Annotated in this window: 57 protein-coding genes, 7 tRNA genes, 1 pseudogene and 1 riboswitch (2 of these 66 cut by a window edge); of the genes and pseudogenes, 53 read left to right on the top strand and 12 right to left on the bottom strand. The window is 57.1% G+C overall.

Translation table 11 applies throughout. The features are described 5' to 3' along the window. From nagB to D781_RS05435, 12 genes and pseudogenes are all read left to right on the top strand, one after another. Positions 1-157, top strand: partial view of a glucosamine-6-phosphate deaminase gene (gene nagB, locus D781_RS05490; protein ID WP_015671320.1) — the end only. 644 nt of this gene lie to the left of the window's left edge; 157 of the gene's 801 nt are visible here — the last part of the coding sequence; the start codon falls outside the window, past its left edge; its stop codon occupies positions 155-157. A 21-nt stretch (positions 158-178) separates the two neighbouring features. After that, entirely contained in the window at positions 179-1,318 is a 1,140-nt protein-coding gene (gene nagA, locus D781_RS05485; protein WP_015671319.1) for an N-acetylglucosamine-6-phosphate deacetylase, read from the top strand. Positions 1,319-1,341: 23 nt separating this feature from the next. Continuing rightward, complete coding sequence (locus D781_RS05480) at positions 1,342-2,565, top strand: N-acetylglucosamine repressor (protein ID WP_015671318.1); 1,224 nt, start codon at positions 1,342-1,344, stop codon at positions 2,563-2,565. Positions 2,566-2,623: 58 nt separating this feature from the next. Beyond that, on the top strand, positions 2,624-3,376 hold the full coding sequence (locus D781_RS05475; protein ID WP_015671317.1) for an HAD-IIA family hydrolase: 753 nt from the start codon (positions 2,624-2,626) through the stop codon (positions 3,374-3,376). Between the two features lie 193 nt (positions 3,377-3,569). Beyond that, positions 3,570-4,553, top strand: a pseudogene (locus tag D781_RS05470) (chitinase); the annotation flags it as partial. A 343-nt stretch (positions 4,554-4,896) separates the two neighbouring features. Beyond that, positions 4,897-6,561, top strand: a complete 1,665-nt coding sequence (asnB, locus tag D781_RS05465) for an asparagine synthase B (RefSeq protein WP_015671315.1) — start codon at positions 4,897-4,899, stop codon at positions 6,559-6,561. 219 nt (positions 6,562-6,780) lie between these two features. Further along, positions 6,781-6,857, top strand: a tRNA-Met gene (locus D781_RS05460). Positions 6,858-6,865: 8 nt separating this feature from the next. After that, positions 6,866-6,950, top strand: a tRNA-Leu gene (locus D781_RS05455). Between the two features lie 28 nt (positions 6,951-6,978). Next, positions 6,979-7,053: transfer RNA gene (locus D781_RS05450), tRNA-Gln, on the top strand. A 47-nt stretch (positions 7,054-7,100) separates the two neighbouring features. Further along, a tRNA-Gln gene (locus D781_RS05445) sits at positions 7,101-7,175 on the top strand. 39 nt (positions 7,176-7,214) lie between these two features. Beyond that, positions 7,215-7,291: transfer RNA gene (locus D781_RS05440), tRNA-Met, on the top strand. Between the two features lie 21 nt (positions 7,292-7,312). Then, positions 7,313-7,387: transfer RNA gene (locus D781_RS05435), tRNA-Gln, on the top strand. Between the two features lie 121 nt (positions 7,388-7,508). Here D781_RS05435 and ubiF read toward each other — a convergent pair. After that, positions 7,509-8,690: a 3-demethoxyubiquinol 3-hydroxylase gene (ubiF, locus tag D781_RS05430; protein WP_041411730.1), complete on the bottom strand. Its 1,182-nt coding sequence runs from the start codon at positions 8,688-8,690 to the stop codon at positions 7,509-7,511. A 255-nt stretch (positions 8,691-8,945) separates the two neighbouring features. On the opposite strand from ubiF, the gene miaB reads away from it, so the two are divergent. The 14 genes from miaB (at position 8,946) to D781_RS05360 (ending at position 21,411) form a co-directional block, all read left to right on the top strand. Beyond that, complete coding sequence (gene miaB, locus D781_RS05425) at positions 8,946-10,370, top strand: tRNA (N6-isopentenyl adenosine(37)-C2)-methylthiotransferase MiaB (RefSeq protein ID WP_015671313.1); 1,425 nt, start codon at positions 8,946-8,948, stop codon at positions 10,368-10,370. A gap of 328 nt (positions 10,371-10,698) precedes the next feature. Continuing rightward, on the top strand, positions 10,699-11,754 hold the full coding sequence (locus D781_RS05420) for a PhoH family protein (protein WP_015671312.1): 1,056 nt from the start codon (positions 10,699-10,701) through the stop codon (positions 11,752-11,754). Then, a complete protein-coding gene (gene ybeY, locus D781_RS05415; protein WP_015671311.1) occupies positions 11,751-12,224 on the top strand; it encodes an rRNA maturation RNase YbeY in 474 nt (157 codons plus the stop codon). Before D781_RS05420 ends, ybeY begins: the two co-directional genes overlap by 4 nt. 83 nt (positions 12,225-12,307) lie before the next feature. Beyond that, positions 12,308-13,186, top strand: coding sequence for a CNNM family magnesium/cobalt transport protein CorC (gene corC / locus D781_RS05410; protein ID WP_015671310.1), 879 nt, complete (start codon positions 12,308-12,310; stop codon positions 13,184-13,186). A gap of 7 nt (positions 13,187-13,193) precedes the next feature. Continuing rightward, positions 13,194-14,723 (top strand): apolipoprotein N-acyltransferase, encoded by a 1,530-nt coding sequence (gene lnt, locus D781_RS05405; RefSeq protein WP_015671309.1) that lies wholly within the window; start codon positions 13,194-13,196, stop codon positions 14,721-14,723. 345 nt (positions 14,724-15,068) lie between these two features. Beyond that, positions 15,069-15,965 carry an amino acid ABC transporter substrate-binding protein gene (locus D781_RS05400; protein WP_015671308.1) on the top strand — a complete coding sequence of 299 codons (897 nt, stop codon included), beginning with the start codon at positions 15,069-15,071 and terminating at the stop codon, positions 15,963-15,965. A 240-nt stretch (positions 15,966-16,205) separates the two neighbouring features. Then, on the top strand, positions 16,206-16,946 hold the full coding sequence (locus D781_RS05395) for an amino acid ABC transporter permease (RefSeq protein ID WP_015671307.1): 741 nt from the start codon (positions 16,206-16,208) through the stop codon (positions 16,944-16,946). After that, complete coding sequence (gene gltK, locus D781_RS05390) at positions 16,946-17,620, top strand: glutamate/aspartate ABC transporter permease GltK (protein WP_015671306.1); 675 nt, start codon at positions 16,946-16,948, stop codon at positions 17,618-17,620. Before D781_RS05395 ends, gltK begins: the two co-directional genes overlap by 1 nt. Continuing rightward, entirely contained in the window at positions 17,620-18,345 is a 726-nt protein-coding gene (locus D781_RS05385; protein ID WP_015671305.1) for an amino acid ABC transporter ATP-binding protein, read from the top strand. Before gltK ends, D781_RS05385 begins: the two co-directional genes overlap by 1 nt. A 100-nt stretch (positions 18,346-18,445) precedes the next feature. Then, complete coding sequence (rihA, locus tag D781_RS05380; protein WP_015671304.1) at positions 18,446-19,402, top strand: pyrimidine-specific ribonucleoside hydrolase RihA; 957 nt, start codon at positions 18,446-18,448, stop codon at positions 19,400-19,402. 143 nt (positions 19,403-19,545) lie between these two features. Beyond that, complete coding sequence (locus D781_RS05375) at positions 19,546-20,088, top strand: hypothetical protein (RefSeq protein WP_015671303.1); 543 nt, start codon at positions 19,546-19,548, stop codon at positions 20,086-20,088. After that, positions 20,085-20,504 carry a putative T6SS immunity periplasmic lipoprotein gene (locus D781_RS05370; protein WP_015671302.1) on the top strand — a complete coding sequence of 140 codons (420 nt, stop codon included), beginning with the start codon at positions 20,085-20,087 and terminating at the stop codon, positions 20,502-20,504. Before D781_RS05375 ends, D781_RS05370 begins: the two co-directional genes overlap by 4 nt. Before the next feature lie 24 nt (positions 20,505-20,528). Beyond that, entirely contained in the window at positions 20,529-20,990 is a 462-nt protein-coding gene (locus tag D781_RS05365) for a putative T6SS immunity periplasmic lipoprotein (protein ID WP_015671301.1), read from the top strand. A gap of 4 nt (positions 20,991-20,994) precedes the next feature. Continuing rightward, complete coding sequence (locus D781_RS05360) at positions 20,995-21,411, top strand: putative T6SS immunity periplasmic lipoprotein (protein WP_015671300.1); 417 nt, start codon at positions 20,995-20,997, stop codon at positions 21,409-21,411. Between the two features lie 47 nt (positions 21,412-21,458). Here the strand turns inward: D781_RS05360 and D781_RS05355 are convergent, their stop codons facing one another. Continuing rightward, on the bottom strand, positions 21,459-21,941 hold the full coding sequence (locus tag D781_RS05355; protein WP_015671299.1) for a zinc ribbon-containing protein: 483 nt from the start codon (positions 21,939-21,941) through the stop codon (positions 21,459-21,461). A 277-nt stretch (positions 21,942-22,218) separates the two neighbouring features. On the opposite strand from D781_RS05355, the gene leuS reads away from it, so the two are divergent. From leuS to lipB, 12 genes are all read left to right on the top strand, one after another. Beyond that, a complete protein-coding gene (gene leuS, locus D781_RS05350) occupies positions 22,219-24,801 on the top strand; it encodes a leucine--tRNA ligase (RefSeq protein ID WP_015671298.1) in 2,583 nt (860 codons plus the stop codon). Positions 24,802-24,815: 14 nt separating this feature from the next. Continuing rightward, positions 24,816-25,376 (top strand): LPS assembly lipoprotein LptE, encoded by a 561-nt coding sequence (gene lptE, locus D781_RS05345; RefSeq protein ID WP_015671297.1) that lies wholly within the window; start codon positions 24,816-24,818, stop codon positions 25,374-25,376. Continuing rightward, positions 25,373-26,407: a DNA polymerase III subunit delta gene (gene holA / locus D781_RS05340; protein ID WP_015671296.1), complete on the top strand. Its 1,035-nt coding sequence runs from the start codon at positions 25,373-25,375 to the stop codon at positions 26,405-26,407. The genes lptE and holA overlap by 4 nt, the downstream gene beginning before the upstream one ends. Beyond that, positions 26,397-27,059 carry a nicotinate-nucleotide adenylyltransferase gene (gene nadD / locus D781_RS05335; RefSeq protein WP_015671295.1) on the top strand — a complete coding sequence of 221 codons (663 nt, stop codon included), beginning with the start codon at positions 26,397-26,399 and terminating at the stop codon, positions 27,057-27,059. Before holA ends, nadD begins: the two co-directional genes overlap by 11 nt. A gap of 59 nt (positions 27,060-27,118) precedes the next feature. Beyond that, positions 27,119-27,436, top strand: coding sequence for a ribosome silencing factor (gene rsfS, locus D781_RS05330; protein WP_015671294.1), 318 nt, complete (start codon positions 27,119-27,121; stop codon positions 27,434-27,436). 3 nt (positions 27,437-27,439) lie between these two features. Further along, the gene (rlmH, locus tag D781_RS05325; RefSeq protein WP_015671293.1) at positions 27,440-27,910 is read left to right on the top strand and encodes a 23S rRNA (pseudouridine(1915)-N(3))-methyltransferase RlmH; all 471 of its coding nucleotides are present in this window, start codon (positions 27,440-27,442) and stop codon (positions 27,908-27,910) included. A gap of 39 nt (positions 27,911-27,949) precedes the next feature. After that, positions 27,950-29,845: a peptidoglycan DD-transpeptidase MrdA gene (mrdA, locus tag D781_RS05320; protein ID WP_015671292.1), complete on the top strand. Its 1,896-nt coding sequence runs from the start codon at positions 27,950-27,952 to the stop codon at positions 29,843-29,845. Between the two features lie 6 nt (positions 29,846-29,851). Next, the gene (gene mrdB, locus D781_RS05315; protein WP_015671291.1) at positions 29,852-30,964 is read left to right on the top strand and encodes a peptidoglycan glycosyltransferase MrdB; all 1,113 of its coding nucleotides are present in this window, start codon (positions 29,852-29,854) and stop codon (positions 30,962-30,964) included. A 10-nt stretch (positions 30,965-30,974) separates the two neighbouring features. Continuing rightward, the gene (rlpA, locus tag D781_RS05310) at positions 30,975-32,045 is read left to right on the top strand and encodes an endolytic peptidoglycan transglycosylase RlpA (protein ID WP_015671290.1); all 1,071 of its coding nucleotides are present in this window, start codon (positions 30,975-30,977) and stop codon (positions 32,043-32,045) included. 173 nt (positions 32,046-32,218) lie between these two features. Next, complete coding sequence (dacA, locus tag D781_RS05305) at positions 32,219-33,430, top strand: D-alanyl-D-alanine carboxypeptidase DacA (RefSeq protein ID WP_015671289.1); 1,212 nt, start codon at positions 32,219-32,221, stop codon at positions 33,428-33,430. A 102-nt stretch (positions 33,431-33,532) separates the two neighbouring features. Beyond that, positions 33,533-33,799 (top strand): DUF493 family protein YbeD, encoded by a 267-nt coding sequence (gene ybeD / locus D781_RS05300; protein WP_015671288.1) that lies wholly within the window; start codon positions 33,533-33,535, stop codon positions 33,797-33,799. A 135-nt stretch (positions 33,800-33,934) separates the two neighbouring features. Next, entirely contained in the window at positions 33,935-34,600 is a 666-nt protein-coding gene (gene lipB / locus D781_RS05295; RefSeq protein WP_015671287.1) for a lipoyl(octanoyl) transferase LipB, read from the top strand. Between the two features lie 74 nt (positions 34,601-34,674). Here lipB and D781_RS05290 read toward each other — a convergent pair whose 3' ends face one another. Further along, the gene (locus D781_RS05290; protein WP_015671286.1) at positions 34,675-35,280 is read right to left on the bottom strand and encodes a putative adhesin; all 606 of its coding nucleotides are present in this window, start codon (positions 35,278-35,280) and stop codon (positions 34,675-34,677) included. A gap of 317 nt (positions 35,281-35,597) precedes the next feature. Here D781_RS05290 and lipA point away from each other — a divergent pair, with 317 nt between their 5' ends. Next, on the top strand, positions 35,598-36,563 hold the full coding sequence (gene lipA, locus D781_RS05285) for a lipoyl synthase (protein WP_015671285.1): 966 nt from the start codon (positions 35,598-35,600) through the stop codon (positions 36,561-36,563). Between the two features lie 94 nt (positions 36,564-36,657). Here the strand turns inward: lipA and tatA are convergent, their stop codons facing one another. After that, entirely contained in the window at positions 36,658-36,867 is a 210-nt protein-coding gene (gene tatA / locus D781_RS05280) for a Sec-independent protein translocase subunit TatA (RefSeq protein WP_015671284.1), read from the bottom strand. Positions 36,868-37,068: 201 nt separating this feature from the next. Next, positions 37,069-37,144, top strand: a riboswitch (Fluoride riboswitch). A 77-nt stretch (positions 37,145-37,221) separates the two neighbouring features. On the opposite strand from tatA, the gene crcB reads away from it, so the two are divergent. The 3 genes from crcB (at position 37,222) to D781_RS05265 (ending at position 39,690) form a co-directional block, all read left to right on the top strand. Then, positions 37,222-37,605 carry a fluoride efflux transporter CrcB gene (crcB, locus tag D781_RS05275; protein WP_015671283.1) on the top strand — a complete coding sequence of 128 codons (384 nt, stop codon included), beginning with the start codon at positions 37,222-37,224 and terminating at the stop codon, positions 37,603-37,605. 290 nt (positions 37,606-37,895) lie between these two features. After that, complete coding sequence (locus tag D781_RS05270) at positions 37,896-38,507, top strand: TetR/AcrR family transcriptional regulator (protein ID WP_015671281.1); 612 nt, start codon at positions 37,896-37,898, stop codon at positions 38,505-38,507. Continuing rightward, on the top strand, positions 38,500-39,690 hold the full coding sequence (locus tag D781_RS05265; protein WP_015671280.1) for a Bcr/CflA family efflux MFS transporter: 1,191 nt from the start codon (positions 38,500-38,502) through the stop codon (positions 39,688-39,690). Before D781_RS05270 ends, D781_RS05265 begins: the two co-directional genes overlap by 8 nt. 62 nt (positions 39,691-39,752) lie before the next feature. On the opposite strand, the gene cspE is transcribed toward D781_RS05265, so the two are convergent. After that, positions 39,753-39,962 (bottom strand): transcription antiterminator/RNA stability regulator CspE, encoded by a 210-nt coding sequence (gene cspE / locus D781_RS05260; RefSeq protein WP_015671279.1) that lies wholly within the window; start codon positions 39,960-39,962, stop codon positions 39,753-39,755. Between the two features lie 299 nt (positions 39,963-40,261). On the opposite strand from cspE, the gene D781_RS05255 reads away from it, so the two are divergent. Together D781_RS05255 and D781_RS05250 are read left to right on the top strand one after the other, a co-directional pair. Then, on the top strand, positions 40,262-41,425 hold the full coding sequence (locus D781_RS05255) for a M20 peptidase aminoacylase family protein (RefSeq protein ID WP_015671278.1): 1,164 nt from the start codon (positions 40,262-40,264) through the stop codon (positions 41,423-41,425). A 134-nt stretch (positions 41,426-41,559) separates the two neighbouring features. Next, the gene (locus D781_RS05250; RefSeq protein ID WP_225365510.1) at positions 41,560-42,039 is read left to right on the top strand and encodes a cold shock domain-containing protein; all 480 of its coding nucleotides are present in this window, start codon (positions 41,560-41,562) and stop codon (positions 42,037-42,039) included. Between the two features lie 44 nt (positions 42,040-42,083). Here the strand turns inward: D781_RS05250 and D781_RS05245 are convergent, their stop codons facing one another. Beyond that, positions 42,084-43,532, bottom strand: coding sequence for a GGDEF domain-containing protein (locus D781_RS05245; protein WP_041411725.1), 1,449 nt, complete (start codon positions 43,530-43,532; stop codon positions 42,084-42,086). A gap of 605 nt (positions 43,533-44,137) precedes the next feature. Then, positions 44,138-44,611, bottom strand: a complete 474-nt coding sequence (locus tag D781_RS05240) for a cupin domain-containing protein (RefSeq protein ID WP_015671275.1) — start codon at positions 44,609-44,611, stop codon at positions 44,138-44,140. A 180-nt stretch (positions 44,612-44,791) separates the two neighbouring features. On the opposite strand from D781_RS05240, the gene D781_RS05235 reads away from it, so the two are divergent. Beyond that, positions 44,792-45,700 (top strand): LysR family transcriptional regulator, encoded by a 909-nt coding sequence (locus D781_RS05235; protein ID WP_015671274.1) that lies wholly within the window; start codon positions 44,792-44,794, stop codon positions 45,698-45,700. 21 nt (positions 45,701-45,721) lie between these two features. Here D781_RS05235 and D781_RS05230 read toward each other — a convergent pair whose 3' ends face one another. Beyond that, positions 45,722-45,943 carry a DNA polymerase III, theta subunit gene (locus D781_RS05230; protein ID WP_015671273.1) on the bottom strand — a complete coding sequence of 74 codons (222 nt, stop codon included), beginning with the start codon at positions 45,941-45,943 and terminating at the stop codon, positions 45,722-45,724. A gap of 187 nt (positions 45,944-46,130) precedes the next feature. Then, positions 46,131-46,295, bottom strand: coding sequence for a hypothetical protein (locus D781_RS23835; protein WP_158497477.1), 165 nt, complete (start codon positions 46,293-46,295; stop codon positions 46,131-46,133). Positions 46,296-46,622: 327 nt separating this feature from the next. Between D781_RS23835 and D781_RS05225 the strand changes: the two genes are divergently transcribed. After that, positions 46,623-46,886: a hypothetical protein gene (locus tag D781_RS05225; protein WP_015671271.1), complete on the top strand. Its 264-nt coding sequence runs from the start codon at positions 46,623-46,625 to the stop codon at positions 46,884-46,886. A gap of 516 nt (positions 46,887-47,402) precedes the next feature. Continuing rightward, positions 47,403-48,572, top strand: a complete 1,170-nt coding sequence (locus D781_RS05220) for an EpsG family protein (protein ID WP_015671270.1) — start codon at positions 47,403-47,405, stop codon at positions 48,570-48,572. Between the two features lie 141 nt (positions 48,573-48,713). Here the strand turns inward: D781_RS05220 and D781_RS05215 are convergent, their stop codons facing one another. Together D781_RS05215 and D781_RS05210 are read right to left on the bottom strand one after the other, a co-directional pair. Beyond that, positions 48,714-48,950: a DUF4282 domain-containing protein gene (locus D781_RS05215; protein WP_015671269.1), complete on the bottom strand. Its 237-nt coding sequence runs from the start codon at positions 48,948-48,950 to the stop codon at positions 48,714-48,716. A 287-nt stretch (positions 48,951-49,237) separates the two neighbouring features. Continuing rightward, positions 49,238-49,314: transfer RNA gene (locus D781_RS05210), tRNA-Arg, on the bottom strand. Between the two features lie 321 nt (positions 49,315-49,635). Here D781_RS05210 and folD point away from each other — a divergent pair. The 4 genes from folD (at position 49,636) to malI (ending at position 53,577) form a co-directional block, all read left to right on the top strand. Then, positions 49,636-50,502, top strand: a complete 867-nt coding sequence (gene folD / locus D781_RS05205; protein ID WP_015671268.1) for a bifunctional methylenetetrahydrofolate dehydrogenase/methenyltetrahydrofolate cyclohydrolase FolD — start codon at positions 49,636-49,638, stop codon at positions 50,500-50,502. Positions 50,503-50,512: 10 nt separating this feature from the next. Beyond that, complete coding sequence (gene ybcJ / locus D781_RS05200) at positions 50,513-50,725, top strand: ribosome-associated protein YbcJ (protein WP_015671267.1); 213 nt, start codon at positions 50,513-50,515, stop codon at positions 50,723-50,725. Positions 50,726-50,970: 245 nt separating this feature from the next. Further along, on the top strand, positions 50,971-52,470 hold the full coding sequence (locus tag D781_RS05195; protein WP_015671266.1) for a PTS transporter subunit EIIC: 1,500 nt from the start codon (positions 50,971-50,973) through the stop codon (positions 52,468-52,470). A 90-nt stretch (positions 52,471-52,560) separates the two neighbouring features. Next, a complete protein-coding gene (malI, locus tag D781_RS05190) occupies positions 52,561-53,577 on the top strand; it encodes a Mal regulon transcriptional regulator MalI (protein WP_015671265.1) in 1,017 nt (338 codons plus the stop codon). Positions 53,578-53,636: 59 nt separating this feature from the next. On the opposite strand, the gene cysS is transcribed toward malI, so the two are convergent. Next, positions 53,637-55,022, bottom strand: coding sequence for a cysteine--tRNA ligase (gene cysS / locus D781_RS05185; protein ID WP_015671264.1), 1,386 nt, complete (start codon positions 55,020-55,022; stop codon positions 53,637-53,639). A 287-nt stretch (positions 55,023-55,309) separates the two neighbouring features. On the opposite strand from cysS, the gene ppiB reads away from it, so the two are divergent. Together ppiB and D781_RS05175 are read left to right on the top strand one after the other, a co-directional pair. Then, positions 55,310-55,804, top strand: coding sequence for a peptidylprolyl isomerase B (ppiB, locus tag D781_RS05180; protein ID WP_015671263.1), 495 nt, complete (start codon positions 55,310-55,312; stop codon positions 55,802-55,804). 10 nt (positions 55,805-55,814) lie between these two features. After that, positions 55,815-56,499 carry the 5' portion of a UDP-2,3-diacylglucosamine diphosphatase gene (locus D781_RS05175; RefSeq protein WP_015671262.1) on the top strand. Its footprint extends 38 nt past the window's final position, so the window shows 685 of its 723 coding nt (coding positions 1-685); its start codon is at positions 55,815-55,817; its stop codon lies off the right edge, out of view.

The following is a 56,499-nucleotide window of genomic DNA, read 5'->3' as shown; positions in this document are numbered from 1 at the left end:
GGTAGAAGGCAACGTCAACCATATGTGGACCATCAGCTGTCTGCAGCTGCACGCCAAAGCCATCGTGGTATGCGACGAGCCGTCCACCATGGAGCTGAAGGTTAAAACCGTTAAGTACTTCCGTGAACTGGAAGCGGAAAGCGTGAAGAATCTTTAATTTTTGTTTGTAGGGGGCTACATGTTCGCTTTAATCCACGGCCGTATTTACACCGGCCACGACGTGCTTGATGACCATGCGGTAGTGATCGCCGACGGCCTGATTGAACGCGTTTGCCCGTTGGCCGAACTGCCGGCCGGCATCGAAACGCGCGACCTGGGCGGCGCCCTGTTGGCCCCCGGTTTTATTGATGTCCAGCTGAACGGCTGCGGCGGCGTCCAGTTTAACGACGCGCTGGAGGCCATCTCCGAGGAGACGCTGGAGATCATGCAGCACGCCAATGAGAAATCGGGCTGCACCAGCTACCTGCCGACGCTGATCACCAGCAGCGACGAATTTATGAAGCACAGCGTCGAGGTGATGCGCGCTTATCTGAAAAAACGGCGCAATCAGGCGCTTGGCCTGCACCTGGAAGGGCCTTACCTCAGCCCGCAGAAAAAAGGCACCCATAACCCGGCCTTTATCCGCCGCGCGGACAAAGAGATGGTGGACTATATGTGCGCCAACGCCGATGTCATCACCAAGGTGACGCTGGCGCCGGAAATGGTGGAGCCGCACTTTATCACCCAGCTGCGCGACGCCGGCATCATCGTTTCCGCCGGCCACTCCAACGCCACCTATGAACAGGCGCGCACCGGCTTTGCCGCCGGCATCAGCTTCGCCACCCACCTGTACAACGCCATGCCGTACATCACCGGCCGCGAGCCGGGGCTGATGGGCGCGATCTTCGATACGCCGGAAGTGTATACCGGGATTATCGCCGACGGTCATCACGTCGCCTGGGCGAGTATCCGTAACGCCAAACGCCTGAAAGGTGATAAGTTGGTGCTGGTCACCGACGCCACCGCACCGGCGGGCGCCGATATTGATCAATTTATTTTCGCCGGTAAAACCATATACTATCGGGACGGGCTGTGTGTCGATGAGAACGGCACCCTGAGCGGTTCTGCGCTGACAATGATTGAAGCGGTGCGGAACAGCGTGGAACATGTCGGCATCGCCCTTGATGAAGCCCTGCGTATGGCCACGCTCTATCCGGCGCGCGCCATCGGCGTAGACCAGCGTCTGGGCAGTATCGAAGCCGGTAAAGTGGCGAACCTGACCGCCTTTACCCGCGACTTCACCATTACCAAAACGCTCGTTAACGGTAACGAGGTTTAATCAGACAGCGAGTAACTTTATTGATGAGCACTGGCGGACAGGCACAGATCGGCAACGTAGACTTAGTCAAACAACTTAACGGCGCGGCGGTATACCGCCTGATTGACCAGCAAGGGCCAATCTCGCGCATCCAAATCGCCGAACTTAGCCAACTAGCCCCCGCCAGCGTGACTAAAATTACCCGCCAGCTGCTGGAGCGCGGGCTGATCAAAGAGGTCGATCAGCAAGCCTCCACCGGCGGCCGCCGCGCCATCTCCATCGTCAGCGAAACCCGTCAGTTTCACACCGTCGCCGTGCGCCTTGGCCGTCACGACGCCACCATCACCCTGTATGACATGAGCGGTAAATCGCTCGGCGAAGAGCACTATCCGCTGCCGGAACGCACGCAGGAAACGCTGGAAAACGCCCTGTTCAACGCTATCGAACAGTTTATCGCCAGCTACCAGCGCAAGCTGCGCGAGCTGATCGCCATCTCGGTGATTTTGCCCGGGCTGGTCGATCCTTCTCACGGCATCGTGCGCTATATGCCGCATATCGGCGTCGATAACTGGCCGCTGGTCGAGCACCTGCAGCAGCGCTTCAACGTCACCAGCTTCGTCGGCCATGATATCCGCAGCCTGGCGCTGGCGGAGCACTACTTCGGCGCCACGCGCGACTGCGAAGACTCCATTCTGGTGCGGCTGCACCGCGGCACCGGCGCCGGCATTATCGTTAACGGCCAGATCTTCCTCGGCAATAACGGCAACGTCGGCGAAATCGGCCATATTCAAATCGACCCGCTCGGCGAACGCTGCCACTGCGGCAATTTCGGCTGTCTGGAAACCGTTGCCGCCAACGCCGCCATCGAACAGCGGGTGCGCCAGCTGCTGGCGCAGGGCTATCCCAGCAAGCTGCTGTCGCCGGACGACTGCGGTATCAACGCCATTTGCAAGGCCGCCAACCGCGGCGACCTGCTGGCCGGCGAAGTGATCGACCACGTCGGCCGCTACCTGGGCAAAGCGGTGGCGATCGCCATCAACCTGTTTAACCCGCAAAAAGTGGTGATCGCCGGCGAGATCACCGAAGCGCATAAAGTCCTGTTGCCGGCGATACAAAGCTGCATCAATAATCAGGTACTGAAAGATTTCCGTAAAAACCTGCCGGTCGTCACGTCGGAACTTGACCATCGTTCGGCGATCGGCGCGTTTGCTCTAGCCAAGCGCGCCATGCTCAACGGCGTGCTGCTGCAGCGCCTGCTGGAAAACTGACCCTATTTTCAGGCGGAGGGCAGCACGCTCTCCGCCGTCTTGATGAGATCCCCCCACCATGACGATTAAAAACGTAATCTGTGATATCGACGGCGTACTGATGCATGACAATACCGCCGTTCCCGGCGCCGACCGCTTTCTGGCGCGCATTCAGGAACAGGGCATGCCGTTGGTGGTGCTGACCAACTACCCGTCGCAGACCGCGCAGGATCTGGCCAACCGCTTTGCCGCCGCCGGTCTGGACGTGCCGGAAAGCGCGTTCTATACCTCGGCGATGGCCACCGCCGATTTCCTGCGCCGTCAGGAAGGGAAAAAAGCCTATGTGGTGGGCGAAGGCGCGTTAATTCACGAACTGTATAAAGCCGGCTTCACCATTACCGACATCAACCCCGACTTTGTGATCGTCGGCGAGACCCGCTCTTACAACTGGGAGATGATCCACAAGGCCGCCTACTTCGTCAGTAACGGCGCGCGCTTTATCGCCACCAACCCGGATACCCACGGCCACGGCTTTGTGCCGGCCTGCGGCGCGCTGTGCGCCCCGATCGAAAAGATCACCGGCCGTAAACCGTTTTACGTCGGTAAGCCCAGCCCGTGGATCATTCGCGCCGCGCTGAACAAGATGCAGGCCCACTCGGAAGAGACGGTGATCGTCGGCGATAACCTGCGCACCGACATTCTGGCCGGCTTCCAGGCCGGCCTGGAAACGATTCTGGTGCTGTCCGGCGTCTCTACGCCGAACGATATTGAAAGCATGCCTTTCCGCCCGACCTACATCTTCCCATCGGTCGCCGATATCGACCTGTTCTGATCCCTGCGGCGGCGGGTTCCCGTCGCCGTATCCCTTCCCGCCTTTCCCCGCCATCATCTTGAATTTTATTTATTTGTCGCGGATAAAACTTTCATTCTGCCGCCGGTGAAACCACGCATTATTTCATTACGCGCAGGCCGGCCATCGCCGCCGCGCGCCACGTTATCCTTCCCTAAAATATGACGAGGTTATGATGAGTGAGATAAATGCAACCACGGTTAACAACACCATGCCGGATATCAGCGGTAAAAAAATCCTGATGGGTTTCTGGCATAACTGGCAGGCGGGCGCCAGCGACGGCTATCAGCAGGGGCAATTCGCCAATATGAACCTGACCGATATTCCCGAGGCCTATAACGTTATCGCCGTCGCCTTTATGAAGGGCCAGGGCATTCCGACGTTCAAACCGTATAACCTGACGGACGAAGCGTTCCGCAGCCAGGTCGAAACGCTCAACGGCCAGGGACGTGCGGTGCTGATCTCCCTCGGCGGCGCCGACGCGCATATTGAGCTGAAGACCGGCGACGAAGAGAAACTAAAAGATGAGATTATCCGCCTGGTGGAAACCTACGGTTTTGACGGGCTGGATATCGATCTGGAACAGGCCGCGATTGGCGCCGCCAATAATAAAACCGTGCTGCCCGCCGCGTTGAAAAGCGTTAAGGCGCATTACGCCGCGCAGGGGAAAAACTTCATCATCAGCATGGCGCCGGAATTCCCCTATTTACGCACCGGCGGCAGCTACCTGGACTATATTAACGCGCTCGACGGCGTGTATGACTTTATTGCGCCGCAATACTATAACCAGGGCGGCGACGGCCTGTGGGTTGAGGAGGCCAACGGCGGCGCCGGCGCCTGGATCACGCAAAACAACGACGCGATGAAAGAGGACTTTCTGTTTTACCTGACCGAAAGCCTGGTAACGGGCAGCCGCGGCTTTGCGCGTATCCCCGCAGACAAGTTCGCCATCGGCCTGCCCAGCAACGTCGACGCCGCCGCAACCGGCTATGTGGTCGACCCGCAGGCGGTCTACAACGCCTTCCGGCGCCTGGATGATAAAGCGCTGTCAATCAAAGGGCTGATGACCTGGTCCATCAACTGGGACAACGGTAAAAGCAAAAGCGGCGTGCCCTACGCCTGGGAATTCAGCACGCGCTATCGCGCCTTGATTCACGGCAACGGTTAACCCACCCGGCATTTCCCTGCCCGGGTTACCGGCCGGCGAACATCGCCGCGCCGGTAACCTGTCTGATGCTTAATCTTTCCCGCCGCCGAGCGCCCGAAAAACCACCGGCGGCGCGCTTCATTTAACGATTCATCAAAAAATACGCCTTAAATATGAATATCCGTTAAAATTTGGCACCCCACCAATAACTATTTTCCCCCTGAATATGAAAACGCTTGCGCCCGACGTCGCTTTTGGCGCATTTTCATAAACAGCCCGCAGCCATGCTTCCGGCTGCGTATAACAGCAAAAAACAACATCACAGTCCCAGAAAAAGTCGTTTAGGAGAGTTTGTATGTGTTCTATTTTCGGTGTGCTCGATCTGAAGTCCGATCCCGCTGAGCTGCGTAAAAAAGCGCTCGAGCTGTCTCGTTTGATGCGCCACCGCGGCCCGGACTGGTCCGGCATTTACGCCAGCGATAAAGCCATTCTGGCGCATGAGCGCCTGTCGATCGTCGATGTCAATAACGGCGCGCAGCCGCTGTATAACGCGGCACATACTCACGTTCTGGCGGTAAACGGCGAAATCTACAACCACCAGACGCTGCGCGACGCCTTGAGCGACCGCTATCAGTTCCAGACCGGCTCCGACTGTGAAGTGATCCTGGCGCTGTATCAGGAGAAAGGCCCGGCGTTCCTCGACGATCTGCAGGGGATGTTCGCCTTCGCGCTGTATGACGCGGAAAAAGACGCCTACCTGATCGGCCGCGACCATATCGGCATCATTCCGCTGTATATGGGCTTTGATGAGCACGGCAACCTGTTCGTCGCCTCGGAAATGAAGGCGCTGGTGCCGGTCTGCCGCACCATTAAAGAGTTCCCCGCCGGCAGCTACCTGTGGAGCCAGGACGGCGAGATCCGCCAATATTACCAGCGCGACTGGTTTGACTATGACAGCGTCAAAGACAGCGTCACCGACGCCAATGCGCTGCGCAACGCGCTGGAAGAGTCGGTAAAAAGCCACCTGATGTCCGACGTGCCTTACGGCGTGCTGCTGTCCGGCGGCCTGGACTCGTCGGTGATTTCCGCCATCACCAAAAAATACGCCGCGCGCCGCGTGGAAGATCAGGAGCGCAGCGAAGCCTGGTGGCCGCAGCTGCACTCGTTCGCCGTCGGCCTGCAGGGTTCGCCGGATCTGCGCGCCGCACAGGAGGTGGCCAACCACCTCGGCACCGTGCACCATGAAATTCACTTCACCGTGCAGGAAGGCCTGGACGCCATCCGCGACGTGATTTACCACATTGAAACCTACGACGTCACCACCATCCGCGCCTCGACGCCGATGTATCTGATGTCGCGCAAGATCAAGGCAATGGGCATCAAGATGGTGCTGTCCGGCGAAGGTGCAGACGAAGTGTTCGGCGGCTACCTTTACTTCCATAAGGCGCCGGACGCGCGCGAGTTCCACGACGAGACGGTGCGTAAACTGCTGGCGCTGCATATGTTCGACTGCGCGCGCGCCAACAAGGCGATGTCCGCCTGGGGCGTTGAGGCGCGCGTGCCGTTCCTCGACAAGAAATTCCTCGACGTGGCGATGCGCATCAACCCGCAGGATAAAATGTGCGGCAACGGTAAAATGGAAAAACACATCATCCGCGAGTGTTTCGAGTCCTATCTGCCGGCCAGCGTGGCCTGGCGCCAGAAAGAGCAGTTCTCCGACGGCGTGGGCTACAGCTGGATTGACACCTTAAAAGAGGTGGCTGCGCAGCAAATCAGCGACCAACAGCTCGAAACCGCACGTTTCCGTTTCCCGTACAACACGCCGACCTCGAAAGAAGGCTACCTGTACCGTGAGATTTTCGAAGAGCTGTTCCCGCTGCCAAGCGCCGCCGAGTGCGTACCGGGCGGCCCGTCGGTGGCCTGTTCATCAGCCAAGGCGATTGAGTGGGATGAATCATTCAAAAAAATGGACGATCCGTCCGGCCGCGCCGTCGGCGTGCACCAGTCCGCCTATCAGTAAACCGCTATAGATCAATACGACGGCGAACCTGCGGGTTCGCCTTTTTGTTGATGTTTTAAACCATAAATTGAATGAATTGCCGATTTTATCGCCATACTGTTCACAACCCAGACAAACGGCAGCCTGCAACGCTTTTTCGGCAAAAAACTTGTTGACGCAAATCGGTCATATACGCATAATGCGCCCCGCAACGCCGATGAAGGTAGCGCGAAAAAAGATGGCTACGTAGCTCAGCTGGTTAGAGCACATCACTCATAATGATGGGGTCACAGGTTCGAATCCCGTCGTAGCCACCATCTTTTTTGCGGGAGTGGCGAAATTGGTAGACGCACCAGATTTAGGTTCTGGCGCCGCAAGGTGTGCGAGTTCAAGTCTCGCCTCCCGCACCACTCTCTTCATCGTCGTCGGCTCTGCTGATGGGGTATCGCCAAGCGGTAAGGCACCGGTTTTTGATACCGGCATTCCCTGGTTCGAATCCAGGTACCCCAGCCATCTTCTCTCTGAGAAGGCGGTAAGCAGGAAAGATTTGTAACGGTTGTTGGGGTATCGCCAAGCGGTAAGGCACCGGTTTTTGATACCGGCATTCCCTGGTTCGAATCCAGGTACCCCAGCCATACAAACAACCTGCAAGTCGATAAAGCAATATTTAGCGCGGCTACGTAGCTCAGCTGGTTAGAGCACATCACTCATAATGATGGGGTCACAGGTTCAAATCCCGTCGTAGCCACCATTGCTAAATGGCTTTCACAATTGGGGTATCGCCAAGCGGTAAGGCACTGGATTCTGATTCCAGCATTCCGAGGTTCGAATCCTCGTACCCCAGCCACATTTAGAAAAGCCCACTTCGGTGGGCTTTTTGCTTTTCTGCTCTTCCACACGCAAACAAAGAAAAAGGCCGGGCGTCCCGACCTTTTGTTGCTCACGCTGCGCGGCGACTGCCCGGCAGCTTATAACCCCAGCGCATACTTCAGCGCCTTCTGTTTCAACCCACCGGCGCGTTCGGCGGCCATCAGCGCCAGGTTGCGCACCACGCCGAGCGGCGCCAGGCGGTTGCTGAAGGCGGTATAGAACAGATCCATCCCGCTCTGCATCAGCAGGTTGTCGGCGCGGCGTCGGCGCTGATAGCGCTGCAGCACCGCCTCGCTCGCCCACTCCTCTCCTTGATCACGCGCCTCCAGCAGGACATTCAGCAACGCGTCAACGTCGCGGTAGCCCAGGTTAACCCCCTGCCCGGCCAGCGGGTTGATGGTGTGCGCCGCGTCGCCGACCAGCGCCAGCCCCGGCAGGACGTAACGCTGGGCATGGCGGCGCACCAGCGGGAAGGAGCCGGCGGCATGCGCCTTCACGGCGCCCAGCCGCGCCGGAAACGCCGCGGTAATCTCCTGCTCCAGCTGCGCCATCGGCATACTTTGCAGCTGGCGGATGCGCTGCGGGCTGTCGTACCACACCAGCGAGGCCCAGTCGTCATACAGCGGCAGGAAGGCGCGCGGGCCGGAAGGGAAAAACTGCTGCCAGGTGGCGTCCTGCTGCGGCGCGCCGGTCTGCACGGTGATCAGCATGCAGGACTGACGATACTGCCAGCCGCTGACGCCGATATCCGCCAGTTTGCGCACCTGCGAGTGCGCGCCGTCGGCGCCGACCACCAGCCGCGCCGTCAGCGTTTCACCGTCGTCCAGCGTCAGCCGCCACGTCTCGTCCTCGCGCCGCAGCACCTGCAGCCTGGCCGGACAGTGCAGCGTCAGCGTGTGGCAGTGCTGCAGCTGCTGCCACAGCGCCAGCTGCAGCAGACGGTTCTCCACCATAAACCCAAGCTCGGGCAGGCCCAGCTCGGCGGCGTCGAACGCCACCCGCGCCGACTCCCACTCCCAGGTTTCCAGCCGGCGGTACGGCGCCGAACGCATCTGCGCCAGCGCCGGCCAGGCGCCCAGCTGTTTCAACAGAGCCACCGAGGCGCAGCCAATGGCGGAAATCCGCAGATCCGGCGCGCTGTGCGGTTCAAACGCTGCCGGCGCCTGATGTTCCAGCAGCGCCACGCGAAAACCGGCCTGCGCCAGCCCGAGCGCGGCGGCCGCGCCGACCATGCCGCCGCCGACTACGGCGACGTCGTACCCTGTTTGAGAAGTCTTCATGTTGGTTATGCTTGTTGGTTGGTGAGCGCCGCCCTATCCTGCGCGGCGTATTGCCCCTTAGTGTACCGGATTTTTCATCCGGCTTCAGGTCACAGGAGATTTTCCCCGCGCTGGTCACCGCCGCAGCAAGTGTTTACAATGCCCCTTCTGCAATGTCGCTATTCCCGTCGTCAGCAAGGCGCAGGCTCACGGCAGCCTGAATGATTTCGGGTATAATGCAGCTTAATTTCGCTTCGCACTGATAATGGCTATTCGATGACCAAGAAACTACATATCAAAACCTGGGGCTGTCAGATGAATGAATACGATTCATCCAAAATGGCAGACTTACTGGGAAGCACGCACGGTTACCAATGGACCGAAAACGCCGAAGAGGCGGACGTGCTGCTGCTGAATACCTGCTCAATCCGCGAGAAAGCGCAGGAAAAAGTTTTCGCTATGTTGGGCCGCTGGAAGCAGTTAAAAGAGAAGAATCCCGAGCTGATTATCGGCGTCGGCGGCTGCGTCGCCTCGCAGGAAGGCGATCACATTCGCCAACGCGCGCCCTGCGTCGACGTTATTTTCGGGCCGCAGACGCTGCACCGCCTGCCGGAGATGATTAACCACGTGCAGGGCACCCGCAGCCCGATCGTCGATATCAGCTTCCCGGAAATCGAGAAGTTCGACCGCTTGCCGGAGCCGCGCGCCGAAGGCCCGACCGCCTTTGTCTCCATCATGGAAGGCTGCAACAAATACTGCACCTTCTGCGTGGTGCCATACACCCGCGGCGAAGAGGTCAGCCGCCCGAGCGACGATATCCTGTTCGAAGTCGCGCAGCTGGCGGCGCAAGGGGTGCGCGAGGTCAACCTGCTGGGCCAGAACGTCAACGCCTACCGCGGCGCCACCTACGACGGCGATATCTGCACCTTCGCCGAACTGCTGCGCCTGGTGGCGGCCATCGACGGTATTGACCGCATCCGTTTCACCACCAGCCATCCGATCGAGTTCACCGACGACATCATCGCGGTGTATGAAGACACGCCGGAGCTGGTCAGCCATCTGCACCTGCCGGTACAGAGCGGTTCCGACCGCGTTCTGACCATGATGAAGCGCGCGCATACCGCGCTGGAATATAAGGCGATTATCCGCAAGCTGCGCAAGGTGCGGCCCAATATCCAGCTCAGCTCCGACTTTATCATCGGCTTCCCGGGCGAATCGCAGGCCGACTTCGAGCAGACCATGAACCTGATTGCCGAGGTCAACTTCGACACCAGCTTCAGCTTTATCTACTCATCGCGCCCCGGCACGCCGGCCGCCGACATGGTGGACGACGTCAGCGAAGAAGAGAAAAAACAGCGCCTGTATATTCTGCAGGATCGCCTCAGCCAGCAGGCGCGTCAGTTCAGCCGCCGCATGCTGGGCACCGTACAACGCATTCTGGTTGAAGGCACCTCGCGCAAGAACGTAATGGAGCTGGCGGGCCGCACCGAGTGCAACCGGGTGGTCAACTTCGAAGGCACGCCGGATATGGTCGGCCAGTTTGTCGACGTAGAGATTACCGAGGTGCTGGCCAACTCGCTGCGCGGCGTCGTGGTGCGCACCGAACAGCAGATGGATCTGCGCGTGCACGAATCTCCGCAGTCGGTGATCGCCCGCACCCGCAAAGAAGACGAGCTGGGCGTCGGCAGCTACCAGCCTTAATACTCGTCAGCGCGATCACCTGCAATGAGCGTAACCTGGCCGGGCGTTTGCCCGGCTGTTTTATTTTGCGGCCACCCGCTTACGCGGCGAAGTGGGTCGCATTTTTCATGATTTCCCCTTGAATTCCTGCGCTGGCGCACAGATAGATCAGGGGTAAACTTGCGCGCTCGCCGCGCACCATGAATAATTCATCGTATATCCGTCTGACTTCGGCAGCGCTGCCGGAAGTATGATGCCGGATAGAGATGACTCAGGTTTTGCCCTGAACGCGCGCGTCCCGTACGCGCAACGTGACATCAACAGGCCCGATGTGACCTAGAGGAATAGTTTGAACGTCGCAACACAAGAAATTCTGTTAGAGCCCGCAGACAATCAGCGTTTGCTCAGCCTGTGCGGCCCGTTTGATGACAATATCAAACAGCTCGAACGCCGGCTGGGGATTGAAATCAGCCGCCGTGACAACCGGTTTAAACTGGTCGGTAAAAACCCCTGCGTGGTGGCCGCCGCCGATATTCTGCGCCACCTGTACGTGGACACGGCGCCGATCCGCGGCGTGATCCCCGATATCGACCCGGAACAGATCCATCTGGCGATCAAAGAGAGCCGCGTACTGGAACAGGTCGCCGACAGCGTGCCGGACTACGGCAAAGCGGTGAACATCAAAACCAAACGCGGCATGGTGAAGCCGCGTACGCCGAACCAGGCGCAGTACATCGCCAATATTCTCGACCACGACATCACCTTCGGCATCGGCCCGGCCGGTACCGGTAAAACCTACCTGGCGGTGGCCGCCGCGGTCGATGCGCTGGAGCGGCAGGAAGTGCGCCGCATTCTGCTGACCCGTCCGGCGGTAGAAGCGGGTGAAAAGCTCGGCTTCCTGCCCGGAGACCTCAGCCAGAAGGTCGACCCTTACCTGCGTCCGCTGTACGACGCCCTGTTTGAAATGCTGGGCTTTGAACGCGTCGAGAAGCTGATCGAACGCAACGTGATTGAAGTCGCGCCGCTGGCCTATATGCGCGGCCGCACCCTGAACGACGCCTTTATCATTCTCGACGAGAGCCAGAACACCACCATCGAACAGATGAAGATGTTCCTGACGCGCATCGGCTTCAACTCCAAAGCGGTGATTACCGGCGACGTGACGCAGATCGACCTGCCGCGTAACCAGAAATCCGGCCTGCGCCACGCGGTGGAAGTGCTGTCCGCGGTGGAAGAGATCAGCTTTAACTTCTTCCACAGCGAAGACGTGGTGCGTCACCCGGTGGTGGCGCGCGTGGTCATCGCCTATGAAGCCTGGGAAGCCGAAGAGCAGAAGCGCAAAGAGGCGCTCGCGGAACAGCGCAAGCGCGAGGCGCAGCTGGCCTCCGAGCAGGAGACGCCATGAGCCAGGTCATTCTCGATTTGCAAATTGCCTGTGAAAACGCCGCCGGCCTGCCTGACGAAGCCGCGTTCCAGCGCTGGCTGGACAGCGTGCTGCCGCAGTTTCAGCCCGAGTCGGAGGTCACCATCCGTCTGGTGGACGAGGCGGAAAGCCATGAGCTGAACCTGACCTACCGCGGCAAGGATAAACCGACCAACGTGCTCTCCTTCCCGTTTGAAGCGCCGCCGGGCATTGAACTGCCGCTGCTGGGCGATTTGATCATCTGCCGGCAGGTGGTTGAGCAGGAAGCCGGCGAACAGGGCAAGGCGCTGGAGGCCCACTGGGCGCATATGGTTGTTCACGGCTGCCTTCATCTGCTAGGGTATGACCACATCGACGATGATGAAGCCGAAGAAATGGAATCTTTGGAAACCGACATCATGCAGGGGCTGGGCTATCCCGACCCCTATCTGGCGGAAAAAGATCCCACTTGACGTTAGCTGATTACCCCACAGCCCCGCCCGCGGGGCTGTCGCTAACCCCTTACTCTGACATGAGTGATATTAACTAAAACGCCATGAGCGACGACAATTCTCAAAGCAACGACAGCCCCAGTAGCAAGAAGGGGTTCTTTACCCTGCTCCTTAACCAGTTATTCCACGGTGAACCAAAAAACCGTGACGATCTGGTTGAACTGATCCGCGACTCCGAACAGAACGATCTGATCGACCCCGATACCCGCGATATGCTGGAAGGGGTGATGGATATCGCCGAACAGCGGGTGCGCGATATCATGATCCCCCGCTCCCAGATGATTACGCTCAAACGTAATCAGTCGCTGGAAGAGTGCCTGGATGTGATCATCGACTCCGCCCACTCGCGCTTCCCGGTGATCAGCGAAGACAAAGACCATATTGAAGGCATCCTGATGGCCAAGGACCTGCTGCCGTTTATGCGCGCGGAATCCGAGCCGTTCAGCATCGATCGGGTACTGCGCCCGGCGGTGGTGGTGCCGGAAAGCAAGCGGGTCGACCGCATGCTGAAGGAGTTCCGCTCCCAGCGTTACCATATGGCGATCGTCATCGACGAGTTCGGCGGCGTTTCCGGTCTGGTGACCATTGAAGACATTCTGGAACTGATTGTCGGTGAAATCGAAGACGAATATGACGATGAGGAAGATCGTGATATCCGCCAGCTCAGCCGCCATATGTACACCGTGCGCGCGCTGACCGCGATTGAAGACTTCAACGAGGCCTTCGATACCCACTTCAGCGATGATGAGGTCGATACCATCGGCGGCCTGATCATGCAGGCCTTCGGCCATCTGCCAACCCGCGGGGAAACCATTGAAATCGAAGGTTACCTGTTTAAAGTTGCCATGGCCGACAGTCGACGTATCATCCAGGTTCATGTAAAAATTCCGGACAACGCTCCGCAACCGAAACTGGAAGACTAAATTTCACATGGCCAACGCCTCTTTATTCGATCGCCAGCGGGTTCGCGCCCTGCTGGCGCTGTTGACCGGCGCCTGCGGCACGCTAGCGTTCTCCCCTTATGATATCTGGCCGGCGGCCATCGTTTCCCTGTGCGGGCTGCTGGCGGTCACGCTTGATCGCAGCGTGCGCCAATCGGCGCTGCTCGGCTTTCTGTGGGGAATGGGGCTGTTTGGCAGCGGCGTCAACTGGGTCTACGTCAGTATCGCCGACTTCGGCGGCATGCCGTTCGCCGTCAATATCTTCCTGGTGGTGCTGCTTGCCGCCTACCTGTCGCTGTACACCGGGCTGTTTGCCGGCCTGCTGACGCGCCTCTGGCCGCGCACCCACTGGCTGCGGCTGGCGATCGCCGCCCCGGCGCTGTGGCAGGTCACCGAATTCCTGCGCGGCTGGGTGCTGACCGGCTTCCCCTGGCTGCAGTTCGGCTACAGCCAGATCGACGGTCCGCTGAAGGGGCTGGCGCCGCTGCTGGGCGTCGACAGCATCACGTTGGTGCTGATGTCGCTCAGCGGCCTGCTGGTGTACGCCGTCGCGCGCCGCCGCATCCTGCCGGCGGTTATCGCCGTCGCCATGCTGCTGCTGCCGTGGCCGCTGCGTCAGCTGCACTGGTTTACCCCGCAGCCCGACAAGGCGGTTAACGTCGCCATGGTGCAGGGCAATATCGCCCAGTCGCTGAAGTGGGATCCGCAGGCGCTGGTCAGCACGCTGCAGGCCTATCTGGACGCCACCCGCCCTTATGTGGGCAAGGCGCCGATCATTATCTGGCCGGAGTCGGCCATTCCTGACGTGGAAAGCAACCAGAACGGTTTTCTGACCATGATGGACGATCTGGTGCGCGCCAAACACAGCAGCCTGATTACCGGCATCGTGGACGCCCGCGCCACCCGGCAGGGGACGGAATACTTCAACAGCGTCATCGTGCTGGGTGAACAGGCGCCGTACCGCTACCCGGCCGCCGACCGTTACAACAAGCATCACCTGGTGCCGTTCGGCGAGTTTGTACCGCTGGAAACGCTGCTGCGGCCGCTGGCGCCGTTCTTCGATCTGCCGATGTCCTCCTTCAGCCGCGGCGATTACGTCCAGTCGCCGATCAAAGTGCAGGGCTACGATCTGACGGCGGCGATTTGCTATGAAATCGTGCTCGGCCAACAGGTGCGCGACAACTTCCGCCCGGATACCAATTTCCTGCTGACCATCTCCAACGACGCCTGGTTTGGCCACTCCATCGGTCCGTGGCAGCACTTCCAGATGGCGCGCATGCGCGCCCTGGAGCTGGGCCGGCCGCTGCTGCGCAGCACCAATAACGGCGTCACCGCCGCGGTTGGGCCTACCGGCGACGTCATTGCCGAGATCCCGCAGTTTACCCGTCAGGTGCTGGAAGTGAAGGTAACGCCAACCACCGGCATCACGCCGTACGCCCGCTTCGGCGCGCTGCCGCTGTGGGTAATTACCGCGCTGCTGGGCGGCCTGGCGCTGCTGTTCGGCCTGCGCCGCCGTTAATCTGCTTTATGGGGACGCCGCCGCGTGTCCCCTTTTTCTTCCGCTCAGTCTCCCCCTCCTGGCATGCTCCTTGCTTTATTTCTCCTGCCCTGCGCGGCAGCATTACCTGAGATCACGCGGCCTGGCAAATCCGCCGCACCATAACGGTGCCGCCGGGTTTTATTGCCTCTATTTGGTGCGCGTGATGTCTCAAATTACGAAACATATTGGTTTCATTTTGTTCACAATCAGCTATTTTCTAACGGTAATCTGTTCTAAGACTATCTTTATAATGTGAGCAACAAACAACCATTTTCACTCTGACGCGCTTTCGTCAGAACCACCACAACAGCAAGGAGTTGGACCATGCACATGCGTAAACTGGCGTTATCGTTACTGCTGATTGGGATGGCAGGCAGCGTAGCCCACGCGGAAGAATTAACCGGCACGCTGAAGAAAATCAAAGACAACGGCGTGATCGTTGTCGGTCACCGTGAATCTTCAGTTCCTTTCTCCTATTACGACAACCAGCAGAAAGTGGTGGGCTATTCTCAGACCTACTCAGACCAAATCGTCGAGGCCATCAAGAAAAAACTTAACGCCCCCGATCTTAAAGTGAAACTGCTGCCTATCACCTCGCAGAACCGTATTCCGCTGCTGCAGAACGGCACCTATGACTTCGAGTGCGGCTCCACCACCAATAACGTCGAACGCCAGAAACAGGCCGCTTTCTCCGATACCATCTTTATCGTCGGCACCCGTCTGCTGGCGAAAAAAGGCTCCGAAGTGAAAGACTTCAAAGACCTGGCCGGCAAACCGGTGGTGGTCACCTCCGGCACCACCTCCGAAGTGCTGCTGAACAAGCTGAACGATAAGGACAACATGAAAATGCGCATCATCAGCGCCAAAGACCACGGCGACTCGTTCCGCACGCTGGAAAGCGGCCGCGCGGTGGCGTTTATGATGGATGACGCACTGCTGGCCGGCGAACGCGCCAAAGCCAAAAAACCGGACCAGTGGGAAATCATCGGCACGCCGCAGTCAAAAGAAGCCTACGGCTGCATGATGCGTAAAGACGACGCCGACTTCAAAAAACTGGTTGATGACACCATCGCTCAGGCGCAGACCTCCGGCGAAGCCGCCAAATGGTTTGATAAGTGGTTTAAACAGCCTATCCCGCCAAAAAATCTGAATATGAACTTTGAGCTGTCCGACGATATGAAGCAGCTGTTCAAAGCGCCTAACGATAAGGTTCTGAACTAATAACAACAAAGCGGGAACGGCGGCAACGCCGGCCCCGCCCCGTTGACGGCGGGACAGACAGGTATCCGGCAGGCCGTTCCCCTGCCGGATTTTTCCCCGACGCCAGCGCGCACCGATGAGCCAGCCTAACTGGCCGCCGCGCCCGGCGTCAGACAGCCGTCAATGTTTCATCCCCTCACCGCTGCACCGTCCTTACCGGCAGCGTGAACGGTGACGGGAGATCTGCTTATCGGAGTTTTTATGTCTATAGATTGGAACTGGGGGATCTTCCTGCAGCAGGCGCCGTTCGGCAATACCACCTATCTGGGCTGGATCTGGTCCGGCTTTCAGGTAACGGTCGCCCTCTCCGTCTGCGCATGGATCATCGCTTTCTTCGTCGGTTCGCTGTTCGGAATTCTGCGCACCGTGCCCAACCGTTTCCTGTCCGGCATCGGCACCGTCTACGTTGAGCTGTTTCGCAACGTGCCGCTGATCGTACAGTTCTTTACCTGGTATCTGGTGGTGCCGGAGCTGCTGCCGCCGGATCTCGGCATGTGGTTTAAAACCGAGCTCGACCCGAACGTACAGTTTTTTGTCTCCTCCATGCTGTGCCTGGGGCTGTTTACCGCCGCCCGCGTCTGCGAGCAGGTGCGCGCCGCGATCCAATCCCTGCCGCGCGGGCAACAGGCCGCCGGGCTGGCGATGGGGCTAACGCTGCCGCAAACCTACCGCTACGTGCTGCTGCCGAACGCCTACCGGGTGATCGTCCCGCCGATGACCTCGGAAATGCTGAACCTGGTGAAAAACTCGGCGATCGCTTCCACCATTGGCCTGGTGGATATGGCCGCCCAGGCCGGCAAGCTGTTGGACTACTCCGCACACGCCTATGAATCATTCACTGCAATTACGTTGGCCTATATCGGCATCAACGCGGTCATTATGCTGATTATGCGCATGGTGGAACGTAAAGTGCAGTTGCCCGGCAATATGGGGAGCAAATAATGTACGAATTTGACTGGGCATCGATTGTGCCAAGCTTCCCCTACCTGCTGCAAGGCATGGTAGTCACCCTGAAAATCACCGTCACGGCGATTATTTTCGGCATCATCTGGGGTACGCTGCTGGCGGTAATGCGCCTGTCCCCCTTTAAGCCAATCAGCTGGTTCGCCACGCTCTACGTCAACCTGTTCCGCTCGGTGCCGCTGGTGATGGTGCTGCTGTGGTTCTATCTGGTGGTGCCTAGCTTATTACAAAAGGTTCTTGGGCTGTCGCCACAAACCGATATTCGTCTGATCTCGGCGATGGTCGCCTTTTCGCTGTTCGAGGCCGCCTACTACTCGGAGATTATCCGCGCGGGGATCCAGAGCGTATCGCGCGGCCAGTCCTCCGCAGCGCTGGCGCTGGGCATGAGCCACTGGCAGTCGATGCAGCTGGTGATTTTGCCGCAGGCGTTCCGCGCCATGGTGCCGCTGCTGCTGACGCAGGGCATCGTACTGTTCCAGGATACGTCGCTGGTTTACGTACTGAGCCTGGCTGACTTCTTCCGCACCGCTTCGACCATCGGCGAACGTGACGGCACGCAGGTGGAAATGATCCTGTTCGCCGGCTTTGTCTACTTTGTCATCAGCATTGCCGCCTCGGCGCTGGTAAGCTATTTGAAGAAAAGGACTGTTTGATGATTTCCCTGAAAAATGTTTCCAAGTGGTACGGTCACTTCCAAGTGCTGACCGACTGCTCCACAGAAGTAAAAAAAGGCGAGGTCGTCGTGGTCTGCGGTCCTTCAGGCTCAGGCAAGTCGACCTTGATCAAAACCGTTAACGGGCTGGAGCCGATCCAACAGGGAGAAATCCGCGTCAACGACACCCAGGTCAACCTGAAATCCACCAATCTGGCGCAGCTGCGCGCCAAAGTCGGCATGGTGTTTCAGCATTTTGAACTGTTCCCGCACCTGTCGATCATCGAAAACCTGATCCTGGCGCAGGTCAAAGTGCTCAAGCGCGACAAGGCGGCGGCGCGTGAAAAGGGTCAGGCGCTGCTTAAACGCGTCGGGCTGACCGCCCACGCGGACAAATATCCGGCGCAGCTTTCCGGCGGCCAACAGCAGCGCGTGGCGATCGCCCGTGCGCTGTGTATGGATCCGATCGCCATGCTGTTTGATGAACCCACCTCGGCGCTGGATCCGGAGATGATCAACGAGGTGCTGGACGTGATGGTCGAACTGGCGCAGGAAGGCATGACCATGATGGTGGTCACCCACGAAATGGGCTTCGCCCGCAAGGTGGCCAACCGGGTTATCTTTATGGATGAAGGTAAAATCGTTGAGGACCGTGATAAGGACGAGTTCTTTAACAACCCGCAGTCCGAGCGCGCCAAAGACTTCCTGGCGAAAATTTTGCACTGATCCGCCCCATGCGCCCCGGCCGGGGCGCATGAAAAGTCCTTGTTTCCCGACCGCTTTGATCCGATGCTCGAGGTAAATCCACAAGAGCAGAGAGAATACGATGCCACGCCCTATTATTATCGATTGCGACCCCGGACTTGATGACGCCATTGCGCTGGCGATGGCGCTGCGCGCGCCGCAGCTGGACGTCAAGGCCATCACCACCTCCGCCGGCAACCAGACGCCGGAGAAAACCCTGCATAACGCCCTCGGCCTGCTGACGCTGATGCAGCGGGAAGATATACCGGTGGCCGCCGGCGCCGCCAAACCGCTGCTGCGCGAGCTGGTGATTGCAGAGCACGTACACGGCAGCACCGGCATGGGTCACACCCGCCTGCCGACGCCGGGTATCGAGCCGGCGCCGCACAGCGCGGTTGAACTGATCGCCGGCCTGCTGCGCACCAGCCCGGAGCCGATCACGCTGGTGGTCACCGGGCCGATGACCAATATCGCCCTGCTGCTGGCGCAGCATCCCGAACTCAAACCGCGCATCGAGCGCATCGTCTTTATGGGCGGCGCGCTGCATGGCGGCAACGCCACGCCGGTGGCCGAGTTTAATATCTACGTCGATCCGGAAGCGGCGCAAATGGTCCTGCAGTCCGGCGTGCCGCTGACCATGGCGGGACTCAACGTGACCCATCAGGCGTTTGTGCTGCCGCAGGAGGCGGAACGCATCCGCGCCATCGCCAACCCGGTAGCGCAGGCGGTGGCCGAAATGCTCGACTTCTACCTGCCGATGTACCTCAACCACCCGCGCGGACTGCCGGGCGCCGCGATGCATGACCCGTGCACCATCGCCTGGCTGCTGGCACCGCAGCTGTTTAACAGCCGCGAACGCTGGGTCGGCGTGGAAACCAAGGGCGAATATACCCTGGGGCAAACCGTGGTGGACGATCTGCAGCAAAGCGGTAATGCGCCCAACGTGCAGGTGCTGACCGATATTGACCGGGACGGTTTTATCGCGCTATTGCTTGACTGCCTGACGCGTTATTCCTGCCGCCAGAACGGCGAAAAATAAATAGCCGTCTTTAACCGGGCCGATAATGCGGCCCGGCTTGCTATTTACGTCGAAAAATGGAAAACAGCTAACGCGTTCCGCTATTGACTCCACGGAAGATAAATAGTTCTATCCGCTTTTATTCTGGACAGGGAGTCCCAGAAATGGAGCAAACAACAGAGATACAGGAAGGTATTACCCGTCCGCTAACGCTTGGCGAAGTAATATTAGCCCGTTCAATATTTGGTAACTCAATTATTTATAATACCGTAAGGGTTCACTGCGACAGCTACCTGCCCTTTGGCCTGCAGGCCAGCCATACCGCGATGGCGCCAAATGGTGAATTATGGTTCCGGCGAGCTTTATATCGCCCGGATTTTTCAACTACATCAATAAACAGACAGCATATTTTTATCCACGAACTCGCACACGTATGGCAATATCAGCATGGCATGTGGGTCAGAAGCCGCGGGCTTTTCAGCTGGATTGCAGATTATACTTACCGACTGGATGGCAAAAAAAGGCTTAAGGACTACCCGATGGAACAGCAGGCCTCTATCATCGCGGATTATTTTTATCTTAAAAAACGCGGTTATAATGAGTGGCTGACAAAAGTTGGTAATATTATAAACTTTCGCGGGGTCACTGATAAATACATCACTCATAAGTATGAGTATACTTTATCGAACTTTTTCAAACAGCGGTGATAACGATGAGAAAATTATTTTTTATTTTACCCTTACTGCTTAGCGGCTGTTTCCATCTCGGCGATCCGCGCGCAAAAATCTATAATGCATCCGCAGTGGTCGTGGCCAATCACATCTGCGTGTTAATTCAACCCCAAGGGGATGAAAAAATGGTAAATCTCACTATTGATGAAGCTGGTAAAGAGGACAGCATACTCAACAAAATTTATGATGCTGGCGGCGTAGCAGTTTCAGCTGATAAATGTATACCAACATACAACTATCCGTTTAAATCTGGTCATACTTATAACGTTTCCATCACCCTGCGTTCGCAAGATAAAAAGAGAAAGGGCATTGTGCCGACAGCTCGCTTATACGATATCAGCTTCACCTTAACGGGTAAGGATGAAGAGCTGGTTATAAGCTCTATCAATTAAGTTGGCACAGATAAGACGTAAACGATGGAAAAACATACTTCCCTCAACTTTTCTATCACCATGATGACCATGATAAAAACGCTCACCCCGCTCATCCTCGCTTCACTCCTTAGCGGCTGCTTCCACCTCGGCGATCCGCGCGCAAAAATCTATAATGCATCCGCAGTGGTCGTGGCCAATCACATCTGCGTGTTAACTCAGCCAGAGGGGGATGAAAAGATGATCACTCTGAATATCGAAGAGATAGCTAACAAAGAAAACGGGTTCAATAAAGTTTTTGATAATGACGGATTAAAAGTTTCATCGGATAAATGTATACCAACATACAACTATCCGTTTAAAGCCGGTCATGCTTACACCGTTTCCATCACCCTGCAATCACGAGATAAAGAGAAAAAAGGAATCGTACCTGCAGGACGAGCATATGGTGTTGGCTTCACTTTAACAGACAGGAACGGTGAGCTGGTGATAAATTCTATCAATTAACTCCATGAATATAATAAAAAGATCCTTAGTCATCGCTATACCGCTACTGTTACTTACCGGCTGTATGCACCTCAACGATCCAAGGCCAAAGCACTATAAAGCGCCGGTCACTACCGTGGCAAACAAGGTGTGCGTTATTGTTCAGCCCGAAGCGGATGAACAGATCGTAACGATACGTATTAATGAAGTCGGCAGCGATAACAATACGTTAGAAAAATACGGGCTGGCGGTGAGCGCGTCAGCAGAACGATGCGTTACTGATTTCGGTTACGCATTTGCCGCGGGAAAAGCCTATAACTTTATGGTTATCCTGGAATCACCTGAGAAAAAGCAACGGGGCGTTCACCCCTCAGCCCGGATATACGGCGCGAGTTTTTCGCTATGGCGCCTCAACGGCAAGCTGCAAGCCACGCCTCTTTAGTAAAGGTGCTACCAGAGCGGCCCTCAAACCTGCGGGCCGCTGGCGCATTAAGGCTCAAACGGCCGACGCTGAAACTGGTCGTGTCCGCACTTCGGGCAGCGCGGCAGCACTTCCGGCGTATAAAACGCCAGGTGATGGTGACACTTCTCACACACCAGATTGCCCAGGCCGACCACCTCACCGCTGTGATACACGCCGTGGTGGCTGACGTCTTTAAACACTTCACGCCACTCCAACTGGGTTTTGTCGGTAATGTCCGCCAGCTCCTGCCACAGGCTCTCCTTGATCACCCGCATAAACACGCTGTCGCTGAACTCCTCGCGGCTCTCCTGATAGCTACGGGCAAACTCTTCCAGATCGCGCCGCACCGCCTGCTTCAGCTGCGCCACTTCATCGCGCGTCAGCTCGCCGGCCTCATCCAGCCGTTTTTCCGCGCTGGCAACCAGCTGGTCAATGTCTCGTTCACCGTTTTTCAGACGTTCGGTCAGCGACGCCAACAGTTCGCGGTAGTACTGAGCAACCTTGTTCATAGCTTCTCCTCAATGAACCCGTGAAATGACCCCAGTGACGGGATTTCCCCTTAAGCCATCTTCCCTTATTTTAGCCGTAAATGGCTGATGTCTCTTGGCTAACGGCGGGATTTTCACGACCGGTGTCGGCATACCGGCGTCTTTTTACGAAATACGCGCCAACGGCGGCGCTTGGAGTTGTTGCCAACAGGTCTTATCAGCTATGCTATGCGGATCTAAATACTAAACAATTTATGCTACGGACGTAGCTGTTTTCTTAACAGGACCACCAGCCGCCATGCAAGAGCAATACCGCCCCGAAGAGATAGAATCGAACGTACAGAGCCATTGGCAAGAAAAACAGACGTTTAAGGTGACCGAAGACGCCGGCAAGGAGAAATATTACTGCCTCTCCATGCTGCCTTACCCTTCCGGTCGTCTACACATGGGTCATGTGCGTAACTACACCATCGGCGACGTGATCTCCCGTTACCAGCGCATGCTGGGTAAAAACGTGTTGCAGCCTATCGGCTGGGACGCCTTCGGCCTGCCGGCGGAAGGCGCCGCGGTAAAAAACAACACCGCGCCGGCGCCGTGGACCTACGACAACATCGAATATATGAAGAACCAGCTGAAACTGCTGGGCTTCGGCTACGACTGGGACCGTGAAATCGCCACCTGCAAACCTGACTACTACCGTTGGGAGCAGTGGTTCTTCACCAAACTGTATGAAAAAGGCCTGGTTTACAAGAAAACCTCGGCGGTGAACTGGTGCCCGCACGATATGACGGTGCTGGCCAACGAACAGGTGATCGACGGCTGCTGCTGGCGCTGCGACACCAAGGTCGAACGTAAAGAGATCCCGCAGTGGTTTATCAAAATCACCGATTACGCCGATCAGCTGCTCAATGACCTGGACAAGCTCGAAGACTGGCCTGAACAGGTCAAAACCATGCAGCGCAACTGGATTGGCCGCTCCGAAGGGGTGGAAATCACCTTCGACGTCGACGGCAGCGACGAAAACGTCACCGTCTACACCACCCGTCCGGATACCTTTATGGGCGCCACCTACGTCGCGGTCGCCGCCGGCCACCCGCTGGCGCAGCAGGGCGCGGTCAATAACCCGGCGCTGGGCGACTTTATCGAAGAATGCCGCAACACCAAAGTGGCGGAAGCCGATATGGCGACCATGGAGAAAAAAGGCATGGCCACCGGCCTGTACGCCATCCATCCGCTGAGCGGCGAAAAGCTGCCGATCTGGGTCGCCAACTTCGTGCTGATGGAATACGGCACCGGCGCGGTGATGGCGGTGCCGGCGCACGACCAGCGTGACTGGGAGTTCGCCACCAAATACAACCTGCCGATCAAAGCGGTAATCCTGAACCTCGACGGCAGCCAGCCGGACATCAGCGGCGAAGCGATGACGGAAAAAGGCGCGCTGTTCAATTCCGGCGAGTTTGACGGCCTGGATCACGACGCCGGCTTCAACGCCATCGCCGATAAACTGGTGGAAAAAGGCGTCGGCCAGCGCAAGGTTAACTACCGCCTGCGCGACTGGGGCGTATCCCGTCAGCGCTACTGGGGCGCGCCAATCCCAATGGTGACGCTGGAAGACGGCACCGTGATGCCAACGCCGGAAGATCAGCTGCCGGTGCTGCTGCCGGAAGACGTCGTGATGGACGGCATCACCAGCCCAATCAAAGCCGACGTGGAGTGGGCGAAAACCACCGTCAACGGCCAGCCGGCGCTGCGTGAGACCGACACCTTCGATACCTTTATGGAATCCTCCTGGTACTACGCGCGCTATACCTGCCCGCAGTACGATCAGGGCATGCTGGATCCGGCCGCGGCCAACTACTGGCTGCCGGTCGATCAGTATATCGGCGGCATCGAGCACGCCATCATGCACCTGATGTACTTCCGCTTCTTCCACAAGCTGATGCGCGACGCAGGCCTGGTGGACTCCGACGAGCCGGCAAAACGCCTGCTGTGTCAGGGCATGGTGCTGGCAGACGCCTTCTACTACACCGGCAACAACGGCGAGCGCATCTGGGTTTCCCCGGTCGACGCCACCATCGAGCGCGATGAAAAAGGCCGCATTACCAAAGCGACCGATCCGCAAGGCCGTGAACTGGTCTATGCTGGCATGAGCAAAATGTCGAAGTCGAAGAACAACGGCATCGACCCGCAGGAAATGGTGGAAAAATACGGCGCCGACACCGTGCGTCTGTTTATGATGTTCGCCTCGCCGGCGGAAATGACGCTGGAGTGGCAGGAATCAGGCGTGGAAGGTGCGAACCGCTTCCTGAAGCGCGTGTGGAAACTGGCGTATGACCACGTGGAAAAAGGCGCGGTGCAGCCGCTCGACGTGGCATCCCTGAACGACGCGCAGAAAGCGCTGCGTCGCGACGTCCACAAGACGATTGCCAAAGTCACCGACGATATCGGCCGTCGTCAGACCTTCAACACTGCGATCGCCGCCGTGATGGAGCTGATGAACAAACTGGGCCGTGCGCCGCAGGAGAGCGAACAGGATCGCGCGCTGCTGCAGGAAGCCCTGCTGGCGGTGGTTCGCATGCTGTATCCGTTCACCCCGCACGTCTGCTTCAGCCTGTGGCAGGCGCTGGGCGGCGCCGGCGACATCGACGTCGCGCCATGGCCGGTTGCCGATGACGCCGCGATGGTGGAAGATTCAAAACTGGTGGTGGTGCAGGTTAACGGCAAAGTACGCGCTAAAATTACCGTACCGGCCGATGCCAGCGAAGAACAAGTGCGTGAACGCGCCGCCGAAGAGCATCTGGTGGCTAAATATCTGGACGGCGTCACGATTCGTAAAGTGATCTACGTTCCGGGCAAATTGCTTAACCTGGTTGTGGGTTAACACAAGGAGGGGTTGTGCGACTTCGTATTACAACGTTGTTGCTGGGGCTGGCGGTGCTGATCACCGCCGGCTGCGGTTTTCACCTGCGTGGCACCACGCAGGTACCATCAGAAATGAAAACGCTGATGCTGGACAGCTATGACCCGTACGGTCCGCTGACCCGCGCGGTGCGCGCGCAGCTGCGCGCCAACGGCGTGACCATCGTGAAAGACGCGACGCGTAAAGATGTGCCGTCGCTGCGCATTGTCAGCTCCTCACAGGGCCAGGATACCGTGTCTATCTTCCAGGACGGTAAAACCGCCGAGTACCAGATGGTGATGACGGTGGATGCGCAGGTGCTGATTCCGGGCCATGATATTTACCCGCTCAACGCCAAGGTCTTCCGCTCGTTCTTCGATAACCCGCTGACCGCGCTGGCAAAAGACTCCGAGCAGGAGATCATCCTGCAGGAAATGCGCGAGCAGGCGGCGCAGCAGTTGGTGCGTAAACTGCTGACGGTGCACGCTGCGGAAGAAGAAGCCCAGCAGCAGGCCGCAGCGGCCGATAAAGCCGCGGAAAGCCGCCCAGCGCAATGACCCGTCTCTATCCTGAACAACTTGCCGCGCAGCTCCGAGAGGGGCTGCGCGCTTGTTATCTGCTGTGCGGTAATGAACCGCTGCTGCTGCAGGAAAGCCAGGACCTGATTCGTCAGGCGGCCACGGCGCAGCAGTTCAGCGAACATTACAGCATCTCCCTTGACGCCCATACCGACTGGGACGCCATCTTCAGCATTTGTCAGTCGATGAGCCTGTTCGCCAGCCGGCAGACGCTGCTGCTGATCCTGCCGGAAAACGGCCCGACCGCGCCAATTGGCGAACAGCTGGTCAAACTGGCGGCGTTGCTGCATGAGGATATCATTCTGCTGCTGCGCGGCCCGCGGCTGACCAAAGCGCAGGAAAACAGCGCCTGGTTCAAAGCGCTGGGCGCCAACGGCGTCTACGTCACCTGCCAGACGCCGGAACAGGCGCAGCTGCCGCGCTGGGTCGCCAAGCGCGCCAAAGCGATGCAGTTGACGCTGGACGAGCCGGCCAATCAGCTGCTGTGCTACTGCTACGAAGGCAACCTGCTGGCGCTGGCGCAGGCGCTGGAGCGTCTGGCTCTGCTGCATCCGGACGGCAAGCTGACGCTGCCGCGCGTCGAGCAGGCGGTGAATGACGCCGCGCACTTTTCCCCGTATCACTGGCTCGACGCCCTGCTGGCCGGTAAAAGTAAACGCGCCTGGCATATCCTGCAGCAGCTGCGTCAGGAAGATGTTGAACCGGTGATCCTACTGCGTACGCTGCAGCGCGAGCTGATGCAGTTGCTCACCCTGCAGCGCCAGATGGCGACAACGCCGCTGCGCACGCTGTTCGATCAGCACAAGGTCTGGCAAAACCGCCGCAGCCTGGTGACCCAGGCGCTGCAGCGCCTGTCGGCCGCTCAGCTGCAGCAGGCGGTGCGGCTGCTGGCGCAGATAGAGCTCACCCTCAAGCAGGATTATGGCCAGTCGGTCTGGCCGGAGCTGGAATCCCTGTCGATGTTGATCTGCGGTAAACCGCTGGCTACGAGTTTTTCCGATGTCTACTAACACCACAGCAGCCGCCGGGCTGCACGCGCTGTTCGGCGGTACGTTCGACCCCATCCATTACGGCCATCTGCGGCCGGTCGAAGCGCTGGCGCAGGAAGTGGGCCTCAATCAGGTCACCCTGCTGCCGAACCACGTTCCGCCGCACCGCCCGCAGCCGGAAGCCAATGCGCAGCAGCGGTTGCAAATGGTTGAACTGGCCATCGCCGGCAACCCGCTGTTTGCCGTTGACGACCGCGAGCTACACCGCACCACGCCGTCGTATACCGTCGAAACGCTGGAGGCGATTCGCCAGGAACGCGGCCCGCATCAGCCGCTGGCGTTTATCATCGGCCAGGATTCGCTGCTGAGCCTGCACAAATGGCAACGCTGGCAGGATCTGCTCAGCCTGTGCCATCTGCTGGTGCTGGCCCGCCCGGGTTATGACGACCGCATGGAGACGCCGGCGTTACAGCGCTGGCTGGATACCCACCGCGTCAGCGACCCGGCAGCGCTGCGCAGCCGGCCGCATGGCTCACTGTACCTGGCGGATACGCCGCTGCTGGAAATCTCCGCCACCGAAATTCGTGAACGCCGCCATCAGGGCGCCAGCTGCGACGATCTGCTGCCGCGTCCGGTGCAGCGTTATATCGAATTACAGGGTTTATATCGTTAGCGATAGGCGCGTGATATACTGCGCCGCTATTTTTCAGCTCACCATCCCAGGGGGAACCTTTGCAAGGTAAAGCGCTCCAAGATTTCGTTATCGACAAGATTGACGATCTTAAAGGCCAGGATATTATCGCTCTGAACGTTCAGGGTAAATCCAGCATCACCGACTGTATGATCATCTGCACCGGCACGTCCACGCGTCACGTAATGTCGATCGCCGACCACGTGGTGCAAGAGTCCCGCGCCGCAGGTATGGATCTGCACGGCATGAAAGGCCAGGAGGCCTCCGACTGGATCGTTGTCGATCTGGGCGAAGTTATCGTGCACGTCATGCAGGAAGAAAGCCGCCGGCTGTACGAACTGGAAAAACTCTGGAGCTAAGCGGTGAAATTGCAACTGGTTGCAGTTGGCACCAAAATGCCGGACTGGGTGCAGACCGGCTTTATGGATTATCTGCACCGCTTTCCGAAAGATATGCCGTTTGAACTGACCGAAGTCCCGGCGGGCAAACGCGGCAAAAATGCCGATATCAAACGCATATTGGAAAAGGAAGGCGAACAAATGCTGGCGGCCGTCGGTAAAGGTAATAGAATTGTTACGCTGGATATCCCCGGCAAACCGTGGGATACGCCGCAGCTGGCGCAGCAGCTGGAACGCTGGAAGCAGGACGGCCGCAACGTCAGCCTGCTGATTGGCGGACCTGAAGGGCTGGCCCCGGCATGCAAAGCCGCAGCGGAGCAGAGCTGGTCGCTCTCGCCGCTGACGCTGCCGCATCCGTTAGTGCGCGTTCTGGTGGCGGAAAGCCTGTACCGCGCCTGGAGCATTACCACCAATCATCCTTACCACCGGGAGTAAACCTGTGGCGATCGTGACAGAGTGAAATAAAGCAGCGGGATGAAAATCGAACGTAACCCTTTTCGCGACTATTCGGCTGAATCAGCCCTGTTTGTACGCCGCGCCCTGGTGGCGTTTTTGGTCATTCTGGTGCTGACCTGCATCCTGATTGCCAATATGTATAATTTGCAAATTGTCCGCTTCGAGGATTACCGCACCCGCTCTAACGAAAACCGCATCAAACTGGTGCCGATCCCGCCCAGCCGCGGCATTATTTACGATCGCAACGGCACGCCGCTGGCGCTCAACCGCACCATCTATCAGCTCGAGCTGATGCCGGAAAAAGTCGATAACCTGAAAGCCACGCTGCAGGCGCTGCGTCCGGTGGTCGATCTGACCGATGACGATATCGCCAATTTTGAAAAAGAGCGTAAACGCTCACGCCGCTTCGTCTCTATTCCGGTGAAAACCGCACTGACCGAAGTCCAGGTCGCGCGCTTCGCCGTAAATCAGTTCCGCTTCCCTGGCGTTGAGGTCAAAGGCTATCAGCGCCGCTACTACCCGTACGGCTCCGCCCTGACCCACGTGATCGGCTATGTGTCGAAAATCAACGATCGCGACGTCGCGCGCCTGAACAAAGAAGAAAAGCTGGCCAACTACGCCGCCACCCATGATATCGGCAAGCTGGGCATTGAACGCTATTACGAAGATACGCTGCACGGCAAAACCGGTTATGAAGAGGTCGAGGTTAACAACCGCGGCCGGGTGATCCGCCAGCTGCACGAGCAGCAGCCCTCCGCCGGCCAGGATGTTTACCTGACGCTGGATCTCAACCTGCAGCGCTATATCGAGCAGCTGCTGGTCGGCAGCCGCGCCGCCGTGGTGGTCAGCGATCCGCGCACCGGCGGGATCCTGGCGATGGTCTCCAACCCCAGCTACGACCCGAACATGTTTGTCGACGGGATTTCCAACAAGGAATATCAGGGCCTGCTGAACGACCCGAACCGGCCGCTGATCAACCGCGCCACGCAGGGCGTCTATCCGCCGGCGTCCACGGTGAAACCCTATATCGCCGTCTCCGCGCTGAGCGCCGGCGTGGTCACCAAAAACACCATCGTGTTCGATCCGGGCTGGTGGCAGTTGCCGGGGTCGGAAAAGCGCTACCGCGACTGGAAAAAGTGGGGCCATGGCCGCCTGAACGTCACTAAAGCGCTGGAAGAATCCGCCGATACCTATTTCTATCAGGTCGCTTACGATATGGGCATTGACCGCCTGTCCAGCTGGCTGACAAAATTCGGCTACGGCCAATATACCGGCGTCGACCTGTCCGAAGAGCGCTCCGGCCTGATGCCAACCCGCGAATGGAAGCTCAAACGCTATAAGAAGCCGTGGTATCAGGGCGACACCATCCCGGTGGGCATCGGCCAGGGTTACTGGACCGCGACGCCGCTGCAGATGGCGAAGGCGCTGAATATTCTGATCAACGACGGCGTGGTGAAAACGCCGCATCTGCTGCACAGTAAAAAAATAAATGGTTCACTGGTGCCGTTCCGCCAGGAAGAACAGACACAAATCGGAGATATTCACTCCGGCTTCTGGGAAATTGCCAAAGACGGTATGTACGGGGTCGCCAACCGCGCCAACGGCACGGCGCACAAGTTCTTTGCCAGCGCTCCGTATAAAATCGCGGCGAAATCGGGTACCGCGCAGGTATTCGGTTACGAAACCTATAACGCCCACAAGCTTGCGGAGCATCTGCGCGACCACAAGCTGATGACCGCGTTCGCCCCTTATGACAACCCGACGGTGTCGGTGGCGATCATTTTGGAGAACGGCGGCGCCGGCCCGGCTGTCGGCACCATTACCCGCCAGATCCTCGATCATATCCTGTTGGGCGACAACAATACGCAATTACCGGACGCGCCGCCGGCGGCGCCCGGCTCAGAAGGTGACTAACAGACCATGACCGAAAGCCAAAAGAAGGGCTCGATCTGGACCAAGATCCACATAGACCCGACGTTCCTGCTGCTTATTCTCGCCCTGCTGGTGTACAGCGCCTTCGTGATGTGGAGCGCCAGCGGCCAGGATCTCGGCATGATGGAGCGCAAGATCGGCCAAATCGTGATGGGGCTGATCGTGATGGCCGTAATGGCGCAAATCCCGCCGCGCGTCTATGAAAGCTGGGCGCCCTATCTGTATATCTTCTGCGTGATCCTGCTGATACTGGTCGACGCCTTCGGCCAGATCAGTAAAGGCGCGCAGCGCTGGCTCGACCTGGGCTTTGTACGCTTTCAGCCGTCGGAAATCGCCAAGATCGCCGTACCGCTGATGGTGGCCCGTTTTATGAACCGCGACGTCTGCCCGCCGTCGCTGAAAAATACCGGCATTGCGCTGGTGCTGATCTTCCTGCCGACCCTGCTGGTGGCCGCGCAGCCCGATCTGGGCACCTCCATTCTGATCGCCGCATCCGGCCTGTTCGTGCTGTTCCTCTCTGGCATGAGCTGGAAGCTGATCGCCGTCGCCGCGGTGCTGCTGGCGGCGTTTATCCCGATTTTGTGGTTCTTCCTGATGCACGGCTATCAGCGTGACCGCGTGATGATGCTGCTCGACCCGGAAAGCGACCCGCTGGGTGCGGGCTACCATATTATTCAGTCGAAAATCGCCATCGGCTCCGGCGGCCTGTCCGGCAAGGGCTGGCTGCACGGCACTCAGTCGCAGCTTGAGTTCCTGCCGGAACGCCACACCGACTTTATCTTTGCGGTGCTGGCCGAGGAGCTGGGGCTGGTCGGCGTGCTGGTGCTGCTGGCGCTGTATCTGCTGGTGATTATCCGCGGCCTGATGATTGCCGCCAAAGCCCAGACCACGTTCGGCCGGGTGATGGTCGGCGGCCTGATGCTGATTCTGTTCGTTTATGTATTTGTTAACATTGGCATGGTGAGTGGAATTTTACCGGTGGTTGGCGTACCTTTGCCTCTGGTCAGTTACGGCGGATCGGCGCTGATCGTACTTATGGCTGGGTTCGGCATCATCATGTCGATTCACACGCATCGGAAAATGCTGTCTAAGAGTTTATAAGAGGTGAGTAATGCGTAAGGAATGGCTTTGGATCGGCGCGGCGGCGGTATTGCTTTCCGCCTGTGCCACCACTGATGAGCAGCAGGCGCCGCCCGCCGTGCCGTATAATGGCCCGGTGGTCGAAATCAGCGGTGTAGAACCCCATTATGAACCTTATAACCCGGGCACGCTGCAGGATTATAAAGTGAACGGCGACAGCTACCGCATTGTCAAAAATCCGCAGAACTTCTCACAGACCGGGCTGGCAAGCTGGTACGGTGAAGAATCCAGCGGCAACCGCACCGCCATCGGTGAAACCTTCGATCCTTATGCCCTGAGCGCGGCGCACCCGACGCTGCCGATCCCAAGCTACGTACGCGTCACCAACCTGGCCAATGGCCGTCAGCTGGTGGTGCGCGTCAACGATCGCGGCCCTTATGTGAAAGGGCGCATTATCGACCTGTCGAAAGCCGCCGCCGACCGCCTCAATCTGTCAAACAATACGCGGGTGAAAGTTGATTTTATCAACGTTGCGCCGGACGGCACGCTGAGCGGGCCGGGCACCGTCGGCACCACCGTCGCCAAGCAGAGCTACGCCCTGCCCGCGCGCCCCAATCTGAGCAGCGGCGCCATGGGCACCCCGGTGCAGCAGGATGCGCCGGCGCTCAATAACAATGACGTCCACGCTATCGATAACAGCACTTTGACCAGCGGTGAAACCCGCGCGGCGGCAAACGGTAACGGCGGCCTGCTCGCCACGACGCCTGGCGGCACGCAAAGCGCCAACGCCGCCGCGCCATCATCAGCACCGCTAGCCGCTGCGGCCACCGTCACCGCGGCCGGTGCAGCAGCAACCGCCGCCGCGACGGCGCCGAGCGCAGGCTATGTCGTTCAGGTCGGTGCGCTGAGCAATGCCGAGCGCGCGCAGGCCTGGCAGCAGCAGCTCAGCCAGCAGTTCGGCGTGCCGGGCAGCGTCTCCACCAACGGTACCGTGCACCGCGTACAGCTTGGCCCGTTCAGCGATCGCCAGCAGGCGCTGGTGCTGCAGCAGCGCCTGGCCGCGGAAGCCAAACAACAATCATTTGTCACCGCCGCACACTAAGCATGGCGTCCGGCAGGCTCACGCCGATCGGCAGTTTTAGCTGAAACATTTTCTTGCAGCTAAAAATGTAAAAACCGTGATCGGTCAGAGGATTGGCTAATGCCTGCCGGGATCCCATCTGCTATAGTGAGGCACGTTTTTAACTTACTTTCACGGATGTTGTAGTCCAGATCATGAAACATGTAACTTCTTTTCGCTTAATCAAGGGCATCGCGCTCAGCACCGTTATCGCCATGGGCGCTGCCAGCAGCGCGCAGGCCGAAGACGCCAACCTTAAAACCATGATCCCGGGTGTTCCGCAAATTGACGCGGAATCTTACATCCTGATTGATTACAACTCCGGCAAGGTACTGGCGGAATCCAATGCGGATGCGCGCCGTGACCCGGCCAGCCTGACCAAAATGATGACCAGCTACGTCATCGGCCAGGCGCTGAAAGCCGGTAAAATCGGCCAGGACGATCTGGTCACCGTCGGCCAGGACGCCTGGGCGACCGGCAACCCGGTGTTCAAAGGCTCTTCGCTGATGTTCCTGAAGCCAGGCGATCGCGTACCGGTTTCCAAACTGACGCGCGGCATCAACCTGCAGTCCGGCAATGACGCCTGCGTGGCGATGGCCGACTACGTGGCGGGCAGCCAGGATTCATTCGTCAATCTGATGAACAACTACGTTCAGCAGCTGGGCCTGAAAAATACCCACTTCAAGACCGTGCACGGTCTGGACGCCGACGGACAGTTCAGCTCCGCGCGCGATATGGCGCTGATCGGCCAGGCGCTGATCCGCGACGTGCCGGACGAGTACGCCATCTATAAAGAAAAAGAGTTCACCTTTAACAATATCCGTCAGGTAAACCGCAACGGTCTGCTGTGGGATAAGAGCCTGAACGTCGACGGCATCAAAACCGGTCACACCAACGCCGCAGGCTACAACCTGGTGGCTTCCGCCACCGAAGGCCAGATGCGTCTGATCTCCGCCGTGCTGGGCGGCCATACCTATAAAGGCCGCGAAACCGAAAGTAAAAAGCTGCTGACCTGGGGCTTCCGCTTCTTTGAAACCGTCGCGCCGCTGAAGGCAGGCAAAGAGTTCGCCTCTGAGCCGGTATGGTTCGGCGATGCCGACCGCGTTGAGCTGGGCGTCGATAAAGACGTTTACCTGACTATCCCGCGCGGCCGGATGAAAGATCTGAAAGCCAGCTACGTGCTCAACACGCCGGAAATCCACGCGCCGCTGACCAAGAATCAGGTTGTCGGCAGCATCAATTTCCAGCTGGACGGTAAAACCATCGACCAGCGTCCGCTGGTGGTGCTGAATGAAGTGAAAGAAGGCGGCATCTTCGGTCGTCTGGTGGATTACATCAAGCTGATGTTCCATCACTGGTTCGGCTAACGCTTGAAAGCGGCGAAAACGCCCCCATATGGTAAATAACACTAACTCCCGCTCCGGCGGGAGTTATAATTTAGAGAAGATGTCACGCTGGAGCGCCCGCACATGCAAAAAACGAAACTGAACGAACTGCTCGAATTCCCTTGCTCATTTACTTACAAGGTGATGGGGCTGGCACAGCCTGAGCTGGTTGACCAGGTAGTTGAAGTGGTGCAGCGCCATGCGCCCGGTGATTATAATCCGCAGATTAAGCCGAGCAGCAAAGGTAACTACCACTCCGTCTCCATTACCATCAACGCCACCCATATCGACCAGGTGGAGAAGCTGTATGAAGAGCTGGGCAACATTGAAATTGTCCGTATGGTGCTGTAATCGCCACCTAAACGACGACTGAACAACCCGGGTCCGACGCCAAGTCTGCCCGGGTTGCGCATTTTGGGGCCGCTAAACGCTGGTCGCCGGCCGGAGCGCCCGATATAATGACCGCACCACTTCCGTAACCTGACGATGCCCGTGCAACACGATAAGATCATAGTACGTCAGCTGGGGCTGCAGCCCTATGAGCCAGTCTCCCAAGCCATGCACAACTTCACCGATCGCCGCAGCGCCGACACCACCGATGAACTGTGGCTGGTGCAGCATACACCGGTATTTACCCAAGGCCAGGCCGGCAAAGCGGAACATCTGCTGATGCCCGGCGATATCCCGGTGATTCAAAGCGATCGCGGCGGCCAGGTCACCTATCATGGCCCCGGCCAGCAGGTGATGTACGTGATGGTCGATCTCAAGCGCAATAAAATTGGCGTACGCCAGCTGGTCAGCGCGATTGAAGACACCGTGGTTCAGACCCTCGCCCACTTCCATATCGATTCACGCGCACGCCCCGACGCGCCCGGCGTCTACGTCGGCGAGCAGAAAATCTGCTCGCTGGGGCTGCGCATCCGCAAAGGCAGTTCCTTCCACGGCCTGGCGCTCAATGTGGCGATGGATCTGGCTCCGTTCCAGCGTATTAATCCCTGCGGCTACGCCGGCATGCAGATGACCCAGGTCAGCGCGCTGGCGCCCGGCGCGTCAATTGAGGATGTGGCGCCGGTTCTGGTGCAGGAGTTTGTCCGCCAGCTTGGTTACCGGCAGGTTGAAACGGGCAATTGGGCAGTGGACGACTACCGGTAGTTGCCGGCTTGTCATACGCATAAAAAAACCACTTGTCGGTGGTTTTTTTATTGCTGCGCCAGGGTGTCCGCCATTCAACGGCAGAACGCACAGTGGATTCTCTGATATTTGTAGCCATAGCGCTGCAATTCCCTGATCACTTCAGACAGTGTCAGAGAATTAAAACTGCGGTGGATACGATTACGCAGGGTGACCACATCATACCGCGTAATGTTTTTATACTGCGCCGCATCACGCTCAAGGTTATCTGCATGCGTGACCATGCCGACCTTTCTGAACATTGCCGCGTTATCGCGCATTTCCTGCGGTTTCGCATCCGCAGTGTTGTACAGATTTCTGACGCTGTGATAGCTCTCGTTTGCCTGGTTATGGCGTTTGCCTCCGCTCACCTGGCTGTTGGTGTACTTACCCAGATCATAGTCATGGGATGCGTTCGCCTTCATGCTTTCGTACTTCGGCACGGCGCCAATGATCATCTGCAACAGTGAAGGATCCGACAGCGTTTCCCCGTGGCGGGTATAATAAACCAGCTCCACATCCTTCAGCTCGGATGACATACCGCTCTTGGAAGTGCGCGATGCGCCATGTGCGGTAATAATGCACTCATTAGCGCTAGGGGCAGCCCGATTGTGCGACCACACATACAGGTTGCTGCCAACGGTGTTCTGGTAAAGATCCATAGCTCATCTCCATATAAACGCATATAGAAAATCAGTGTAGACAAAATCTCTGTTTTTTCCCGCATCTGACCGAATAATCGCCTGCCGACCCGCCTGTTTTTCCTGACCGCACGGAATGCGCCCGGTGTGCTACGGCAAACGGCCAAGAGCGGGTATAATGACGCAGGCTCCCATCGCGATACAGGGGCTGAATGGATCGCGGTAAAAGTGGTATAGTATCGCCAAGTTTTTACCTACTTCTTACTACGGCTTTTTAATTTATTGATGTTAAAAGATAAAAACAAAAGTCGAGTTTCGTAACTGGAACCTGCACGACTATGAGTAAACCAATTCAGATGGAACGCGGCGTCAAATACCGCGATGCAGACAAAATGGCGCTGATCCCGGTCAAAACGGTGGTCACCGAACGGCAGGAGCTGTTACGTAAACCCGAGTGGATGAAAATCAAACTGCCCGCCGACTCAACGCGGATCCAGGGCATCAAAGCCGCAATGCGTAAGAATGGTCTGCATTCGGTCTGTGAAGAAGCCTCCTGCCCTAACCTGTCTGAATGTTTTAACCACGGTACCGCCACCTTTATGATCCTTGGTGCGATCTGCACCCGTCGCTGCCCATTCTGCGACGTGGCCCATGGCCGTCCCGTTGCCCCCGACGTCAACGAGCCGGAAAAACTGGCGCAAACCATCGCCGATATGGCGCTGCGCTATGTGGTGATCACCTCCGTTGACCGCGACGACCTGCGCGACGGCGGCGCCCAGCACTTTGCCGACTGCATCAGCGCCATCCGCGCCAAAAACCCGAACATCAAAATTGAAACCCTGGTGCCGGACTTCCGCGGCCGTATGGATCGCGCGCTGGAGATCCTGACGGCAACGCCGCCGGACGTCTTCAACCACAACCTGGAAAACGTGCCGCGTATTTACCGCCAGGTGCGCCCGGGCGCCAACTACGAGTGGTCGCTGAAGCTGCTGGAGCGCTTTAAAGAAGCACACCCGGATATCCCGACCAAGTCTGGCCTGATGGTCGGGCTGGGGGAAACCAACGAAGAAATCATTGAAGTGATGCGCGACTTACGCCGTCACGGCGTCACCATGCTGACGCTGGGCCAATACCTGCAGCCAAGCCGCCATCACCTGCCGGTGCAGCGCTATGTCAGCCCGGCAGAGTTTGAAGAGATGAAAGAAGAAGCGCTGGCGATGGGCTTTACCCACGCGGCGTGCGGCCCGTTTGTCCGCTCTTCTTATCACGCCGATCTGCAGGCGAAAGGCATGGAAGTCAAATAATGCCGCAGCGGAGGGGTAACGTTTTGTTACGCTTTCGCTGACTGACACAGCGCAAAAAACGGATGCCGCCGGGCATCCGTTTTTTTATGCGGCTTCAGGCGTCTTTCTTTTCGACGCTCTGCGGGTTCGCGGCGTTATCTTCTGCAGTCTTCTGCGCCGGCGGAGCATCGTCGCCCACCGCTTTTTTAAAGCCCTTCAGCGCCGCGCCCAGATCGGCGCCCAGCGTGCGCAGTTTGCTGGTACCGAACAATAAGACGATCAATACCGCAATCACCAACAGTTTGGTAATACTGATACCTTCCATATTCACCTTCTTTAATACCCAGTGCTGCAGGACGCAGCGAAAGAAATAAATCTTGCCTGCGCCTAGTTATCCGCTTTCTGGCAAATAAAACAACGGCAACCTGTAACAGAGTAAGATCGCCGAACGTCGGGGTAATTTGCCGCCGGGACTACAAAACCGCCGGCGCAACATGTAACATCGTGTCATCGATAATTGCTACTTATCGACCACGGAGATGACATTCCTCCCGCCCCGATAGGGATAAACCGCCTGACCGGCTGATGATGTCTGCGTAACCTCAGAATGAGGTGCGTAGCGTTGCGCCCGTACCACCTTCTGAGCTTCTTACTCTTCTGTTTGAAAGGGCTTCTGACCATGTTGAATTCTTTACTGGCCGTATTTATCGGCGGCGGCTTAGGTAGCGTACTGCGCTGGAGCATCAGCCTGCGGCTCAATCCGCTGCATTCCGCCATTCCGATCGGCACCCTGACCGTCAACCTGCTGGGAGGCTTTATCATTGGCCTGGCCATGGCGCTGATGACCCGCGCCGCCGCCATCGACCCCACCTGGCGGCTGCTGCTGACTACCGGTTTCTGCGGCGGCCTGACCACCTTTTCCACCTTCTCGCTGGAAGTCGTCTCCCTGCTGCAGGACGGGCGTTTTCTGTGGGCGCTCACCAACGCCATGCTGAACCTGGCCGGCTCGCTGCTGATGACGATGCTGGCATACCTGCTGGTTGCCTGGTTCACCGGGCAGTAATCCACGCTTAATGTTTTCTTAATGTTGCATACGGATAATCCTCATCCAGGGTCATAAAAACCGGATGAGGATCGCTATGTGGAGTATGCCGAAAACCGCCGCTGAGTTTGCCGCCGCCGCGCTGTGCGTCGCCACGGTCGCCGCGTTTATTCACCTTTATCTGTTCAGCTAAGCGGGCCGTCAGCGGTCCGCACAAAGATTTTCACAAATAATCACACCTGCGCTACAATTGAGAATGAACGTTCGCACTCAAACTGCGTTTCTTCCTTTGTCAGCGATAGGACCGGGACATGTCATCCCCAATAGCAAGCAGGCAGGCGAAAGCCGAACTGCGCCGTAATCAAATCGTCGAAGCGGCTAAAGCCTGTTTCCGTCAGTATGGCTTTCATGCCGCCAGCATGGCGGAAATCGCCCAGCGTTCGGCCCTGAGCGTCGGGCAGATTTACCGTTACTTCGTTAATAAAGACGCCATTATCGCCGAGATCGTCAACCGCATTATCAACGATAAAATGCGCCGCCTTGAGGATCTCAGCGACCACATCAACCTGATTGCCGGCACGCTCGCCACGCGGACGCTGTATCAATTACCGGGGCAAAGCGAGGACGATCACCTGCTGATGCTGGAAGTGACCGCCGAAGCAACGCGCAACCCGGCGGTGGCCGCCACGCTGAGCGACGCCGAAGCGCGCCTGTTCCGCCACGTCTGCCGCAATCTGCAACAGCTCTACCCGTCGTTCAGCGACGAAGAGATCGCCGCGCGCGTCGAGTTTATCGCCGTGCTCAGCGAAGGCACCGGTTACCGCCTGCTTACTACGCAAAAAGCCGATCCCAAACTGCTGGAAGCGTTATACCAGCAGGCTATCTCCCATCTGTTCCGCGAGTCCGCTACACCTAATGAGTAAACAACACGCCCGTCAACGATTAGTCTATGCCGCCGTCCTGGGTCTGCTGGCCGCACTGGGGCCATTATGCATCGACCTTTACCTGCCGGCGCTGCCGGAAATGACCGCCGAGCTGGGCACCTCAACCGCCACCGCGCAGCTGAGCCTGACCGCCGGCCTGCTGGGGCTGGGCCTCGGCCAGCTGATCTTCGGCCCCTACAGCGACAAACTGGGACGTATCCGTCCGCTGCTGCTGTCGCTGCTGATTTTATTGGCGGCCTCGCTGTGGTGCGCCCTGGCCACCAGCATCGACCAACTGCTGATCGCCCGCCTGCTGCAAGGGCTGGCCGGTTCCGGCGGCGCCGTGATATCGCGCGCCATTGCGCGCGATATGTATTCGGGCCATGAGTTAACGCGCTTCTTCGCGCTGCTGATGCTGGTGAACGGGCTGGCGCCGATCGTCGCGCCGGTGCTGGGCGGCGCGCTGCTGAAATTTATGGACTGGCGCGGCATTTTTGACGCGCTGGCGCTGATCGCCCTGCTGCTTTTCACCCTGTCGCTGCTGAAACTCAGCGAGTCTCTGCCGCCGGAGCGGCGCAGCCAGGGCGGCATGCTGTCGATGCTGCGCTCGCTGGGCGGGCTGCTGCGCCAACGGCAGTTTATGGGGCTGTGCCTGACGCAGGGATTCGTTATGGCCGGGATGTTTGCCTATATCGGCGCTTCGCCTTTCGTCCTGCAGCAAATCTACGGCCTCAGCCCGCAGATGTTCAGCCTGTGCTTTGCGATGAACGGCATCGGGCTGGTGATTTCCGCCCAGACGGCTGCGCGCCTGAGCCGACGCTTCGGCGAAATGCGGGTGCTAAAATACGGCCTGACGCTAGCGGCTACCGCCTCGCTGCTGTTGCTGCTGGCCGGCTGGCTGCATGCGCCGCTGCCGCTGCTGCTGGCGACGCTGTTCTTCGCCATTGCCGCCGTCGGCAGCATCGGCCCGACCGCGTCGTCGCTGGCCATGCAAAGCCAGGGAGACAAAGCCGGCAGCGCGTCCGCCCTGATTGGCGTCTGTATGTTCGCGCTCGGCGCCTGCAGCGTGCCGCTCACCGGGTTGGGCGGCACCTCCAGCGTATCGATGGCGCTGACGATTTTCGGCTGTTATTTCATCGCCATCATGCTGTTTACCCTGCTGGTGCCCAAGGCGCCGCGCTGAACGATGGCAATAAAAAACCCGCTCATCGGAGCGGGTTTTCAGCAAAGCGGCTAGTGCGTCGCTTAAATCGCGGTAACGTTAGCTGCAGATGGGCCTTTAGCGCCATTGGTGATTTCAAATTCTACCTGCTGGCCTTCAGCGAGCGTTTTGAAACCATTGCTAACGATGGCAGAAAAGTGAACGAAAACGTCCTTGCTACCATCTTCCGGAGTAATGAAACCGAAACCTTTAGATTCATTAAACCACTTAACGCTACCTTTAATCTTAGACATCAAACTTACCTTTAACGTGAATGTAAGACACAAATCGTGTGTCAGATACAGTACAGCAACTGGCCGGCTTTTTGTCCACTGCCCAGATCACATAACGCGGATAAAAAGTGCAATAGCCGGCATCTGCCGCCGTAAAGTGCCCGTTCCGCCCATAAAACACGCACTTTCCAGGATTATCCGCTCAGATCACCGCCGCCACCGGCAAACCGAATGGCTATGAAATATAACCAGATAATCTTTTTGCTTCCGTCATCGCTGGACTAGGGTTAAGCATAACCTCAGCCAAGCGAGAGAAACCTATGCCCTGTCAACTGGCCGACCAAGTCGTCGCCTACCGCCGTGAACTGCATCAGCATCCCGAACTGTCCAATCAGGAATTCGCCACTACCGAACGCATTACCCGCTGGCTGCAGCAGGCCGATATCCGCATCCTGCCGCTGGCGCTAACCACCGGCGTCGTGGCCGAAATCGGCAGCGGCGACGGACCGCTGATCGCCCTGCGCGGCGATATTGACGCCCTGCCGATTGCGGAACTCGCCGACGTGCCTTTCGCCTCGCGCCATCCTGGGGTTATGCACGCCTGCGGACATGATTTCCACACCGCGGTAATGCTCGGCGCCGCCCGCCTGCTAAAAGCGCGCGAATCGTCACTGCCAGGACGGGTGCGCATCTTTTTCCAGCCGGCAGAAGAAACCTGCGACGGCGCCCAGCAGCTGATTGACGCCGGCGCGCTGGATGACGTCGCGGCCGTGTTCGGCCTGCACAATGCGCCGGAATTGCCCACCGGCACCTTCGCCACCCGCGCCGGCCCCTTCTATGCCAACGTCGACCGCTTTCAAATCCGTATCACCGGTAAAGGTGCGCACGCCGCCAAACCGGAGCAGGGTGTTGATAGCATCGTCACCGCCAGCCATATCGTGAGCGCGCTGCAAACCCTGCCGAGCCGCAGTTTCAGCTCACTGGAGGCGGTGGTGGTCAGCGTTACGCGCATTGAGGGCGGCAATACCTGGAATGTACTGCCACAGACGGTGGAACTGGAAGGTACGGTGCGCACCCATAACGGCGACGTGCGTCGTCAAGTGCCGGATAAAATCCGCCAGGTGATCGACGGCGTAGCCGCCTCGCTGGGCGCACAGGCCGAACTGAGCTGGCACCCCGGGCCGCCCGCGCTGATTAACCACGCACGCTGGGCGGCCTTCAGCCAAACGGTGGCGAAGGAGTTCGGTTATCGGGTCGAGGAGGCTGAGCTGCAGATGGGCGGTGAGGATTTTGCCATTTATCTGCATCATGTGCCCGGCGTGTTTGTCAGCATCGGCTCAGCCAGCGAATTCGGCCTGCATCACCCGCGCTTTGCCCCTGATGAACAGGCCATTTTTCCGGCGGCGCAATATTTTGAACGCCTGGCGGAACGTGCTCTGCAGCAGCTGGCCGACGTTCCACAGCAGGCCGTCAGCCACGCCTAATCCACGCGGTTCTCCTTCCGCCGCGCCAGCGCGGCGGAAAGCCGGGCATTGTCATCACGGAACGCCGTCTCCCCTGTTGCTACACGGCATTACGCGCTATCATAAGCGTTGTATTGAACGAATTAATGAGAATGATGATGAACGGCAAGATAACGACTTTTTTTGCAGATAAAGGCTTTGGCTTTATTACCGATGAAAATGGGGAAAATCGCTATTTTCACGTGGTGAAAGTACAAAACCCCGATCTGATTAAGAAAAACGCTGCGGTAACGTTTGAGCCGACCAACAATGCCAAAGGCCCCTCCGCCTACGCGGTGAAAGTGCTGGCCCCGAGCAAATACATCATCATCGCCAATGAACGTATTAAAATCAGCAGCATCAAATCCTTCCACACCTTCACCAAAGAGGTGCCGGTACAGAACCAGGTGGACAAAGAAAACACCGTGTTATCGGTTGGCCTGCTGATGAACCGTATTCGCCCGCAGACGGAGAGCGCCCCGGAGATGCAGACGCTGCGCATGCTGTCGGTGGTCACCTTCCAGAACGTCACCCACACCTTTTCCGAATATGAGATCGATCTGGACGAGACGCTGCAGGCGCTGCAGGGCCTGTAAGCGCGATGCTGCGCGTGAGCCTGTCCTCAGGGCTCACGCCGCCGCTACTCTTTAAACCAGATATGACCGACGCTGCTGCCGCTCACCGCATTAAAAGACTCCACCCGGTTACGCCCCAGCGATTTGGCGCGATACAGCGCAATATCGGCCATATTCATCAGCTGTTCCCAGGATTTAACTTCCTTCATCGCCAGGCTGGCCACGCCGACGCTGATGGTGACCTTGAGTGGCTTATGCCCAATGTTCACCTCGCTCTTTTCCACCTGCTGGCGCAGGAATTCGCCTAACGCCACCGCCTGCGCCGCCAGCGCGCGCGGCAGTACGACGGCGAACTCTTCCCCGCCCAGGCGACCGAGGGGTTGATCGCGGCGCAGCTCACGCCGCAATACGTGAGTCACATGCGTCAATACCCGATCGCCGACGATATGCCCATGGGTGTCATTAATCAGCTTGAAATGGTCAATATCAATCAGCAACAGCGATACCGCCTCTTTGGAACGCCGCTTGTGCTCCAGCAGCTCTCTGGCCTTACGCGTCAGCGCGCTGCGCGTTAGCGTGCCGGTCAGAAAGTCATGATTGCCGCTATGCTCCAGACGGCGCACCAGCTTGCGGTTGGCCACCATCGAACTGGAGAGGATCAGCGGCCCCATCACCAGCATGGCGATCCCCAAGCGCGCCGACATCAGAGTATCCAGCAACGCGCCACGGGAGGCCGGCGTTTCGTACAGCATCACGTTGGCGGAGATCGCGCATATCTCCACCACCCCGGTTAGCAACGCCAGCAGCGTCACGGTAAACAGTTGGTAGCGCACCGCGCACCACAGCAACGCCGGGATCGGAAACGCAATAGCGCCGGGACCGCCGATATAGATGCTAAACAGCAATGACCCCAGCAGCGCCAACAGCGGCAGGCTGTCGCGCAAATTCCAGTGATACTGCATCCGCAGCAGCGTTTTTAACCGCGGCGCCGCCAGCAGTACCGGTAAAATCAGCAAGGTGGTGGAGAATTGTTCGCTGAACCACGCCAGCCAGGCGGTCAGCACCGTATTGTTATACAGGCTATCGTTACGCAGTACCGACAGGGTAGATGCCACCACGGCGCCGGCCAGGCTGGCGGCAAACAGATACAAAATGGCCTGTGGGTTACCCATGCGCCGCTGCGACTGCGGCAACAGCCGCATCACGCCGTACCCTGTCGCCACCAGCGACATATTGCACAGGTTTAGCCACAGCGCCAGCATCCATCCTTCGCCGGTGGTCAAATCCGCGCCGATCATGGCGATATAGGTTATCAGCCAGCCTAACGGCTCGGCATAGGGCGGCTTACGCAGCAGTACCCCCAGCAGAATGGCGTTGACCGGCCAAAATAAGGACAGGGAATCAAGAGGACGGGAAAAAATGCCGACTAAAGAGAGAAAAAAAACCAGCAAAAAAAGATTAATCAGCCGCACTGCGCCAGGCAACCCATGCTTAGAAATCATTCTGGCATTCATCGCCTGAACCACGCAAACATCATAACCAGAACAGTTGTATGCATATCATTCCATGCCCCAGCAAAATAAGGAGAATATATAAACCAGATTGCGACGGGAAAAACCAGACGGTTTAAAGACAAAAAGGCATTAACCTTTATTTAACAGAATCTTCCTATATCTGTCTGCGCATAGGCCTATTTCCCGCAGAAGCGCCTATTGGGTTAATAGCATAGCGCAACCTACTGTATTGCGGAACAAACATAAGACCACAATAATAGTGCAAGATAATTTCGCCTCACTATTTGCGAAATGTCCTTATCACTATTTTAGCGCAGGGAGAATAATGCGCCGTTCTCGCTCCTCCCGGTAAAGCGCCCGGCCCGGACACCGTCGTCAGGCGACTTTACATGCCACCCCCTGCTTCAGGGGCACAAATAAAAAAAATCCCGCACAAGGCGGGATAAACTCAATGGGGATGGGTAATACACTACAGGAAAGGAATAACACACAACATCATCGGGTGAGTTAACTCTATCAACTTGAGTGTATAGATTTGTCATCCCTTGGTAAGTTTGCTCCGGCAGATGTAACGCTGGATGGAAAACAGCCATCACAGCCCTTGGTTATTGCTGACGATACTGTTCATCGCTGACCTGCTCCAACCACGCCACCGGACTGCCATCGCGTGATTCGGCAATTGCAATATGCGTCATAGCGGTGTCAGCGGTAGCACCGTGCCAATGTTTCACCCCCTGCGGGATCCAGACAATATCCCCCGGATGCATTTCTCTGACTTTACCTCCCCACTCTTGCACCCAACCGCGCCCCTGCGTCACGATTAATGTTTGCCCCAACGGATGAGTATGCCAGGCGGTGCGGGCCCCCGGCTCAAAGGTTACGGTTGCGCCGCTGACGCGGGCATCATCACTTCCCTGGAAAGGTGCGTCGATCCTCACCCGCCCGGTAAAATAGCTCGCAGGCCCCGTCTGAGAGGGCTGTGCACCGCTGCGCTGTACGTTGATTTTATCCTCCGCGGCAACGGAGGCCGACGGTGCGAGCATAGACAGCATCATGGTTGAAGCAGCAAGAAATTTCATCGTGTCCCCTTGGTCATGGCAGGTAATGTGCGATGTATAAACGGTAACGGGATTCTTTGTGTTGAAAAAGCAGGTAAACACGAAAGGAGATATGAGCTGTATTCATTAATAAACTGCAGCACCGACGCACCGGCACTACAATGGTCACATCCGGGATCGTACAACGCAGAGCAGAAAAAGATGTTAAGAGATAATGTTAACGATTTAATCTCATTTCTAATGGTGGCGCAGGAGCGCAGCTTTACTCGTGCCGCCGCCAAACTGAATGTCTCGCAATCAGCCCTCAGCCATGCCGTCCGCGGCCTGGAAGAACGCCTTGGCGTGCGTCTACTCACCCGGACTACGCGTAACGTCGCTCCCACACAAGCCGGTGAACGGCTGGTTAACACCATCGGCCCACACCTCACGGCGGTTGAAAGCGAACTGTTGGCACTGGGAGAAATGCGCGACCGTCCCGCCGGCAATATCCGTATCTCCGCCGGTGAGCATGCGCTTGACGCCGTGCTATGGCCGGCGTTGAAACCTTTCTTAAAAAGTTACCCCGATATCAAGGTCGAAATCATCGCTGACGATAGCCTGACCGATATCGTCGGCGAACGCTTTGATGCTGGTGTTCGCCTCGGCGAACAGGTCGCCAAAGATATGGTCGCCGTACGTATCGGCCCGGATATCCGTCTGGTCGTCGCCGGCTCGCCGGATTACCTGGCAAAAAATGGTATCCCCGCCACGCCGCAGGCGCTACAGCGCCACCGCTGTATTAATATGCGACTTCTGACGCTGGGCGGCATCTATGCCTGGGAGTTTGCCAAAGACGGGCAGGAGATTAAAGTGCGTGTTGACGGACAGGTTACCTTTAACAGCCTGCGCCAACGCATCGACGCAGCCAGTGAGGGATTAGGACTGACTTTCGTGCCGGAAGACGCGATACGGGTGGAAATGGCCAACGGCAGGCTGGTCACCGTACTCGACGAATGGTGTCCTCCGCTTTCCGGCTATTACCTGTATTACCCCAACCGTAAACAGCACACCACCGCGTTTTCCCTGTTACTCGAGACGTTACGCTATCCGCCTCCGCCAGCAAATATCTAGCGTTTCAATCCGTACGCTACCTCAATCATTAACGACCTGTGGCGGCAGCGATCGCGAGATGCGACGATAGTGTTCCAGGCGCTGCTTGAAATAAGCGCGCAGATGCTCAGGCTGTTCCGCCTCGACCAGATCGGGCCTTACCGGCAGATTCATCCACTCTTTGCCCGCCACGCCGCTGGCGGCGATATCCGCGCTGACCTTCCCCTCATACTTTCCGGCCAACCCACTGTAATAAAGAGACATTGAACACCATCCTGCGCTAAAAGCTGCGATATTGCCGACCAAAACTTCACATTCACTCAGCATCGGCAAGGCGAAATATAATCAAATATATAACGTTTTTCCAGTTCGCGACCAAGGGCCAGACGCCGCGTGCGGTAAGCCAAGTGCGCCTGCATGGTAGCCCACAGCACAACTCTTCTCCCGTGCATCACGGTGTCGTTCTGGGTATTATCACCGCCTCCACGGCCACAACGGCGGCAATGTGGTCTTTAAATCGCCAGAAGATATTACCTTCTGGTGCAGTGTAGAGTTTTTGGTTGAGATCAAAGGACTGCGGATAAATGCGATTTTTCATCGGTTTTCTTATCATCATGAGCCCAATCCTGTGGCTTACTGATACGCTCGGCAAGTTTGCCGTCATTGCCTGGTTGGCAAACGCTGTGATTCTTACCTGTATCGCTAAATATATCGTCAACAGCAAACCCAAAGAGTACGACGAGGATCAGGATGTATTCTGACGCTTTTCATGCAACGGTGGTTTAAATAAAACCAGGTAAGAGCAACCCCATATCATTCGGATATTCCGTCCTTGCCGGCCCGATCCGCTTATCGCGTTGATCGCAGGGACCTCCCCTGAGCACTTCCATGCCTAATTCTCCGGTCCAGGCAAAAATGCACATTTTTAAGCATCGTCGCCGCAATGCCCGCTTTTGGCGGCACCGCATTCGATACCTTCCCTATCGGGCTCGGCGATCCGACCGAAACGGTCTTGTTGGCGCCGCGGGAAGAACGGGAGAAAACCGCCACAGCCGGTGACGACTACAGCTGTATTTACCAGGGAGAGAACTTTTCTCTCGGCGCCACGCTGGATGGCAAAACCTGTCGGCTGATGGAGATAAAATCCGGTAAACTGCTGTCAAAAGTCAGCGTGCTGCAGTGGGTGAAAGATGGGGAAATGTTTTAATTATCTTGCCTGCGTAATATTGGCCCTATTTGTGATAATAGAAGCCTAACCTGACAGCTCAGTATTGTGAGAATGTGGGGACGATGCCGGTTTACCACTACCGGAACATCATGTATTCCAGCCAACTCAACGATTGATGATGGAAAGCCCCCCATTCCTTTTGATTAGATAAAAAGTGGAGCATTTCATATTAACACCGCCCCTAATTTATTAAGTTAATAACAATCAATAACTCTCCCCGATGCAGAAATCTATCTATACCAATATAGCCAACACCATTAAAAGAAAGCACAAAAAAGGATAATACCCAAAACAAAACAAGATAAATCCCTTTACTATCGGAATACTCCATTTAATATCCATGCTTTTAAATACAACAAAGGCTTTCTTATGGAATAGCATCTAAATCGAGGTTAAGATACGAAGACATTACGATAAGCAACGTTAATCTTCATAATCATTACATTATGAAAAATTAATAAAAATAAATTAAGTTATCATTTTATGGATAGGGACATGCCTTTATTTTTAAAAAATATAGAGTTAACATTTTACTTTTCTTCATCTTTAATTCTCATGCTGATTTCATTTTTATCGGCCACATGTCGCTCAATATCACTTGACAGGATTAACGCCTTTTTGGTGGCAATAATGATGGTGCTTTTTTATGGACTAAGGGCTGAAGGCACGTCAGACATAAAAATGTATCTTGATTTCTTTGACAAAATGGGTAACTTTGAAGACTTCCCGTGGAGTTATGGTTTTTACGTTATAGCCCAAACGATAAAATTAATTAATCCATCACATGAATTCTACATATTTTTCACATCCCTATTTTTTGTTTGCGCTGTTTTGATATGCACATTCAAGTACTTAAAAGGAGAACCATACAAGTCATTACTTATGCTTTCTTTTTTTAATGGCTGGTATATCTTGGATTTAGCAACAAATACCATAAGACAAGGTATAGCGCTCCCATTCGTCATGCTCTCATTTTATTTCTTAATATACAGAAGAAAGTCTCTTTTCTTACTATTTGCAGCATTAGGAATAAGTATACACTGGGGCGCATTAACCCCCCTGTGCTTTGGTGTTGCCGCCTACTTTATCGCCAAAAGAAGATTCCTGCTAAGAACAATCACAATAGGCGTCCTCCTTTTTTATACAAGCTCTTACTTCATTAACCTCGATATTGCCCGAGTCCTGGTGGAGAAAACGTTCATTGACACGCTCCAAAAAATCTTTGTCGGCGTTAACCTAAAAAGCAAGGCCTATGCGTACCTCAACTCAGAAATAATCGGAGCTCACTTTTACCAACTGCCAATTATTACACGACTAAAATACACCACAGAGTCATTCATTCCACTTGTTGTCAATGCTATCTTTTTCCTCAGTCGCAAAAAAAACGACCCGTTTTTTTATCAAAACAAATTATACCTGCCTGTATATACACTATTCCTACTCTTAACCGCATATGGCGTAAGCATCATATCTATGGTGTGGTTCTTCCGGAATTTTTACTGGGGACCAATGTTATCAATGATAAGCTTGATGATAATCCTTTCATATTATAAAAAATCAAAAAATCACAATGCATACGTGTTTTTTTTAACTTTATGTGTGCTTATCGTAGGGTTGCTTGCCAACTGGCCGTCAGCACTTTTACAGTTGTCATATCCCGCTTAGTTATCAGGATGATTATATTTATTCTTTCCGCCAGACCGCTGAAAGGTAAGAACTACACCACAGAATGCAAACAATCAGACATAGTATAAAAACTTCAATTTAATGCCGGGTATCCCCCGGCATCTTTACCTGGCAAACAGGTTACGGTTTTTCCGCAATTCTTCGCAGATATTCGTTATTTTTAAAAGCAATAATAATCATCTCAAATGCCACACGGACAAATACGCCGCCAATCAGGATAGCCAGCAAACCACTAAACACTCCGCTGTACGTCATCATACCAATACCGCTAACGATCACACCCAACAGCGCTAACCAATAAACTACAGTGATGATTTTTGGCGTAAGCATCGCATCAAATAAGAAAATATTCTTCATTAATATCCACCTTAATATTATAAAGTACTATTCCATAAGTTCTACCGCTGTGAAGTGGCTCTATTTTGACATAATAATAAGATTGGCGGCTAGCCCTATATCCGCGTTGGCGGAGTAAAATCACATTACCGGGACACAGACGAAAAATAGTGGCAAATACGGAAGTCCGTTTCCCCTGTCGAAAATAATGACGTTCTCGATATGAGCATGGCCAAATGAATCAGGCGTCAGTCAACGGAACTTGAAAAAGATAAAACTGCTGTTCGGGAAAAAGTTCAGACTCGAAATGGCACGCCCTGTAGGACTCGAACCTACGACCTACGGCTTAGAAGGCCGTTGCTCTATCCAGCTGAGCTAAGGGCGCATTGAAGAGATGCGGCAACCCAAGGTTGCGGCTTGGATTATACGGCCCGAAGAGAGTGAGTCAATGCCTTTTCATTGTGTTGTCGTCGGCAGGGCGTTTTATGCTGCTTTTTCCGCCACCGCCGTACGCTAACATCATGATCTCTTAGCGCTAATCAGGTGTTTTACTGATGTGAAAACACGCGTATTGCGCGGCCTCGCGCGCCCTGGTCTTCATCGCAATCGTGACATTAACACGATTCAGCGCCTGACAGCGCGCTCAGCTTCTGACAAAATAGCGCCATCCCCCCGCTTTTTCTTTAAATGATGGATTTCCACACCGATGGCAGCAAAGATTATTGATGGTAAAACGATTGCGCAGCAGGTTAGAAGCGAAGTGGCTGAGCAAGTTAAGCAACGTCTGGCCGCAGGAAAACGCGCGCCGGGTCTGGCGGTTGTGCTGGTGGGTGAAAACCCGGCCTCGCAGATTTATGTCGCCAGCAAACGCCGCGCCTGTGAAGAAGTCGGCTTTGTTTCCCGCTCTTACGATCTGCCGGCCTCCACCAGCGAAGCCGAGCTGCTCAAGCTGATCGACCAGCTGAACGCCGACACGGAAATCGACGGTATTCTGGTACAGCTGCCGCTGCCTGCCGGCATCGATAACGTCAAGGTGCTGGAACGCATCCACCCGGACAAAGACGTCGACGGCTTCCACCCGTACAACGTCGGCCGCCTGTGCCAGCGCGCGCCTAAACTGCGCCCGTGCACCCCACGCGGCATCGTCACCCTGCTGGAGCGCTATAATATCGATACCTACGGCCTAAATGCCGTGGTGGTCGGCGCGTCCAACATCGTCGGCCGCCCGATGAGCATGGAGCTGCTGCTGGCCGGCTGCACCACCACCGTGACGCACCGTTTTACCAAAAACCTGCGCCATCACGTGGAGAATGCCGATCTGCTGGTGGTGGCCGTCGGCAAACCGGGCTTTATCCCGGGCGACTGGATCAAACCGGGCGCGATCGTGATTGACGTCGGTATCAACCGTCTGGAAAGCGGCAAAGTGGTCGGCGACGTCGAGTTTGACGCCGCCAGCGAACGCGCCGCCTATATCACGCCGGTTCCCGGCGGCGTCGGCCCGATGACCGTCGCCACGCTGATCCAAAACACCTTGCAGGCCTGCGAGGAATATCATGACGTTCAACCTAAATAAGTAAGGCAGTATGGAAATTTTTAATCTGGATAACCACCCGCACGTCGAACTCTGCGATCTGCTGAAGTTTCAGGGCTGGAGTGAAAGCGGCGGCGCGGCGAAAGAAGTGATCGCCGACGGCCTGGTCAAGGTTGACGGCCAGGTGGAAACCCGCAAACGCTGCAAAATTGTCGCCGGACAAAAAGTCAGCTTTGCCGGCCGGACGGTCACCGTTCAGGCTTAAACGCCGCGGCACGGCCGGGTTGCACACGTGCAGCCCGGCTTTCCCCCTTGTTCCCCTCCCTTTTTCGCCGCCAATTTCTCGATCGTCGTCAAAAAATCACTTTTTCCTCTGGATGAATGTGAAAATTATGTTGCACGCCCCGCTGAGTTGCCAGACGATGAGTAGAACGTTCTACTAGAACGTTCTACTTACAATAACAACGCCGTTTCAGGCGCATCCAGGGTCTCACATCGGGGGAAAACAGCATGAGTCTGTTCTCAGGGTTTGTTAAATCGTTATCCAAACTGTCTATGATTGGCCGCGCGCTGATGCTGCCGATTTCACTGCTGCCGGCCGCCGGCCTGCTGCTGGCATTCGGCGACAAATTCCATCTGCCGCTGATGATGAACGCCGGCGGAGTGATTTTCGATAACCTGCCGATGCTGTTCGCCATCGGCTCGGCGGTCGGGCTGGCCTCCGAATCCGGGATTGCCGCACTGTCTGCCGCCGTCTCGGTATTTGTTACCAATATCACCATCGGCACGCTGCTCGGCATCACGCCGGAGATGGCCGCGCAGGGCGGAAAATATGCGCTGGTGGTCGGCATCCCCACCCTGCAGATGGGCGTGTTCGGCGGCCTGATCTGCGGTATTCTCGCTGCCTGGTGCTACAACCGCTTCCACGCCATGCAGCTGCCGGAGTTCCTCGGCTTCTTCTCCGGCAAACGCTTTGTAGCCATCGCCACCGCCTTGCTGTCGTTTATCATGGGTCTGCTGCTGCCCTACGTCTGGCAGCACATTCAGTCCGGTATCGATGCGCTCTCGGTGGTGGTCAACGGCGATAATCAGGCGGCCTCCACCTTTATCTTCGGGCTGGTGGAGCGGGCGCTGATCCCGCTCGGCCTGCACCATATCTGGTATCCGTCCTTCTGGTATTCGTTCGGCGACTACACCACCGCCGCCGGCCAGGTGATCCACGGCGATCAGACCATCTGGTTCAAGATGCTGGAGGAAGGCGTGAAGTCTTTCAGCAGTGACAGCTACCGGGACGCCGGTAAATTTATGCAGGGCGAATTCCCGCTGATGCTGTTTGCCCTGCCGGCCGCCTGCCTGGCGATGTATCACGAAGCCCAGACGGCCAACAAGAAAATCGCCGCCGGCATTCTGTTTTCCGCCGCGCTGACCTGCTTTTTAACCGGCATCACCGAGCCGGTGGAGTTCACCTTTATCTTCGTGGCGCCGATTCTGTACGTCTTTAACGCCATCATGGCCGGCCTGGCGTATATGACCATGTACCTGCTGCATGCGCATATCGCCAAATCGTTCTCGGCGGGCTTTATCGACTACCTGTCATTCGGCATCCTGCCCTCGTTCAACGGCTACCAGACCAACTTTATCAGCGCCGTGATCGTCGGTATTCCGATGGCGCTGATCTACTACTTCACCTTCCGCTTTGTCATCCGCCGTTTCGACGTGAAAACGCCGGGACGCACCAACGTAACCGCCAATGCGGATGACAAGAGCGATACCGAGCTGGCAACGGAAATCATCAGTCTGCTGGGAGGCGCACAGAATATCGACTCCGTCGGTTCCTGCATTACCCGCCTGCGCCTTGAGGTGGTAGACAGTAAATCGGTGGATAAAGACGGCCTCAACGGCCTCGGCGCACGCGGCGTGGTGTTTGTCGGCGACGCCGGCATTCAGGTCATTTTTGGCGCCAGGGCGCAATTTATTGCACAAACCATGTCGACGATGATGGGCAAATAAGCAAAAAATGGTAGGCTGTGAACGTCTCCGGCAGCGGCCGGAGGCGTTGTGTTATCCCGCTGATTGCAGCGGATTTTTCTGGGAGCCGGTGTGAAAAAAGTCAGCATTATCGACGTGGCAAAGCTGGCGGGGGTCTCCGTCTCGACGGTGTCGCTGGTGCTGCGCCAGAAGGGCAAAATCTCCGACGCCACCATCGCCAACGTACAGGCCGCCATCCGCCAGCTGGGCTACGTGCACAACGTGGCGGCTGCCAATTTACGCGCCAGCACCTCCAACCTGATCGGCCTTATTCTGCGGGATTTCAGCGACAGTTTCTCCATCAAGGTGATGGCCAGCATCGTGCAGGAACTGGAAAAACAGGGCTATATGGTGTTTCTCGGCCAGCCGCAGGACGAAGGGGAACATCTCGAGCGCTGCCTGCTCTCCTTCAAACAGCAGGGGGTGGCCGGCGTGATTTATCTGGCGTCGGACGCCTCCAACCCGCATCTGCCCGCGCTTATCCGCCAATGTCCGCTGCCGCTGGTGGCGGTCTCACAGTCGCTGCTGGAGGAAAATTGCAACCTGGTGATGCGCGACAACCGTCAGGCGGCGGGGCTGGCCGCCCGCTATCTGATCGAACGCGGGCACCGCAGCATCGGCTATATCGGCGGCCGGCAGGCGTCGCTGATTCGCCAGCAGCGCCTGCTGGGGTTGCGCAGCGCGCTCGTCCAGCACGGCATGAGCTACAAAGAGGAGTCCGCCCCCGCCTGCAGCGACGATACCCGCGCCGCCAGCCAGGCCACCCGCCATTTGCTCGAACAAAACAACACCATCACCGCCCTGCTCTGCCACTCGCCGGACGCCATGCTTGGCTGCATTAACGGCATTCATCAGGTGGGGCGCACCATCGGCAAGGATGTATTTCTGACGCAGCAGGTGGCGCTGATTGGCTTTGAGGATATGCTGCACGTCAACCTCACCTCACCGTCGTTCACCTACGTCTCCTCCGCCAGCGAAGAGACCGGTCGTCAGGCCGCAGCGCTGATGATGCGCAAGCTGAAGGAGCCGGCGTTACCGACCCAGCGCATTACGCTGTCCGGCCAGCTGGTCGCCCGGGAGTCGGCATAAAAAAGCCGGGGAGTGCAGCACACTCGCCCGGCCTGAGAATGGCTTGATGAACTCAGCGCTTACTTACGACGCCAGGTGGTGCCCTGCGGGCCGTCTTCCAGCACGATGCCCATTTCGTTCAGCCGATCGCGGGCGGCATCCGCCAAGGCCCACTCTTTCGATTTACGCGCGTCGTTGCGCTGCTTGATCAGCGCTTCGATTTCCGCCACTTCACCGTCATCAGCCTGCGCACCGCTCTGCAGGAACGCTTCCGGCTCCTGCTGCAGCAGGCCCAGCACGTTCGCCAGTTTGCGCAGTTCGGCCGCCATGGCGTTGGCCGCCGCCATATCTTCACTTTTCAGGCGGTTGACTTCACGCGCCAGATCGAACAGCGCCGAATAGGCTTCCGGCGTGTTGAAATCATCGTCCATCGCCTCGCGGAAGCGCGCCTCAAAGGCTTCTCCGCCGGCAGGCTGCGCCGCCGGGTCAGTGCCGCGCAGCGCGGTGTACAGACGCTCCAGCGAAGCACGCGCCTGCTTCAGGTTCTCTTCGCTGTAGTTCAGCTGGCTGCGGTAGTGGCCGGACATCAGGAAGTAACGCACGGTTTCCGCATCGTAATAGCCCAGCACGTCACGGATGGTGAAGAAGTTGTTCAGCGACTTGGACATTTTTTCACGGTCGATCATCACCATGCCGGAGTGCATCCAGTAGTTGACGTACGGGCCGTCGTGGGCGCAGCTGGACTGGGCGATTTCGTTTTCATGGTGCGGGAACATCAGATCCGAACCGCCGCCGTGGATATCGAAATGGGTGCCGAGCTGTTTGCAGTTCATCGCCGAGCACTCAATGTGCCAGCCCGGACGGCCCGCGCCCCACGGTGATTCCCAGCTCGGTTCGCCCGGCTTGGACATTTTCCACAGCACAAAGTCCATCGGGTTGCGTTTGACGTCGTCAATCTCCACCCGCGCGCCGGCCTGCAGTTGCTCCAGGTCCTGACGCGACAGCAGGCCGTACTGCGGATCGCTGTCGATGGAGAACATCACGTCGCCGTTGCTGGCCACATAGGCGTGATCGCGTTCCAGCAGGCGCTGGGTAATCTCGATAATCTCGGCGATATGCTGCGTGGCGCGCGGCTCCTGATCCGGGCGTTCGATCAGCAGCGCGTCAAAATCGGCGTGCATCTCCGCCAGCATGCGGCCGGTCAGTTGATCGCAGGTTTCACCGTTCTCCGCCGCCCGGCGGATGATTTTGTCATCCACATCGGTCACGTTGCGCACGTAGTTCAGATCGTAACCGAGATAGCGCAGGTAGCGCGCCACCACGTCAAAAGCAACGAAGGTGCGGCCGTGGCCGATATGACACAGATCGTAAATGGTTACCCCGCACACATACATACCGACCTTTCCGGCATGAATTGGTTTGAATTCCTCTTTTTGACGACTCAGGGTATTAAAAATCTTTAGCATCGGGACATTCCGTGGTGTGCGTTGTAACAATATTAATTAACAGGGATCCGCGTATTGAACCCCGAAGGCCGCAGTAATGCAAGGTTAAGGCCAAGGAATGCTGACATCATCGGCAGAAAACCCGGCGCCGTGCGCCGCCTTCCGTTGTTATCTTATAACAAAACCTGGCGAACAGACAGCGCAAGCCAAGCCCGCTGCTGACTCGCTAATAGAGATATGTTATAAGGTCGGTCTGATTGTTTGCAGCCCGCTGTAACATCTCACTTCACCTTGTTAGGATTAAAACTATGGTTACTTTCCACACCAATCACGGCGACATCGTCATCAAGACCTTTGCCGACAAAGCACCGGTCACCGTTGAAAACTTCCTGAACTACTGCCGCGCAGGTTTCTACGACAACACCATTTTCCACCGTGTTATCAATGGCTTTATGATTCAAGGCGGTGGTTTTGAACCTGGCATGAACCAGAAAACGACCCAGTCGCCAATCAAAAACGAAGCCAACAACGGCCTGCAGAACACCCGCGGCACCCTGGCCATGGCGCGTACCAACGATCCGCACTCCGCCACCGCGCAGTTCTTCATCAACGTGGTTGATAACGACTTCCTGAACTTCCGCGGCGAAAACGCGCAGGGCTGGGGCTACTGCGTATTTGCCGAAGTGGTAGAAGGCATGGACGTGGTCGACAAGATCAAAGGCGTGAAAACCGGCCGCAGCGGCATGCACCAGGACGTACCGGTCGAAGACGTGGTCGTCACCAGCGTAACCGTCAGCGAGTAACCGCGACGGCATGCACACGCTGTTTATCGCAGATCTGCATTTATGCGCACAGGAACCGGCAATTACTGCCGGTTTTCTGCATTTTTTGCAGCGCGACGCCGTTCACGCGGACGCGTTATACATTCTTGGCGACCTGTTTGAGGCCTGGATCGGCGATGACGATCCCGAACCGCTGCACGCCGAGATCGCCGCCGCGCTGAAGGCGCTGCAGCAGGCCGGCGTCCCCTGTTACTTTATCCACGGCAACCGCGACTTTCTGCTGGGCAAACGCTTCGCCCGCGCCAGCGGTATGACCCTGCTGCCGGAAGAACAGGTGCTGGAGCTGTACGGCCGCCGTGTGCTGATCCTGCACGGCGACACGCTGTGCACCGACGATACCGACTACCAACACTTCCGCCGCCGCGTGCACAATCCGCTGATTCAGAAGCTGTTTCTGGCGCTGCCGCTGCGCTGGCGTCTGAAGATTGCCGCCGGCATGCGCGCCCGCAGCCAGCAAAGCAATCAGCACAAGACGCTGGATATCATGGACGTGAACCCGCAGGCGGTTGCGCAGACGATGGAGCGCCACGACGTGCGCTGGATGATCCACGGCCACACGCACCGTCCCGCCATTCATCAACTTTCACTGCACGGCGCAGCGGCGCACCGCGCGGTATTGGGCGCCTGGCACCAGGAAGGCTCAATGATCAAAGTCA

The organism is Serratia sp. FGI94 (assembly GCF_000330865.1).
GTDB classification, from domain to species: domain Bacteria; phylum Pseudomonadota; class Gammaproteobacteria; order Enterobacterales; family Enterobacteriaceae; genus Serratia_B; species Serratia_B rubidaea.
The sequence above is the reverse complement of the archived record's forward strand: the minus strand, read 5'-3'. Positions and strand labels throughout refer to the sequence as shown.

Excerpts from the sequence above, each read along its gene's own strand:
- nadD (WP_015671295.1), top strand. The coding sequence starts at position 26,397 with ATGTCTACTAACACCACAGCAGCCGCCGGGCTGCACGCGCTGTTCGGC.
- D781_RS05245 (WP_041411725.1), bottom strand. The coding sequence starts at position 43,532 with ATGAATGCCAGAATGATTTCTAAGCATGGGTTGCCTGGCGCAGTGCGG.
- D781_RS05220 (WP_015671270.1), top strand. The coding sequence starts at position 47,403 with ATGCCTTTATTTTTAAAAAATATAGAGTTAACATTTTACTTTTCTTCA.
- holA (WP_015671296.1), top strand. The coding sequence starts at position 25,373 with ATGACCCGTCTCTATCCTGAACAACTTGCCGCGCAGCTCCGAGAGGGG.
- miaB (WP_015671313.1), top strand. The coding sequence starts at position 8,946 with ATGACCAAGAAACTACATATCAAAACCTGGGGCTGTCAGATGAATGAA.
- mrdB (WP_015671291.1), top strand. The coding sequence starts at position 29,852 with ATGACCGAAAGCCAAAAGAAGGGCTCGATCTGGACCAAGATCCACATA.
- D781_RS05400 (WP_015671308.1), top strand. The coding sequence starts at position 15,069 with ATGCACATGCGTAAACTGGCGTTATCGTTACTGCTGATTGGGATGGCA.
- D781_RS05215 (WP_015671269.1), bottom strand. The coding sequence starts at position 48,950 with ATGAAGAATATTTTCTTATTTGATGCGATGCTTACGCCAAAAATCATC.
- D781_RS05240 (WP_015671275.1), bottom strand. The coding sequence starts at position 44,611 with ATGAAATTTCTTGCTGCTTCAACCATGATGCTGTCTATGCTCGCACCG.
- D781_RS05375 (WP_015671303.1), top strand. The coding sequence starts at position 19,546 with ATGGAGCAAACAACAGAGATACAGGAAGGTATTACCCGTCCGCTAACG.
- rihA (WP_015671304.1), top strand. The coding sequence starts at position 18,446 with ATGCCACGCCCTATTATTATCGATTGCGACCCCGGACTTGATGACGCC.
- asnB (WP_015671315.1), top strand. The coding sequence starts at position 4,897 with ATGTGTTCTATTTTCGGTGTGCTCGATCTGAAGTCCGATCCCGCTGAG.
- leuS (WP_015671298.1), top strand. The coding sequence starts at position 22,219 with ATGCAAGAGCAATACCGCCCCGAAGAGATAGAATCGAACGTACAGAGC.
- gltK (WP_015671306.1), top strand. The coding sequence starts at position 16,946 with ATGTACGAATTTGACTGGGCATCGATTGTGCCAAGCTTCCCCTACCTG.
- mrdA (WP_015671292.1), top strand. The coding sequence starts at position 27,950 with ATGAAAATCGAACGTAACCCTTTTCGCGACTATTCGGCTGAATCAGCC.
- D781_RS05270 (WP_015671281.1), top strand. The coding sequence starts at position 37,896 with ATGTCATCCCCAATAGCAAGCAGGCAGGCGAAAGCCGAACTGCGCCGT.
- D781_RS05385 (WP_015671305.1), top strand. The coding sequence starts at position 17,620 with ATGATTTCCCTGAAAAATGTTTCCAAGTGGTACGGTCACTTCCAAGTG.
- lipA (WP_015671285.1), top strand. The coding sequence starts at position 35,598 with ATGAGTAAACCAATTCAGATGGAACGCGGCGTCAAATACCGCGATGCA.
- dacA (WP_015671289.1), top strand. The coding sequence starts at position 32,219 with ATGAAACATGTAACTTCTTTTCGCTTAATCAAGGGCATCGCGCTCAGC.
- D781_RS05365 (WP_015671301.1), top strand. The coding sequence starts at position 20,529 with ATGGAAAAACATACTTCCCTCAACTTTTCTATCACCATGATGACCATG.
- D781_RS05355 (WP_015671299.1), bottom strand. The coding sequence starts at position 21,941 with ATGAACAAGGTTGCTCAGTACTACCGCGAACTGTTGGCGTCGCTGACC.
- D781_RS05475 (WP_015671317.1), top strand. The coding sequence starts at position 2,624 with ATGACGATTAAAAACGTAATCTGTGATATCGACGGCGTACTGATGCAT.
- cspE (WP_015671279.1), bottom strand. The coding sequence starts at position 39,962 with ATGTCTAAGATTAAAGGTAGCGTTAAGTGGTTTAATGAATCTAAAGGT.
- corC (WP_015671310.1), top strand. The coding sequence starts at position 12,308 with ATGAGCGACGACAATTCTCAAAGCAACGACAGCCCCAGTAGCAAGAAG.
- D781_RS05360 (WP_015671300.1), top strand. The coding sequence starts at position 20,995 with ATGAATATAATAAAAAGATCCTTAGTCATCGCTATACCGCTACTGTTA.
- D781_RS23835 (WP_158497477.1), bottom strand. The coding sequence starts at position 46,295 with ATGATGATAAGAAAACCGATGAAAAATCGCATTTATCCGCAGTCCTTT.
- D781_RS05195 (WP_015671266.1), top strand. The coding sequence starts at position 50,971 with ATGAGTCTGTTCTCAGGGTTTGTTAAATCGTTATCCAAACTGTCTATG.
- ybcJ (WP_015671267.1), top strand. The coding sequence starts at position 50,513 with ATGGAAATTTTTAATCTGGATAACCACCCGCACGTCGAACTCTGCGAT.
- D781_RS05250 (WP_225365510.1), top strand. The coding sequence starts at position 41,560 with ATGATGAACGGCAAGATAACGACTTTTTTTGCAGATAAAGGCTTTGGC.
- lnt (WP_015671309.1), top strand. The coding sequence starts at position 13,194 with ATGGCCAACGCCTCTTTATTCGATCGCCAGCGGGTTCGCGCCCTGCTG.
- crcB (WP_015671283.1), top strand. The coding sequence starts at position 37,222 with ATGTTGAATTCTTTACTGGCCGTATTTATCGGCGGCGGCTTAGGTAGC.
- D781_RS05235 (WP_015671274.1), top strand. The coding sequence starts at position 44,792 with ATGTTAAGAGATAATGTTAACGATTTAATCTCATTTCTAATGGTGGCG.
- D781_RS05395 (WP_015671307.1), top strand. The coding sequence starts at position 16,206 with ATGTCTATAGATTGGAACTGGGGGATCTTCCTGCAGCAGGCGCCGTTC.
- folD (WP_015671268.1), top strand. The coding sequence starts at position 49,636 with ATGGCAGCAAAGATTATTGATGGTAAAACGATTGCGCAGCAGGTTAGA.
- nagA (WP_015671319.1), top strand. The coding sequence starts at position 179 with ATGTTCGCTTTAATCCACGGCCGTATTTACACCGGCCACGACGTGCTT.
- D781_RS05290 (WP_015671286.1), bottom strand. The coding sequence starts at position 35,280 with ATGGATCTTTACCAGAACACCGTTGGCAGCAACCTGTATGTGTGGTCG.
- ppiB (WP_015671263.1), top strand. The coding sequence starts at position 55,310 with ATGGTTACTTTCCACACCAATCACGGCGACATCGTCATCAAGACCTTT.
- D781_RS05255 (WP_015671278.1), top strand. The coding sequence starts at position 40,262 with ATGCCCTGTCAACTGGCCGACCAAGTCGTCGCCTACCGCCGTGAACTG.
- D781_RS05480 (WP_015671318.1), top strand. The coding sequence starts at position 1,342 with ATGAGCACTGGCGGACAGGCACAGATCGGCAACGTAGACTTAGTCAAA.
- D781_RS05265 (WP_015671280.1), top strand. The coding sequence starts at position 38,500 with ATGAGTAAACAACACGCCCGTCAACGATTAGTCTATGCCGCCGTCCTG.
- ybeD (WP_015671288.1), top strand. The coding sequence starts at position 33,533 with ATGCAAAAAACGAAACTGAACGAACTGCTCGAATTCCCTTGCTCATTT.
- D781_RS05230 (WP_015671273.1), bottom strand. The coding sequence starts at position 45,943 with ATGTCTCTTTATTACAGTGGGTTGGCCGGAAAGTATGAGGGGAAGGTC.
- cysS (WP_015671264.1), bottom strand. The coding sequence starts at position 55,022 with ATGCTAAAGATTTTTAATACCCTGAGTCGTCAAAAAGAGGAATTCAAA.
- rlpA (WP_015671290.1), top strand. The coding sequence starts at position 30,975 with ATGCGTAAGGAATGGCTTTGGATCGGCGCGGCGGCGGTATTGCTTTCC.
- lipB (WP_015671287.1), top strand. The coding sequence starts at position 33,935 with ATGCCCGTGCAACACGATAAGATCATAGTACGTCAGCTGGGGCTGCAG.
- D781_RS05225 (WP_015671271.1), top strand. The coding sequence starts at position 46,623 with ATGCCCGCTTTTGGCGGCACCGCATTCGATACCTTCCCTATCGGGCTC.
- tatA (WP_015671284.1), bottom strand. The coding sequence starts at position 36,867 with ATGGAAGGTATCAGTATTACCAAACTGTTGGTGATTGCGGTATTGATC.
- ubiF (WP_041411730.1), bottom strand. The coding sequence starts at position 8,690 with ATGAAGACTTCTCAAACAGGGTACGACGTCGCCGTAGTCGGCGGCGGC.
- ybeY (WP_015671311.1), top strand. The coding sequence starts at position 11,751 with ATGAGCCAGGTCATTCTCGATTTGCAAATTGCCTGTGAAAACGCCGCC.